Here is a 57,671-nt window from a genome sequence, read left to right on the forward strand (position 1 = left end):
GATGCGGTTGTTCGAACTCGTCGACCTGGATATCTCGGAATTTTATTTCACCAATATCGTGGCGTTTGGTGCCGCAGCGCTCTCTGTTGTGGCTGCTTACCTAGTATCGAAGAACTTGAAGCTTGCCAAAAACATTGCGCCGTATATCGCCCGAATCTTCAGTCCGCTCGTATTAGTGACTTTGGCAGCTTATCTCGTAACCGTAGCTTGGGTTGGCAAAAGTCCATTCTCGGACCGTGATTTCCTGCTGTCCTTCAACGGTATTCTGCTCGGGGTATTGGCCGTCACGATCTTCTCCATTACAGAGAGAGGGACAGATGAGCGCAAGAACATTACGGACTACGTCAATGCGGCCCTCATTGCGCTTGCGCTCATTATTGATAGCGTCGCACTGTCGGCCATCGTCTTCCGGCTGTCCTCCTACGGAGTTACGGCCAACCGGCTTGCGGTTCTGGGCATTAACGTACTGATCTGGGCGAATCTGATTTGGATCATGAGCGCCTATGTACGTATGCTGCGCAACCAAACAGGACCTTCAACGGTCCAAGATGCCGTTACAAAGTACTTGCCAATTTACGGACTGTGGGCCGCATTCGTCGCCGTCGCATTTCCGTTGATGTTTTAATCCTCTATATTGCCTCCAGTAAAAAAGCGTTGCTCAGCATGCTCAGCAGCGCTTTTTTCAATGCGTCCAGCATGGACGCACTGTACGCTCGAACGAAAGCTATGCCCCATAGGGGCACGCGACCCCCATCACGAAGTAACGTATCCGCACCTCTGTCTCTACATCGACCCCTTCCGGGGTCCAGGGGACGGGAGTCCCATGGGGTCCTCCCTAGCAGGGAGGATTTAGGTGGGTAGAACTCCCCGATTTAGGCGGGTAGAACTCCTGAAGATTCAGGTGGGTACAATTTAAACTTGAAACCTCGACCAAGAACCCATAAAATTGTAGAACGAAGTCTTTTATTTCGATGGTGGATCTGAATGAGAGCACAATTGGACCTATAACGACGCAGGATCGCAGATATAAGAGGCATCTTTTTTTGTTTTATTGTAAGCGCTGTCTTAATGTGAGAGTTAATTCATAGGCTGGAGCAGCAGGCAGCTTATGAAGGAAGGAGAGGCTTGAATGAAACGATTTCCAATCATGCTGCAGCTAACGCTCATCATGTTTTGCGTAATGGCCATTCCGATTTCAATCCTGACGTGGTATAGCGGCACACAGATTCTGAAGCACTCGGAAAGTGCTATTGCGGAGTCAACGCTCGCGGGGCTTAATGCGAACCGCAAGCTGAATGAGATGGCGCTGAACAGCCTTGCACAGGATGTGGTGCACCTCGCTGCGACGAAGGTGTTCGATCGTGTACGCAACTTTGAGACGCTGGACGAGTTGAACAGTCAATATGTGAATATAGCGAGTACGCAGGTCGTCCTAAGTGAGTTGACCAATTTGAGAAATCGGCAGGATGGCGTGTACTCCGCTTATTTCTATTTGGACGGTGCGGATTACGTGGTTTCGTCCGATAAGGGAATAACGTCGCTTAGCCGGTACGAACCAATGGAATGGCTGGAGACTGCGCTGGAAGGAAGAAGAGGTATAAGCGGCGTCTGGTTCCCGCGCAAACTGGCCGATGGCAAGAACGTCGTCACATACGTACTGCCGTTGAACCGTTTGTCGACAACGACGAAGGGCACGATTGTCGTTAATTTGGAGGAAGATCGAATTAGCCAGTATTTGCGAACGTCCGAACCAGGCAAGCATAGCTATATGCTCATGGAATCAGACGGCACGATTATTTCGATTGCTGACAAGAGTCTGATGTTCACTTCTGGGACAGACCAGCCTTATATCAAGGACATTTTGGATAGCAGCAACAAGGAAGGGTATGCCTACCACGAGATGAACGGGGAGCATCTGATTTATACGTGGTCACGTTCATCGACCCAATTTCAATGGTTGAATGTGAACGTGTATTCAATGGACGAGCTATTGTCCAAGACGCACACCATCCAGCGCAGCATTATTTTCATTACGGTCATCATCATCTTCGCAGGCGCGCTGTTGACGGTTCTTCTAGCCACTTGGCTGTCCAAGCCGCTGCGCGAGCTGGTAAGAGAGATCCGTGCTCGGAGCAATATGAGCATCACGAAGAAGAATGAACTCGTCTTCCTCGATGCGGCATTCCGCCGGATGCAGGAGGAAGAGGAAGGGCTGACTCGTCTGCTGAAGGAACGGGAGCAGGATACGCGCAGCCTGGCGATCCATCAATTGCTAAAGGGCGAGGTCACCAAGCAGGTGGATGATCTGTTCCCGCATCCTTATTACATGGTGGCCATTGTGTCTATAGACCGTTACAGGCGATATGTAGCCCATGCGAACTCGGAAACACGCCAGTACCATCGCTATGTGCTCGTGTCGCAGTGCGATAGCTTGTTCCCGGAAGGCATTCATGTACGTACCGTTTATCAGGGCGAGGGCTACTTCGTCATGATTATTAACTATGGAGCCGAAGAAGCGGAGAACAGCCATGCTTCGATCCATGCAGCGCTTCCTGCTATCCGCGAAGCAGCGGCAGAGCTGCTGGGCCACTCGGTAACGGTAGGCGTCAGCAGTCAGACGGACTCGAGTGCACTCATCTCCGACCGTGTCGAGGAAGCAATGGAAGTCACCAAGCATCGGATGATTGAAGGAAGCGGCGGCATCACGTATTGGAAACAGGACGCTGACCAGAGCGGCAAATATATTTATCCAGCGAACAGCGAGCGGCGTATTCTCAATTTCCTCGATAATGGCGATTTGGATAGCATTATTAAAGAGCTTGGGATCATTCGTGAGGAAATTCAGTCTGTCGAATACATCTCGTACGATAACATCATGTTCATTTACAACCAGATTCTCGGGGTTACGATCAAGCATCTTCGAGAAAATAACGTCAGTACGGCGCGTATTTTTGCGGGCCGCCGCAATATTTATTCGGCCATTGCGACAAGAGATACGCTCGATGAGCTCGACGAATATTTACATGAGTTCTTCGGAGATATTATTCAGTATCTGGGGCGCAGCTCGGGAGACGCAGGTTACGGGGAACGTATCACCCAATACCTTGAAGAGCATTATTGCGAGGAAATTGTGTTCGAGGATATGGCCAAGGAGATCGGTATCAGCTACTCTTATATGCGTAAAATCGTAATGGAGCTGACCGGCAAGAGCTTGATCGATTATACGAACTCGCTGCGGATCGAGAAGGCGAAGCAATTATTGCTGGAATCGAATTTGAACATGACGCAGATTGCTGCTGAGATCGGCTATGCGAATGTGCAAAGCTTCAATCGATTCTTCCGTAAATACGAAGGAATGCCTCCGAGCAGCTACAAAACATTGAAAACAAGTGGTGCAGAAACAAACGCAAGCAATGATCAATAAATAAGCGCGTATTTCGAAGCTGTCTTTTCTGGCCCAAGCGGCCAAGGAGGGACAGCTTCACTCATTTTATATGCTATTCAGAATTGATCATGAGCATCGTTTCAAGGGCTGATCAATCATGTGCAAGGTGCCGAAAACCGCGTAGTGGCGCGGAAAAATCAAAAATGATAGCTCGAATCAATACTCATGATTTACGATTGCGAGGCTAGGGCGGTATGATGCAGACATAGCCCACCATCGTCTGAACACATGCATTCAGTCATCGGGAGGTCTACTGTAAGAGGAGGGTGAGACTGTGAAAGTTGAAAGCGCTTCACTCAATAATGAAACCGCTTTATTACCGAAGAAACAAAAGAGCACAGGATGGCTTCATGCTCTTCGACAAGATTGGCAGCTGTACTTACTATTGGTTGTTCCATTAGCCTTCGTATTACTATTCAAGTACACGCCAATGTTTGGTCTTGTCCTGGCATTCAAGAAATATAAGATTGCCAAGGGATTCTGGGGAAGTGACTGGGTAGGATTTCAGATTTTTAAGGAGATCTTCGATAAACCTGACTTCGCCCGTGCTGTACGCAATACATTGATGCTCAATAGTCTCGATCTATTATTCAGCTTTACGATGCCGATCATACTCGCACTACTATTAAGTGAGATCAAGAGCGCTCGGTTCAAGAAGATCAATCAAACGTTCTTGTACCTGCCGCATTTCTTCTCCTGGGTTATCATCGGAGCGCTTGCTTACCAGCTCCTAAGCCAAGGTAACGGCGCAGTCAATAATGTTCTTGAATCAATGGGCTTCAATCGGGTTCCGTTCCTGCAAGAAGATACGCACTGGCTGTTCAGCTACCTGGCGATCGGCGTATGGCAGAGCATGGGGTGGGGAACGATCATTTATCTTGCTTCAATAAGCAGCATTAACCCCGATCTCTATGAGGCTGCGACCGTTGACGGTGCAGGCCGCTGGAGAAAGATGTGGAACGTCACGCTGCCTTCGATTCGGATGACGATTGTAACCTTGCTTATCCTGAACCTGGGCAAAGTCATGGACGGTTCGTTCGAGCGGATCTACGCCCTTACGAACAAGGCGACCACCGAATACACAACGACGATTCCGGTACTGGTTTATCGTTGGGGTATTGAGTCCGGCAACATCAGCCGTGCGACAGCAGTAGGATTGTTCCAAGCTGTCATCGGTCTTGTACTTGTACTGATTGCTAACCGAGTGGCCAAGAAGCTTGGCGACGAAGGAATTTTCTAGAGAGGGGGCGCACCATGAAAGCATCCACTGGCACTATTGCCATGCACAATAAACAGCGTTTTGACATCTGGGATGTCGTAATTCGCCTCGTTATCATCCTCGTTTCGCTGGCTTGCTTGCTGCCGTTCGTACACGTTATTGCGAAGTCGTTCAGCGCGGACGCATTCGTTATTGCGAATAAAGTAACGCTTTGGCCGAGAGGATTCACCTTCGGGGCTTATGAGAAAATTTTTCAAGATAAAAGTATTCTTCGTTCCTTGTATATCTCCATTATCGTTACGGCATTATTCACGATTCTAGGTATGATCATTACGATCTTCGCGGCTTATCCACTGTCTCGTGGTCAATTGAAGGGCCGCTCGTTATTCACGCTTATCTTCTTGTTCCCAATGCTCTTCAGCGGGGGCATTATCCCGGAATATATGCTGATTAACAATCTTGGCATGATGGATACACTGTGGGCGCTCATTCTGCCGCTCGCATTCAGTTCCTTCAACTTGCTAATTATGAAGACCTCGCTCCAGAGCGGTATTCCGATCAGTCTTGAAGAGGCTGCGCGGATCGATGGGGCAAACCATTTCCGTATTCTATGGAGTGTCGTTCTCCCACTGTCCAAGCCCATTATGGCAACATTGTCGCTGTTCTATGCGGCTGGACGCTGGAATGCTTATCAGGACTCCTTGTTCTACATCAAACAAAATGTAGACCTGCGTCCGCTCCAATTGAAGCTTTACTATCTTGTCATTCAATCGACGGAAAGCTTCCAACTCGAAGCATCATCGGTGGCGCTCAGCAACCCTGAGGTACTGAAAGCGTCGTGCGTTGTATTCGCAACGCTCCCGATTTTGTGTATATATCCTTTCATCCAGAAGTACTTTGTTCAAGGCACTATGCTAGGTGCAGTAAAAGAGTAACGAAGTAACACAAAAATGACTGATGGGGGTAATAAGCAATGGCAAAAAAGAGATTGGGCACCATGTTGTTGTCTTCTCTGGTTGTAATGGGTCTTATTGCAGGCTGCTCGAATAGCGGCTCGGACACCAAAACGGAAGAAACGACGCCAACGACAGACAACTCGTCGACAACGACGGAAACGACGACAAATGAAAGTGCTTATCCAGACTATTCGAAGGGCTTCACTGAAAAAGTAGAACTCAACATCCCCGTCTATGAGCGTGCGTTCGAAGGCTGGAATGTTACGGACAACTATTATACGAAATGGATTCAGAAGGAATTCGGCGACAAGTACAACATCGACGTGAAATTCACGGCAATTGCACGCGGTAATGAGGTACAAGACTTCGAGCAGCTGCTTGCCGCGCACAAAGCGCCGGATCTCATTTTCCACTACGATATGCCGCAAGCGCTTGCATATTACAGTGAAGAAGTTATGCAAGATCTGGATTACAAAGAAATCGAGAACTATGCACCAACTTATTGGAAAAACATGGGTTCAACGATCGAGCAATACGGCAAAGTAGACGGCAAGAATGCATTCGTGTTCGCTGCTCGTCCAGCTATTGATAATAATACTACACTGATTCGTAAGGACTGGGTTGAGAAGGTAGGCATGAAGGTCGAAGACCTGACTTCCCTTGAGAAGTACAACGATATGCTTCAGAAGTGGAAAGATGCTGGCCTCGGCGTAGGCGCTGAGTCGCTGAAACTGAACAACTACACGTTCAACTATGCGTTCCGTGATTTCCCAATGGATGACAAGGAACATGCGCTCTACTCCGACCTGGGCGTAGCGGACCTGACGACGCCAGCTACTGAGAAATATTTGCGCAACCTGAATGACCTGTACAACAAAGGTCTGATCGACAAAGAGTTCTACCTCCGTACGGACGATGCGAAGATTAAAGCTGAATTCGTTGCAGGCAAAACGGGTACGTATGGTCTTTATCTTGCAAGCAACACGGATGTTATCTCTGCGACGCTGGCGAACAACCCAGGTGCTGAATTCGCAATCCTGCCTCCGGGAGCAGGTGTGCCAGAAGGTTCTAAACCGCAAGGCCGTGCTTACTGGCCATTCGGCTTCATCATGGGCGTCAACTATGAGTCGACAGCAGAAGAGCGCGCAGCATTGTGGATGTACCTGGAGTGGATGAGCCAGCCAGACAACCTGTTCTTCCTGCAAAACGGTGTAGAAGGTCAGAACTATACGCTTGATGCTGATGGCGTTGCAGTGAAAAACGCTGACTTCAAAGGCGAGTCCGCACTGTCGCAAAACAACAACAAAGACTACTGGGCACTTGTAACGGAAAGCGCACAATACGCAGATCAAGCTACAACTCGTAAAGCTCTTGCTCGTCAATGGGCACCTGTTGGTTATGAAAGCCTGGTAGATCAGCTGTTCAAGTACTATGACGAAACTGCAGAATATCGTACGCCGGACCCAATGTTCAGCGTTGTACTTGAGAAAGTAAACGAGTACAAAGCAGACCTGAACGCACTCTTCCAAGAGCTGTACGTGAAGGTTGCACTGTCTAAGCCAGAAGACTTCGACAAAACGTATGAAGCAGCGAAGCAAACGTACCTCGATGCAGGCTACCAAGAAATTCTCGACGAGAAACAAAAAGCAATCGACGCTGGTCAATACAGCTAATCTAAATTAATTTAACAGACACTCAAGCCCCGGCATTAAGCTGGGGCTTGAGGATTTGGAGGAGAATGGAAGACATGAAGATAAAGGCCTCTCAGACGGAATTGAAGCAGCTGATCGATCAAGTGGTAGACTACACGTTCGGTATGGACCTCACATGGGACTGGCCGGGCGGCGTTGCATTCTATGGTGTCAGCCGCGCGTTCGAAGTAACGGGTGAGCAGGCTTATCTCAATCGGATGAAGGAATGGGTCGACGAGTATATCGAGGTTGGTCTGCCTGTATGGACGGTGAATACATGTGCAATGGGCCACATGCTCATCACGCTGTACGAACAGACAGGCGATCAGAAGTACTTGGATCTAATCATGAGCAAGGTGGATTATCTTCGCAATGACGCACTTCGTTTCGGTGACCGCGTACTCCAGCATACGGTATCGGCGAACAACGACTTCCCTGAGCAAGCATGGGCGGACACGCTGTTTATGGCTGCATACTTCCTGCTGCGCGTAGGCATTATGCTGAAGGAGAAGCCGCTTGTCGATGATGCATTGCATCAGTTCTTCTGGCATATCAACTACCTGCAGGACGAGCATACGGGCCTGTGGTATCACGGCTACAATAATATTAAAAAGGATCATATGTCGGGCATGTATTGGGCGCGTGCGAATGCATGGGCTGCTTATACGATGTCTCGTGCGGCAAGAATACTGCCGGAAGCCTATCTCTATCCGCCAATGATGCACATCTGGAGCTCATTGCGTGATCAGCTTGCAGCGATTAAGAAGCTGCAGAAGGAAGACGGTCTGTGGGGTACAGTGCTTGATTATCCGGACGCGTACGGTGAGGTATCGGCGACAGCCGGTATCTGCGCAGCGATGGTCACGCAGCATAACCCGATGCATTCGAAGTATGTACAGAAGGCATTGGACGGCGTAATCGCAAATATTGCAAGCAATGGACGGGTTCAGAACGTATCTGGTGGAACTGCCGTCATGAACGATATAGAGGGCTACCTGAACATCGATAGGAAATGGGCGCAAGGCTGGGGCCAAGGCTTGGCACTAGCGCAGCTCACGGCTGTGTTGGAAGTTATTTAACAACAAGTTACTGATTTGAAGAGACGGCAATGACGCTTACTTCCTTGGGGAGTAAGCGTCATTTTGTAATGAGTTAGGAACAGAGAGGAGAATGGAGATGTACAGTAGACGATATAGCTTCGCAGCGCAATATGAGCAAGCGGGCAGCGTTCCGGTTGGTGCGGCGAGCATCTATGGCGAGGAGACGGGATTTGGATTCTTAGCATGGACGGACCCTGCGAACAATAGCGCGGATCGGTTCAAAGGGTATGGTGGATGGCTTCCGCGTTCAGGAGAAGGACAGGCTGCGCCGGCTTTTATCGATGCAAAGTATGGTGTTGAGCTGCGCCAGAACGGCTGGCCGCTGCGCTTCAGAGCATCCGTGCCCGAGGAAGGCATTTATGCCGTAACGGTTCGCATTCACGGCGGCGATGAAGGCATCGCCTCCCTTAACCTTTACACGGGACGACGCAACATGGTAAGACGCGAGATTACGATTGCGGCGGGCGGGGTTTTCGAATATCGGTATTACGTCCATGTGTGCGACTATATTCCGGTCGTGGGGAAGCCGGCAAGGGGCGATCTTTCGATCTACATTTCGGCTGTAGGTGAGATCGCCCGTCTTAGCGAGGTAACGATTGAGCAATCGGAAGCACCTACACTGTTCTTGGGCGGCGATTCGATCGTAGGTGACTACGATACGCGTTATCCTTACAACCCGATCATTAGCGGCGGCTCTTGGGGACAAAATATGCTGCAATACTTCAATGGTGCTGCCGTTGATAATCAAGCGCACGGCGGCATGACGACCAACTGTTTCCGAGACGACGGGCATTGGGCGATCATTACGGGCCGCATTCGCCCTGGCGATATGTTCATGTTCCAATTCGGGCATAACGATCAGAAGCGAAGATACCTTGCGCCGTATACAGGCTACTCAGCTAACCTCAGATGGTATATCCAGCAGGTACGAAGCAAGGGCGCGACTCCGGTTATTGTGACATCGCTTAGCCGGATTCCAAGCCAGGATGAGGATGGCAGCTACTATGATCTGCTGGAGGAGCATGCGGAAGCGTGCCGCAAGGTAGGTCGAGAGTATAAGGTGCCCGTCATCGATCTGCATGAGCACAGCTTCCAGCGTTTCTGTCAGATGGGAACCGAGAAACTCAAAGGGTATTTCAACGATGCGGCGCATACGAATGATTACGGTGCGATCATGATGGCCCAATTTATTGCCTCGGAAATTAAACGCCAGCAGATCGAGCCGTTATGCCACTTGATGAACGACTACGATCCAGCGCCATGGCTTCCGGATGAGTCGCTGCGTCCGCCAACGCAGGTGTCGCCAACGGACAAGCCAGAGCGTCCGATCCTTCCGACGGATCTGCCGGAGCTGCCGTATGTGGATTGTGTGGGGATTAAGCAGCTGGCTGGTTTGAAGGAAGCAATGGCGAGGGGACTGCTTGACCCGTGTCTGAAATATTTTCACCCGGAAGCAAATCTGCCTCGTGGACAGTTCCTGTTCCTATTCTTCAAGGCGGCGCAGTCGCCGCCGAAGCGGGTGTATCAGGGCCGATACTGCGATATCTATAAATACGAGTTCGATGCGTCGAATGTACAGGGTGCAATCGATGCGGAGCTTATCGATGAGGCAACAACGCCAAATGGCCGTTTCCGGCCAGACGACGGCTTAACGGGTGGAGAGCTTCTGAGCTTCATCGTGCGTTCGCTTCATGAAGCGGGCAATCGTCAGCATCTCAATGTGGAGGCATGCGAGCGGCAGGCACGAGCCTGGGGCCTGATCTGGGAAGGGTACGAGCGGGATCTTGAAGTGAATCGAGCAGATTGTACGGTGGCGCTCGTTGAGATGATGAAGCTCGCAGCAGCAGCTCATCCTACGAAATCATAATACCATCGTCAATTTACGAATGGTTTCGTGAATGGCGCGCTCGGCAAGGCTGCCGACGGGAAGGACGTTACAGGCTGGTATGTGCTTGATCGATAGGCACTTCCGTTTCTAGGCACGCCTTGGAGTCGACAATAAGAATAATTCGAATGATCCGTCCGTGTCGGGCTGATGCTGAACAGGGCTGCCGCAAAGCGGTGGCCCTATTTGTCATACAATCCGACTACTCCAAAGGCGCAGAAAGATGCAGCTCACGATACTTCGCGGGCGTCATCCCTTCCTTCTTCCGGAACGTCGCGACGAAGTGACTCACATCGTTGAAGCCGGCCAGAATAGACACTTCTTTCAGCGCCATGCCGGGATTGGTGACCATAATTTTTTTCGCTTTCCGGATACGCAGCTGGATGAGATAAGAGTACGGACTCATCCCGAAGGCGTCTCGGAACAGCTCGTTCAAGTAGGAGACGCTCATATGAGCCTGATCCACGATTTCGGGCAGCCCGACATTCGCAGAGCAATTATTCTCCATCCACTGTACAACGGGGCGAAGCTTCTCGTAATATTGCGACAGCGAAGGTTGATCGCCCCGCATGCTGTACTTGCGAAGAAGCATGAGAAAGTGATATAGCTCAGTAGAAGACTCCAAGCCGGAAAACTCGACATCTTGGTCCGCCTTGAGGAGCATCTCTCCGATCACATTCGAGAAAGAAAGCTGCTCCGATACCTCGGTATACTTCGCAGAAGTGTTCATGTCTAGCGCATCCAATATCGCACCAGCAGCCGTGCCTCCGAACGTAATGTAGACCGTCGACCAACGGTCCGATACCGGATAATACGAATGGGGCGTGAACGGGGTCAGCAATACGCCCTTGCCCGCGGTCAGCGAGAAGCGCTCCTGCGCCATTTCGAAGCTTCCTTCACCCTCAAGCGTATGGAGCCAATGATAGCACGGGTATCCATCCGGCCGGACGAATATTCGCTCCCAAGCGCTGTACCCAATCGTTTCAATATATAAAGGCAGCGTCCGCTCCACGGAGTTGAACACACATCTAATGTTTTCGTCATCCCATTTCAACATGATCTCACCTCAACAGTGTGCGAAAGCCTATGTTTGTTCTTGTTCGACATCTATCCTCCCGTTTCTTGCTGGATAAACTGAAGAAATGCTGAAAAATGTAAAAAAGAGCACCCTGTCGAAACGCAAGGAGCGACAGCGTACTCTTAAAAGGTGGAGCTACAGCGTCAAAACTGTTGAAAAACACGGAGAGAAGCGAGCGCCTTGCCCGTGAAGTCGAACAACGCTTGATTGGACCAATGATTGCCCGTCGATGCGACGTCGTTGCCGTATTTCATTCCCTCCGGGCTTGCCCAGGTCGTGCCGTTCACCGGCAGCCACGCCGGTTCCCAGTACACGATTCCGCGGCCACGGCCGTTCGGGACCTCACGAACCGTCGTCATCAAGTCGTGCAGAAACTGTGCTTGACCCTCGACAGTAGGCGAATAACCGCCAGCCTTAGCCAGATCTTCTGTGAAAATATCCGCGCCGGAAGGGCTATCCGCAGTGTAGCCGTATGCCGTCTCAACAACGAGCACCTCTTTGCCGTAACGTGCGCTAATATCATTGAGATTGAACCGCAGCTCCTCCAGCGTGCCGTGCCAAATCGGATAATAGGACAAGCCGATGATGTCGTAATCGACGCCGCGCGCCTGCATTTCATCGAACCAAGTCCGGTACAGCACATTGGAGCCGCCAGCATCCAGATGTAGAATGATTTGCATCGGTCCTACTTCTCTCACCGCACGAGTTCCCGCACGCAGCAGCGCCGCCAATCGGTCGAATGAAGCCTTCCATTCGTCTTCTTCCGAAGGTTCGAACCTTTTCTCTTCAAAATGATACTTCGGCGTTCGTCCTTCCGGCCACAGCATGCCGTTCGTCGTTTCATTCCCGACCTGTACGAGATCCGGCAGCACGTCGCAAGCCCGGCATACGTTCAGCACTTCCTTCGTATAACGGTACACTTGCTCCTCCAGCTGCTCGAAGGACAACGATTGCCAAGCCTTCGGCTTGCTCTGCTTCTTCGGGTCGGCCCAGAAATCGCTGTAGTGAATATTCAGCATAAACTGCAGCCCTTGCAGCTTCGCTCTTTTCGCCAACTCGATCGTTGTCTCGAGGTCGTTCGTACCACCCATGTACGGCTGCCCTTCCTCATCATAAGGGTTCACCCATAGCCGAAGGCGGACCACATTAAAGCCATTGATACGCAGGATCTCAAACAGATCCTTCTGTTCATCGTCGAGCATAAACTTCCCGCCGAGCGTTTCTACTTCCTTCAGCATGGAAACATCTGCGCCTTTATAATAAATCCGGTTCATCTCTTTCTCCTTATCACTTAAGTCATGCCTATCCTTTATCTCCGCCAGCGGTCAGACCATTGATCAAATACTTCTGCAGCACGATATACAGCACGGCAATCGGGATTGCAATAAGTACGGACCCCGCAGCGAACAGTGTAAATTCGTTCTTCGTCTGGTCGCTGATCATCGAATAGAGGCCGATCGCAACGGTTTTCTTCTCTTCACTGGATATAAGCAGCCTTGGCAAAATAAAGTCCATCCACGGTGCAGCAAATTGCAGCACAGCCACAAAAGTGAGCATCGGCGTCGCAAGCGGCACGATGATGCGGACGAAAATTTGCGTTCGCGACGCTCCGTCAATTAATGCGGCTTCATCGAAGCTCGTCGAGATGTTGTCGAGATACCCTTTCAACAGCCATATGTTATAAGGCAGCTGTGCAGCAACGCCTACGAAGACTAGACCGGTCAGGCTGTCGAGCAGACCGAAGTTCAGGAACAGCATGTAGACGGCGATTGCCGTCAGGAATGCCGGGAACATTTGCAGAATGAGAATAGACAGCAGACTCGCTTTCTTCCCCTTGAACTTGAAACGCGAGAACGCGTACGCGCCAAGCGTGGATAGAAGCACGCCGAAGAACATGTTGGCCGCGGCTACCTTCAACGTGTTCATATACCAGACCGGGAAGTCCGTATTGCGGAATAGGTCGATATAATTGCGCAGCGTAGCATGGTCCGGTATAGCCGATGCATTGGCCAGCCCCTTGGAGCTGCCGAAGGAGGAGCCAACGATCCAGATCAGCGGATAAATGACGATAACGGCCACAACGATGAGCTCCAGGTAGATGAGCGACGCAGTCAATATTCTCGTAAGGTTGGTTCGCTTTCGCTTCATACTCAAAGCTCCTCAAACGATTTGGATTTACGAAGATTAATGAGCGAGAAGCTCGCCACGATCAAGAAGACGATAATCGACATCACCGCTCCCATGTTGTATAGCCGGTTGTCGAGCGTCAGCTTATACAGCCAAGTAATGAGCAGATCGGTGTTCCCCGCGAAGTTGTAATCTGGGTTCGCCGGCCCGCCTTCGGTCAGGAAGTAGATGACACCGAAGTTGTTGAAATTGCTTACGAAAGAAAGCATTAACAGCGGCGCGGTTGCTTTGTATACGATCGGGAACGTAATCTTCCAGAACATCTGGCCTGCGTTGGCGCCGTCCATCCGTGCAGCTTCATAATAGCTCTCCGATACTGTCGTGAGCGTGCCCCCGATTAGCGCCATAAAGTACGGGAAGCCTAACCACAGATTAATGAGCAGCGCTAGAATTCTAGCGAGATTCGTGTTGCTCGGGTCGGTGAACCAGTAAATCCGCTCTGAGGTGAGTCCCATATCGAGCAGGAACTGACTGATCGGCCCGAACTGGCCATTGAACATCGACTTGAATACCAGTGCCGAGATCATCGCCGGAACGGCCCAAGGCAAAATATAAATGCTGCGCCACAGCTTCTTGAATCTCACAATGGAGCTGTTCAACAGCACGGCCTGGAAGAAACCGAAGAAGTAAGTCGTAATTGTCGCAAGGATCGCCCAGACGAAGGTCCACAGCAGCACGCCCAGAAAGGTGTGCATCCACGAGAACACTTCGGTTACGGTGACGAAATTGTTAAGCCCTACCCAATGGACAAGCTTGGTAGGGGGGAGGTTGCTGCGGCTGTAATCGGTGAAAGCAATTAGAACCCCGAATACGATGGGCAGCACACAAATAAACAAGGTTAGCAAGGCCGCTGGGGAGAGAATAATGTAGGCATACATCGACTCCCACAGCTTCTTGATCTCTTGCAGCGAGCTATGCAGCATGCCTGTTTCGTTGAGCTGGCTTCTTGCCTTGGCCGCGTCTCTAATGTTCCAGATGTAAAAGAATAGGAACAAGAGAAGGATGAACAATGCAATGATTCCGTTGGCCATCAATACGATGGAATGGTCGCCGGCCGTTAGGCCGGTCAACCCCATTGTTCTAGGCTGGGTGCCCAGCGTGAACAGTCCCCATAATCCTTTCAGGAAAAAGCCGCCGTTCTCTCGGAAACGAAACCCGCCGGCCATGTCGGTATAGCGGCCGGTTGCGATTTCGATCGCGAACGCTCCGGCACCGATAAGAAAGAAGAGGAGGCCCTTCAAGTACTGCCGATTCAGCGTCTGACCGGCCCCCCAGACGATTGCGGATAGCAAGCCGGCTGCCCAGGCCGGCGTTTGTTTAGTATGCAAGGCTGTCATATTCGTTTACTTGCCCAATGACTTCAGGTCGGCGTATTCTTTGTCAGCCTTCTGCTGCGCGTCTCCGACCGCCATCAGATTGTCCCATACGTTAACGATGAGCGAATTGCCGGCCGTGTAGAGGTAGTCCGGGATTTGCGGCGTCAGATCAGCATTTTCCGATTGGGCGATGATGCCTTTAATATGCTCGTTGCCGTTAATGCCTTCAACATTTTGAATATGATCCGATTTGAGTGCGGGGATCGCTCCTATTGATTTGTACAGTGCAGCGGCGCCCTCATCGGATGCCATGAAGTTCGCGAACACACGAGCAGCAGCGGGATATTTGGAATAACCGGATACGACCGCAACGGAAATGCCCGTCAGAGAGCCAGCCACATCGCCAGAAGCAGCCTTAGGCAGCGTCGTTACACCGTATTCGAACTTGTTGTCGGCAGCGGCTGCATCGAAGTCCTTGAATACCCAAGGTCCCGTAATGACATAGGGCGTTTTGCCTTTGACGAATTCGCTCTCGATCGAGTCCCATGTTGCGTCGGCGGAGTTTACATTCCAGACGCTGCGGAGCGACTTGTAGTATTCAAGCCCTTTCGTCAGCGATTCCGAGCTAAAGTTCGGTTTATCCAAGTCTTTGTCTTCATACAGATGCCAGCCCATCGAGGACAATACCGGATAAGCATAGTAGAGCTGGCCGGCAAGGAAACGAATCGTCCACTGGTTCTTACTGCTGTCGTTATACTTATTAGCAAGCTCGATTATTTCCTCCCAAGTGGTTGCCGGCTGGTCGCTGCCCGTCAGCTCTTTGAGCAGCGTTTTGTTATAGAATAGGGCGATCGATTCCGTCGAAATCGGTACTCCGTACAGTTGGCCATCTTTGCTCGCCACCTCGACGAACGTGTCCGGCACCCGTTCCTTCAACGTGTCCCCATAGTTGCCGAGTGGTGCAGCGGTCGCGTTGTCGATCGCTTGGGCCAGCTTGTCGTAGTTCGCCGTGAACACATCCGCGCCTTTGCCTGCTTCGCCGTCAAGCGCCATGCGCTCCACGCTCTCTACCTTTGCGACGATTTCATACTCGACTTTCACTTGCGGGTATTTGACTTTGAACGCTTCTACAAGTGCTTTGCCATAATCCTCGTATTCCACCCAGATTTTCAGGGCTTGCTCGCCTGAAGCAATTTCGGGCTCCATCTCGTATTCGTTAGTGGACGCATCCCACTTCAGCCCGCCGTTGTCCTCGCTCGTATTCGCATTCGTATCGGCCGTATCCGTCGTTCCTGTTGTGGATGAAGCCGAATTGCTTGTGTCCGAACCGCAGCCGGACACGATAAGCATGGTCGCGAGTGCAATATTTACGCCAACAAATCCGATTTTTCTCATGTATAATCCCCCCGGTATTTCATTTAGTCGTCCAATATTTTCTATTGCAAACTGAATTATAAAACGTTTCCAAACGGTTTGATATATAATAAACAGAGGGTCATGCGTATAAGAATCTTATGGCGAAATGACAAAAAAAGAGCCTTGCATGTCGTGACATGCAAGGCTCTTGGTCCTATTAAACACCATACTAACTGTCCTTATTTCGGGCTAACCGTTAACCACTCGCCCACGAAGCGGTGCTTGTTCGCTCTGATGATTTCATCCAACGGCACGGCCTCATCGAAGTCCCCATCGAAGGCGATGAATCGAATGTAAGGCCCTGTCGACTTCTCCGTGAAGCTTGTGCCGTCAGGATAAGTGATCGTTCCCCCGCTGTCCGTATACATGCCCTCCAGGGAGAACCCGATATCTTTGGCTTTGACCGTCTTCGGCTTGTCCGTGTGGTTGGCGATGAGGATCTTGCCACCGAAGTTGTAGTTATAATACTGATCCTCAAACTTCTGGACGTTGCTTCCTGCCGTCACATAGATTGCGCTATACGCTGGCAGGGTGAACGAGCTGACGTTGTGAATGGAATACAGGTTATAGACCGAGCCGTCTGGCTGCGGGAATGATTGGCTCACATACGTCTCGAACCAGTTCGCCTGCAAACTATCTGCCATTCCTGCCGATTCGGTCTGGCTGTAGGACGTTCCTTGGCTGCCGACCTTCAGCAGCGTCAGCTTAAGCGTCTCATTCAGATTCGTCATCGTGCCTCTAAGGACGGAGCCGCGAATGCCATTCCCGTTGAAGAGGAATGGATCTTTCATCTGGCCGAAGCCTATATGACCGCTGTCGCCTATCGAGTACAGCTCGTATTTGAATACGTAGTCGACGTTGCCCGATGCGAGAGGGACGTCGGCGGGAACGATTAGTTCACCTTCTACGGTTTTCGTATTCCCTCGGAAAATAAGCTTCGTCTTTACGTCACTGTAAGCGGTATACTCCCCTTCTTTCCATTGAAGGCTGAGGATTGCCCATACGATCGTATCCCGTGTAACCGGAATTTCGGAGTTGAAGGATACTTTGATAGGATAGTCGTTCGATGACGGAGCGACTGCATCACTGAACGCTTCGGGATAACGGTCCGTATCCCAATAAATTTCATTCAGTCGTTGATTTTGCGAGAGATTGAAGTGTGCGCGTTTATATACGTTGTTCTGATCCTGCTGCCACGGATTGCCGTCATCCCAGGTTACATCCACATGCGCATAGGAGCCGTTGATCTTGACTAGGTTCCAAGCATGTCCAACTCCCCCGAGTGAGGTGCCGGAAATGTACATAATGTCGAGTCCAGCCAATTGACCCAGCAAGTTCATCGCTCTGGCGTAGCCCTCGCATACCGAGATGCCCTCAATAAGCGCACCATAAATACCGTAGGGGTCCGTTCCTGTCTTGATTCTTTTGCTGTAATACTGCCAATCGTATGTGATTTTGTTCAATAGGTAGTCATGAATCGCGGTTTCTTTCACAAGGTCGGACATGCCCGGTTTAATGAGGCGTGCAATAACATCCCTTGCCTCTTTGCCGGCAAGTGCCGCATTCTTCAGTACTTGATCTTCCTCATGAGATTCCTTACGAAGTGCAGGAGCCGCGTCGAGCAGCGGGTTATCCTCGAAACGGACAGCTCTCAGCTTAGGCATCTGCCCGATGACCGAAATATCTGATATTAGGTTGTTAGAAGCCTGCAATCCCTCAAGCTGGGTTAAACTTTTGAGCGCGCTAATATCTTTGACGTTGTTGTAGGAGATCCAGAGAGACTTGAGTGTCGTAACACCAGCTAATGGCTTTACATCGGAGATGAAATTCTCGATGGCATGCAGCTCTTCCAGCTTCAGATTCTTCAGTGGTGTGAGGTCCCGAACGGTGTTGTAGCCGATATCAAGCTTCTTCAGCTGCTTCAGATTCGCGAGTGGACTGAGGTCGGTTACCAAGTTGTTGAACAAGTCGAGCGAAGTCAGGTTGCGGAGTGCTTCAAGTCCGGTCAGATCGCGAATGCGGCCTGTGGAATTCTGATAGATTTGAGCGTTGGTGATCGATTTAATGCCGAGTACGTCCTTCACCAGAATATCACCGGTTGGCTTGGCGATAATAGCGCGAATGACAGCCTCCAGATTGGCGTCCTTGAAGACGACCTTCTTCAGATCGGCAGGGTCAGTCGTATTCGTGGACGTATTAGGGACAGATGTATTCTTGGCTGCCGTTACTTCTACGGTTACTGTTGCGTACCCCGAATAGCCGTTTTGTGTGACCTTCGCTGTGATTTTGGCTTTGCCTACGCTCTTGCCTGTCACAACACCCGCCTGGGTGACGATCGCGATCTTCGAGCTGTCGCTCGAATAGGTGAATGTGAGCTTAGGCTGCGTAGTGGCGCGCAGCGTAAGCGTACTGCCAACAGCTACTTTATAAGTTGAGGCAGTGAGCTGAACTTTGACGGCGCTCGTCTTCGCGGCGGCTGCTGTTGTAAGAGCATTCATGGGTACGAGCATGACGACGAGAAGAAGGAGTGCGATAAACTTCATGCCAAGACGTTTGGATACCACACACATCACCTTTCTACTAAAATATTCCGCATAATCGTACCATTTTTCGACAATTATTTCTATGATTTTCATGGGATTGGCGATTGTTGAACATGTAAATCAACCATATATTCCTATTGTTGCATTGAAAAAAGCTAGCATTCTCGGATGGAGAATGCTAGCTTTTACCCTTTAATGAGAGATTGTATTACTAGCTTAACGTTAAGTCGAACTTAGCTCCAGCCGCGCCTGTGAACACGATCGTACCGTTCTTCGGCAGCACGATCGAATCGTCGGCATGAATGACGCTGAATGTCACGAGGCTGCCATTCTCGTCATAGACAGCATACGATCCGGCGGATGGGAGCTTCACGCTCATGGTCTTACCCGCGGCTTTGTCGGGAATGGTGTACCATTTGGAATTGCCGTTTGTCGGAATCGTGACGCGGGCGTGTTTGCCCGAATAGATCGGCTTCAAGGCATCCTGGCTGATATACAGATTGCTTCCGGTCAGCAGATACTCGACGCCATCCTGTTTGAAGAACTGGACGGGACCATTGTCTCTGCCGCCTGAAGCAGGAATTTGCAGATCGGACACGGACGTGTTCGGACCCGTCATTCGCTGACTTAAGACGTAGCCAGGTACATCATCGAATAGCAGCACCTGCGCGGAAGGGGAAGCTAGGAAGGCAATCGATGTATATTTCTCGTTGACGATGTAGTAGCGTTTGCCATCCCGTTCGTTCCACGCGGCCAGTGTTTCTTCTGAAACCTCGTTGGTCGGGAGCTTCTCGGCTGCATATTCGGATATTGCCAATTGGCCGAGTCCTGGCACCTGCGCATATTGGCGAACCCATAAGTACGTACGGCCGTTGCTCTCCTTCACGAGGTTGATTTTCGCGCTTCCATTCGCATTAATGAATGAACCATCGGATGAATACGTGTACTTCTCGGCTGGATAGCTAGGGTCCATCGGTGTCGTCAGCGACAATTGACCGTCCGCCGTGACGCCTACTGTAAGCAGCTGAGTCGAAGAACCATAATGGCCGGCTGCGTCGAGAAGCTCTTTAGGCATATCCGCTGTAACAGGTGCTCCGTATGATTTGTCCGGCTTAATAGCGTCGATTGTCCCTTGCTCCTTCAGCGCTTGGAGCAGAATCTGGGCAGCCAGCAGCTGATTAAACGAGCTTGAACCACCAGACGATAGAACGGCTGCCGCCATGTTCTGCTCAGGGAGCACGATGAGCGAAGCGTGGTACAGCACGGTATCGCCGCCCTTGGCCAACGCTTGAATGCCATAATCATTGAACGGGAACAGATCGACACTATCCCAGCCAAGGCCATAGCCAATGGAGTTATCGGCCTCGGCTGGCCAGAGGCCGTTCCTATACTCGGCATTCGCCATTGCTTTCACGGCGTCGGCGGATAGGATGTCCGCAGCTTGGCCGGTGAAAATTTGCGAGAATCGTGCGAGATCATCTGCGGTGGAGTAGATACCGCCCGTACCAATGGCGTTAACTGTCTCGTTCGGCAGCTGCTGCCTGTAAGAAGGAACATAAAGTGCAGCCATCTGAGATTCGTCTAGATTGTCTTGCGGCGTCCCTGTGTTCGTCATTCCTAGCGGCTCTGTAAAATGCTGATGGATATAGTCCGTAAAGCCGCTGCCGCTGACTCTCTCAACCAGAATTTCTGCTAAAGAGAAGCAGTCATTGCAATAGACCGAGAAAGCGCCTGGATCGGCTTTCAGTACTTGTGTCGACAACTGCTTGAGAAACGTGTCATGTGCGTATGTATCGTTGTCAGACAATAAGAATGCGTTCTGGAGCGATGAACCAGCGAAGCCGGCGGAATGGTTGAGCAGCATGCGAGGCGTGATTTGCTTGTAGCGCTCGTCTTTCATTGTGAAGTCGGAAATGTACTGAACGACGGGTTGGTCTAGATCAATCCTGCCTGCATCGACCAGCTGCATAACGGCGGCTGTCGTGAACATTTTGCTCGTAGAGCCGATGCCGTACATGGTATCCGCCGTTAATGGCTTCTTCCCAGCAGCATCGTTCTTGCCAGCCTGACCTGAGACGACGATCTTCCCTTGATCAATGAGTGCGTACTGGACGCTAGTTGTGCCATATTGCTTGGTAAGGAGCGTTGCTTTCTCGGCTGCGGTCTTCACGGTGTCCGTATAAGCCAGAGGCTCCTTACCCGAATCGGCGGCTGCCGCTGCACCAACTGGTGTCAGCATGGACAGCATCAAGGATACGATCAGCAACAGTAGAAACAATCTTCTCTTTCTCATAATACCTCCTTAAAATCATCGTCAAAGGTATTACGGAAGAAGCCTCCGAAAGTTTCTGTTATTTGGTAAAAATGTAGGCGTGTTAAATGGATGGGTACGGGATACGACGTGGGGTAATTCCGTTGAGAGCTTGTATTACAAGTCGGGTTTTATTCGAGGGCCTCGATTTGCGAATATGATATTGCATAACAAAATGTAAATTTGATCAAATTATGGGTGTTAACTCGCTCGCTCCATCGTTACAGGGCAGCCCGCCCGTACTGCCTGAAGACGCCGCAATAGACATGAACATACGGGAGAAGATGATACATGCCTCACCAGAGATTCCAGTCAGCCAGCATAGCCCCCCGCTATTCCAAAGGGAAAATATCTGTATTCGGCATCAACTCGTTGTATCCTCGTACACCTTGGGTCGCAGCTTGGTGGGCAGCTTCCTTCCCGGGATTCGGTCATATGTATATCGGCAAGTACTTATATGGCTTTGTACTCATAATATGGGAGCTTGTTGTAAACAACAATGCTCATATCAATATGGCGATTGCCTTATCCTTCCTGGGGCGTTTCGATGAGGCGAAGGCCGTTCTCAATGAGGGTTGGGCGCTATTGTACTTATGCGTTTATGTGTATAGCATATGGGATAGTTATCGTTGTACGGTTGAAATCAATAAAAGTCATATGCTTGCCGAAATTGAAGATGCGCCAGTCGCTCCTTCCGAAGTTAGTTTCTTTGATGTCGTTACGCTTGATAAGAAGCATCCTTGGGTAGGAGCGGTCTGGTCCACCTTAACGCCTGGCTTAGGGCAGCTCTACAGCAGCAGTACGATCGTCGGCACATTTATTTTGGCTTGGTGGATATTTGTATGTCATAAGGCTGTTGCCGTTCGGTCAGGGCTGTACTCTTTCCTCGGCGATTTCGACCGCGCGGCTGCTGTTGTGGACTGGCAGTGGTTTCTATTCCTTCCCTCGATCTATTCATTTGCGATTTATCAGGCTTATGTATCGGTCACGGAGAATAACACCTTGTTTGATATTGAGCAAATACGATTCCTTAGAGTGAGGGCTGACAAGTTGGCACAACAATATCCCGTCGACAATGGAACGGATACCGTGCAAATTATTGCGACGTTCGAACATTCGCCCTTCGTAGAGATGGCTATTCATGATCTGGAGAAGCTGGGCGTACCGCCTCAGCAGATCGTTGCACTTCCTGTGGAGAACCTCGAGGCAAATACGCATGTCATTGATTCCATCCATCGGGTCGATGGCAGGAGCATGCTGGACGGAGCGATGATGTGTGCAGCGATCTTCTCCGTGCTCGGAACGATCTATGGATTCGTGTGGCATTGGGGGCCCATCATTTGGGGGCTAATCGGGATGGTAGGGGGATTCTTCCTAGGCCTGGCTATCGAGTTACTGCTCAGAAAAGGGAATATTAAATTCACTGCAAGCTACAAAACCGAAGTCATCATTGAGGTCACATGCCAAGCATCGCTCCAGCAGCATCTCATCCACATTCTGAAGGTTCGGAAGGCGAATGGGATCGTCATTATGCCGCGGACGGCTGAACGAGTGTAGGGGTAAGAAGAAGGCCATCCTTTGTCGGATGGCCTTTCGTGTTGGCGTTACTCGGCGGCTTTCAAATCCATCGCATGCGTCACCCGATTGCGGCCGCTGGCTTTCGACTCGTACAGCGCTTGATCGGCTTTGTTAATCAGCCTATCGTCCGTATCCTCAAGTGTAATCGTTGCGACACCGATGCTTGCCGTGATGTTCAGATTGCCTAGGGTTGCCGCTTCAATCGCCGCGCGCAGCCGTTCAGCAACGTGGACAGCTTGGCTCTCGTCAGCGCCAGCAAGCAGAATAACGAATTCCTCACCGCCGAAGCGGGCGGTGACGTCCGTCTCGCGGGAAGAAGTGTTGAGCAGCCTTGCCAGATCCGTCAGAACGAGGTCGCCGACAGGATGGCCGTATGTATCGTTAATCGACTTGAACCGATCGATATCGATAAGTGCGATCGAGAACAGTTCACCTGAGCGGTGGAATTTCGAGAGATGGGAGAGCAGGCTTTCGTTGAAGAACCGCCGATTTTTCAAACCAGTCAGCGGGTCCGTCAATGCCAATGTTTCCAACTGCAGATTGACGCTCATCAGCTCTCGCTGCTTCGTTTCGTACTCTTGGTGCAGCAGCTCCAGTTTGTGATTCGTCTCGTTCGTCTCTTGGACGAGATGCTCCAGCCGCTGCTTGGTCGCTAGAACATCTTTCTCATGCTCCAGCCGTCTGCGCATCTCGACGATGACACAGTCCATAAACGTCTCGCCGTCACGCGTCTGACGGACGCCGTTCAGCAGCACCGGCACATCTAGTCGGCCGCTGGATTGCAGCGATAGATAGATTTCATTCACATGTCCGTACAGCTGCATATACGGGTAGAAATACGTATGAAAGAAAAGCTTATTCGTCATCGACATGAACGACTCAATATGTTTACCGATCAATTCATCCCGTTCATAGGCAAGCATGGTGGCAAACGTCTGGTTCGCAGAATGAATAATTCCGGTATCCGAGATGGAGAAATAGCCGCAGGGCGCAAAATCTAGTTGCTGATCCATGAATCTGGTCCTCTTTCCGTTAATGATGAGCGGTCAAATACTGCTGAATGAATGATGCCGTTTCCTCAGGATGGCTTAGCTGCGGATAATGACCCTTGGCATTCATTAAGCGAAGGGTGCTTCCTTGCAGATGGGCGTGTAAATAGTTACCGACTTCGATCGGAGCAATACTATCGTCCGAGCACTGTAGAATAAGCGTTGGAATCGAGCAATGCTTCAACTCTCCACGGCAGTCGGACAGGAAGGTCGTCTCTGCAAACTGTCGCGCGATAAGCGGATCGCGGGAGCAAAAGGTTTTCTCCAGCTCGTCCGACAGCTCCTTGCGCTCAGTATTGTTCATGACGATCGGAGCCAGATAGCTGGCCCAGCCGTAAAAATTCATCTGCATCATGTTCAGCAGCTCATCGATATCCGTTCGGTCGAACCCGCCATAATAGTCCGGCAAGTCGTTAATGTAACGCGGAGACGGCCCAATCATGACGAAATCGCCGAAGCGCTGAGACTCTTGGTTGGCAGCTAGCAATCCGATCATACTGCTGACCGAATGTCCGACGAACACAGCATCCTTTAAGTCCAGCTCATCCATAATCTCAAGCACGTCTTGAGCGTAGCCGCTTAGATGGTTGTATTTAATCGGGTTATAGTGGTGGAGCTGAGAAGCTCCCGAACCGACATAGTCAAACAGAACAATCCGATAATCACGTTCAAAATGAGGAACGATATGGCGCCACATACCCTGATCGCAGCCGAAGCCGTGCGCCAATATCATGGGGCGGGAGCCTTGTCCGAAAATCTTTACGTTATTGCGTTCCAGGATGTTGAGGTCAGTCGTCATATCGAGTCCTCCCATTGCCAATTTTGTCGAAAAAGCTCATAAACCCATTATATTCGATAGAAGCCTCGATTGAATAATAGAAAATGGAATAATTGAGCAAATAGCCGGGAATTTCGTCACCTTTTTGGTGTAATTCCGGCTCTTAAGACGAGAAGAGCATCAGCTTCATTTTTCCCATAGCCGATCACTCTCCCTATCTATACCCTGCAGTCTACTGGTATAGTTAAAATATTACAGGAGGAATGGAGGGGTTTGGATGACGGCAACGAGGTTTCATCTCCAAGTGATTGAAATACCGGTGCGGGATGTGCAGGAATCCGTGGATTGGTATACGGGTATGTTCGGGCTTGGTTTTTGCTTCCCTTATAACGAGGGTGACGAGGAGGCTTGTCTCAATCTGAACGGAATGGGGTTTTCCTTGATCAAGGCGGATGTCGTTCCGGCTTTGGATTTCGTATCTTCAAGAGGAGAGCGGAAAGCATTCTTCTCTTTCCAAGTAGATAACATTCATGAGCTGTATGAAGAGATGAAGGGCAAAGGCGCCGACGTCAAGGAGATGGTGTTCAAAGAGGGGGGCGGATACAGCTTCCAATTCGTCGATCCGAATGGCAACTGCATGGGCATTTGGGGCGGGTGGCCGGAGGAGTCGTAAAGGATTACATAGCGTGAGAGCCGGGCTGCTGCCAATATTGGACAGGTTGGGATAGAGGAGGAACATGGAATGAGAGTCAAACTAGAGGGCGTTACGCTGCTGGCGAGCGAGGTATCCGTGCTGGCTGCATTTTATCGCGATGTGATCGGGTTTCAGATTGCGGTAGAGGAGGAGCACTACGTAGAACTGAAGAACGAAGGGGTTCGGCTCGCGATCTGCTCTAGGTCCTTGATGGCCGACAATACACAAGGTCATGAATCTTATATTCAGCCACACCGTGGACAGGCTGTCGAGCTTAACTTCGAATGCGACTCGCCGGAGTCCGTATATGAGCTGTATGAACAATTCGTTGCGCAAGGTGCGGCGGCTGTTACAGGGCCGACGGTTAAGGAATGGGGGCATACGACCGCTTTCTTCGCCGACCCGGAGGGCAATATCCACTCGCTCTTTGCGGTGAACCCGGTCCAGGTGTGAGCTAGTAGTCGATAAAGAACGCGGGGCATAATGCCTACGCGTTTTTTATTTTTCCCTCGACAGTTCTATCCAGCAGCGAAGTAACATTCAAGCAGTTGGCTTCGTCATAGATAGCAGATCTATTTTTGGTAAAATTATGTGTATAAAAGAGAGGGGAGAAAGCCATTCACAATGAAGAGGATTCATATTCTCATCGTTCTCGTATTCCTCGTGGCGATCCTACAGGCATGCAGCAAGCAGGAGGCCGCTGATGTCGTTACCGAGGTACCGATCGGGATTCCACTGCCGGTCGACGTACAGTCGATCCTGATACTTAATCCCGATGGCACGTCGTACAACGAACATCGCGATGCTGCCGTTATTGGTGAGCTGCTTCAAGGGATGAAGGAAGCGAAGTCCTCTTATGTGGGGGATCCCGAACAGTCGGGTGCGCTGTATAAGATTATACTAACGGGGAGCGGGGAGAAGCGGATATTCTCCATCAATGATCTCAGTAACACGAGCGCTGCGGATGTGAGCGTCAAGCTGTATGAGGAGGCCCCTGACGGAGGCACTGCCAAGGCTTGGTCGCTGCCCACGGCTTGGATTCAGCTGCTGTTGAGGGGATCAGTGGACGATGCTGGGCCGGGTATGCTGGCTACCGTCGATGAGGACAACGATAGTGTTACAGTCGTTGCTAATCGCGAAATGGATGAGCAGTCGATAAAGGATGCGATCGAAGCTACCTTGATGGTCGCTGCTGATCAGGCCAATACGACGGTGGACTATGCGATAAGTGTAACGGATCCACGTCGGATCGTGATTCGTTTCCCCGATCTGCCTCAGAGGGCCGTCGTTCAGTTTAACTTGGCGGGGGCAAAGACGAAGGATGGACGGCAATTCTTGACGCATTCGTCAGATGGCAATAATGCCGTTACGATCCGGCAGGGTGTTGCATGGAGCGGGCTCCGATGGTTGGATACGACGGGCGCGGTCAGACATGAGCATGGTTTGGACTCGGCGAGACTCATTGAGCCGTCGCGCGATGAAGCAGGACGCGAGAGGGAGCTGCTGATCTATAACGAGGACAGAACCGTGTATCGGGTTCGGCCTGAGCAAGGGGAAATTGAGGACGTCACCGTTCGAGCGTGGCTGAACGAGCAAGAGAAGTACGGAAGTGAGTACGGCGTTAATACGCTCTACTCGTACCCGGACGAGCATGATCGTTTTTACGCGGCGAAAGGGCTTCAGACGATTTATAAAGTAAGTTCGAAGGACGGAACGAGCCAGCCGATCTATGAATCGGATCGCCCGATTTACGGCGTCGCATCTTCGCCGGACGGTAAGCACGTCGCCCTTCTTGTGGACACCGAGCATCTCGGACCGGACGCCGATCTCATCATTATCGATGCCAAAGGCAAGGTCGTATCGACGTATGCCAAAGCAGCTTACATGGGCCATAGCGAAGGGTTCTATTTTATTTACCCCCTCAGATGGGTGGATAACGAAACGATTGAAGTGCCTCTTGTTAACGGAGCGAGGGGAACGGCGCTGTATGACTATAAGAAGGGGCTCCAGTCCAAGGAGGAGAACACCAAGCTGCCGGAGAAAGCGCGCCAGCTGCTCCAATCCAAGATTGGCGAGCAGGACGATATTTACATCGCCCGCGTACTGCCGAAGCCGGATGATGGGGACGAACGTTACTATGCTGTGTACGTGGCTGGCGTGGGGAGCCTCCTAATCGATCTGCAGGAGAAGAAAGTCACCCTACTTGGTTCTGGCGCCCTGCTCATGTGGACATCAACCGGTCAAATCGTAGTCTGGCATTCAACGGCAGGGAAGGACGTGGAGTATATCGGGGTGGACTAATTGGAGTCCTATTCGTATGGTCTGGACTCGACGGAAGCGATGGGGTTGGCGTATATTGGAAGTAACTAGACGGCAGAGGAGCGAATTTCGTTGGAGCTGACTATGGACAACCTTTATTTAATCAAGGAAAGGCCTGAATACGCCCCTCAAATCGGGCATTTGATCGCTATGATGGATTATGCGAGACATACAACGGTGGAAACGGTCCGAGGCTTGTCAACCGAGGAGCTGGACTGCGTTTACGACGAGCAGAGCAATTCGATCGGTTCGCTGCTGATGCATTTCGCCGCTGTCGAATATGCTTACCAGGTTAGTACATTCGAAGAACGGGAGTTGAACGAAGAAGAATTGGCACGCTGGGGTGCTGCCTTGGAATTAGGTGATGCAGGAAGAGCGCGCATTAAGGGGCATGAGCTGGAATACTACATAGCTGCTCTGGATGAGGTGCGCGAGACAACGCATGAGCTGTTCCGAGGCAAAACCGACGAGTGGCTGTACGAGGAACGGGATTTCTGGTACAACCGGCAAGCGAACTTTTACTTCATGTGGTTCCATGTGTTCGAAGACGAGATCAACCATAGAGGTCAAATTCGGTGGTTGAAGAAACGGGTGCAGGAGAAGTTGGGCAAGTGTTAGGACACAAACACCGCCTCCGGCCATAAGCCTGGGGCGGTGTTTGTGTTATTTGATATACACGCTTCCGAACGGAAGCACTTCGCGCAGGATGCGCTTGATCAAGCTGCCATCCTGCAGCTGCGCCTCTAGCTCCGCATCGCGGGAGCCGGTTTGGATAAGCACAGGGCCGGTGCCGCGCAGCTCCCACTGTACGTTCATATGCTGACTGGCGAGCTGATTGCCGTATACCGACAGCCGGATGGTCGCCGTGCCGGGGTAGGAGATCAATGCACCTGCCTCTACGAATAGCGGCTTATCCGGATCAAGCTGGAGCGTCATCATATCGCCGGATGTGATGATGCCAAGCCGCCCCGGTCCAGTGAACCGCATGCGGGTCAACTCTTTCGTAATCCAGGCGTTCTTCAGCTTCTGTACGATCGACTTCATCGTCATGCCCTCGGTGAAGAACATGACATGTCGCAGATCGAACAGCAGATTGCTTTTCTCATCGATCTCGACGACTTCAAGCGAGCATCCGGCTGGCAGTCCAAGGACAAGCTCGGACGGTCCTTGGAACTGCGATTGAATCATTTTGCGTTTGTGGTAAATACGCGCTAGGTTCATCAGTCGATCTTCTCGATGCTGCGGCGAACCTTGAAATGCGATGACCGACTTCGGATGCAGCAGATGAAGCTTGTCCGCTTCTTCGAGCGAGACATGCACATGGCCAAGCCGTGCGGGTGTTACGATGTTCATCCGCTAATCCCGCCTTCACGGAACGGACGATGTCTGCGCCATGAGAGATACCGCCAGATGCGGATCGCTAGGAAGTAGGCGATGAACAGCCCGACAACGATGCCGATACCGGTGTACATTTTATGCTGCCAAGCTTGCTTCTTCTGCTGCGCTTGCTCCGCTTCCGCCTGCAATGCAGCATTTTGTTCCATCAGCTGCTGGTTCTGTTCCATCAATTGGCCGTTCTGTGCCTGGAGCTCCTCCTGCTTGCGAGCCAACTCCTCGGTAGCCTGCTGGGCTTGATTCAGCTGCTCAGTCAGCGCATCATTCGCTTCTTTATATTGCTGCTCGATCTCGCTGATCTTGTCCGGTGCGTTATAAATATCTTGGACTCGGCTGATGAAGCTGGCTTCTGCAGGAGCTGCCGGCAACGCGTATGTCAGGATACTAAGTATAAATAGGATACCAATCGTTTGAATAATGGCGCGCATAGGGCAACCTCCAATCCCGATTGCTGTTGAATCATGTATTACTACTATAATACCTCGAATGTATTAGAAAAGTTGCAGTATGAACAAAGCCCCTTCGTTTTCCTAATGGAATGCGAAGGGGCTTCTCGTTTGTTTAGTGCGATCGCACAGCTTATCTGCTCTTCACGTAGTCGAGGAACATCCCTTTAAGGATGAGCAGCTGCGGTCTCGATTCGAGATCCGATTCGAACAGCAGAATGTTGTTCTGCAGCGAGAGCTGCCGCGAGAACTGGCCGAAGGCGTTCATGATCGTCGTCAGCGTCTCCTTGACTTGCAGATCCGAACGGATCGAGCCATCCTCAATCCCCGATTGAACAATGGTGGCCCAATGGTGTGAAATACGCCGATGCAGCGCAACGAACGACTCCATATCTTCAACGGGCTCAAGCGAATGTGCAGCGTAGCTGTCGAAGTCGATCATATATTTTGCGCTTGCGCGGTCATGCTCCTGGATGAGGAAGTCGAACAGCCGCTCCAGCTTGTCCAGGCACGATCCCGGCAGCCCCGCGGTCGTCATGAAAGCATCATGAATCGGCTGCAGCAGCTTGGTCGCCACCGCAACGATCAGCTTGTCCTTCTTCGGAAAATACCGAAACAGCGTAGCGATGCCGATATTGGCTGCGTCCGCGATATGCTGCATCGATGTTTTCTCGATTCCTCGACTTATAAACTCGCGCTCCGCGGCCTCTACAATCGTAAGCTGTCGCTGTTGTTTGCCGTCGAGCCGTTCCTTCTCGTACCGTTCTTTAGCGTCCATACCTGATTACCTTTCATGGGCCGATTAGCCATAAAATATAACCGTATTATAACGATGCCAACTCATTCTAGGCAAGGAGCGTTGCGTTCCCTTTATGATGGTGATATAGTCTATATCATAGTGATATAAACACTATCATTTTACTTCAAGGGAGAGATGATCGATGAGCCGTCTAGCGAATAAAGTAGCCATCATTACAGGTGCAGGAAGCGGTATGGGCCGGGAGGAAGCACTGTTGTTTGCGCGCGAAGGCGCGAAGGTGGTTGCAACTGACATCAATGAAGCAGCGGTGCAGGCCGTCGTGAAGGAGATTGAGGCGGAGGGTGGCGTGGCCACGGCAATCGCGCACAACGTCGCATCGGAAGAGCAGTGGATCGGCGTCGTTGCAGCGACAGTCGAGGCTTATGGCAAAGTCGACATTCTCGTTAATAACGCAGGTATTTCGTTCGCGGTCGGCATGTTGGATACAACGGTCGAGCAGTGGGACAAAGTAATGAATATTAACCTATCCAGCGTGTTTCTCGGGATGAAGCACGTGGTTCCTCATATGCAGCACAACAAAGGCGGTTCGATCGTGAATATCTCGTCGATCGCTGGCATTACCGGCAGCCAAGGCGCTGGTGCCTATACCGCATCGAAGGGCGCCGTTCGCATGCTGAGCAAAGCGGCTGCTGTCGACTACGGGAAGGACAACATCCGAGTCAACTCGGTTCATCCGGGCTTTATCGAGACGCCGATGAGCAAGGAGTTCGTGAACAACGAGCAAATGCTTGGGTGGTTCCTGTCCCAGACGGCGCTGCCTCGCGTCGGACAAGCCGTCGAGGTTGCAAAGGCCGTCCTGTTCCTCGCATCGGATGATGCGTCTTACCTGACAGGCATCGAGCTGCCGGTCGATGGCGGCGTGACGGCGAAGTAAGGTTGTCAGCCTAGTTCGGCGTTGGCGGCAGAGGCAGAGGCAGCGGTGGACCTCAGCCGGGCGGCGGGTACCAAGCGTGGTTCTACTACACTTAATTGAAATGAATGAAAGTATGTTGCCGTTTAAGTGTGGCTCTACCACACTTAAACGGATGAGCGCTGCCTCAGAAGCGTATTATTGTGGTGTTTAGTGTGGTTTTACTGCACTTAATTAGCACAGGATGTGGCTAGCAGCTGATTAAGTGTGTTTTCACCACGCTTAATCGAATCTGGGGATGACCGGAATCACCACACGCTAGTGGAAGTTAGTAGCTGCCGTATTAGACGCATATATACGACACAAGAGTTGTCTCAGACGCCTATCAGGCGGGTGAGGCAGCTCTTTCTTTATGTGCATGCACGTTATATCCAATTTGGCTCTATTGCGACCGTGATCTAGCCGTTGCTCTCCGTGCTTAGCCAGCAGTCAAACGATGGTGAATAGCTGACGGCCGCAAAGTTTTTCGATCATCTGGGCGTTAGCCCGCATATCATATCTGACCGAACGATTGGGAGGTCAACGGGTATGCATTGGCTAACAATTGCGATGATCGGCATTGCCGCTAATTTGGATAATTTGGGCATCGGGATGACGTTCGGGGCACGCAAGGTTCACATTCCACTGATATCGAGCCTGGTGATTGCGATATTGTCGATGATCGCGACCTGCTTATCCATGCTGCTGGGTCATTACCTGTCCAGTCTGCTGCCTGCCTACTGGGGGAACTTGATCGGCGGTCTCATGATTATCACGCTTGGCGTTTGGGGCTTAATCAGCAGCCTGCGCAAGCGCAGCGATAGTGACATCATTGCCCAGATTGCTGATGACAAGGATAAGAACAAGGATCAGGTCATATCATGGGTTGAATCGTTCTCGCTAGGCTTCGCCTTGTCGCTCAATTGCATTGCAAGCAGCCTCGGAGCTGGCGCGAGCGGCGTGTCGCCATGGTTCACCGCATTGTCGGTTGGCTTCTTCTCGCTTGTATCGATCGACATCGGAGGTCGGATGGGCAAACGTATCGCGCACTCATGGCTTGGGAAGTATTCCGAGCTGTTAGGCTGCCTGCTGCTGATCGCAATAGGCTGTTACGAGGTTATCGTATAGGGAATACCGTTTGCTCCATATTGTCAGAAGGCCCATTTCCTTATGTCCGGAAATGGGCCTTTCTTAGTTGATGTTATACCGGTGATTCGATCTGAAACTTTTTATCATTTAAAAGCGTCATTTGTATGATCTTGTAAGAAAAGGAGGAGAGGAATTGAAGAAAACACTGATTCTGTGTGCTGTCGTGGCGACGCTGGCGGTAGGAGGCACAGCCGTATACGCGCAAGTGAACGGCAGTGGACAAGCCGTTCAACATAATGGCGAACGTGCTGTGAAATATTCGAGGGAAGAGGTCAAATATTACTCGGACATTATTATTGGTGTAGAAGCCGGGAAATTGCCTCGCTCGGATATTCATAAAGCGAGAGAATTTCTTCTGAATAGAGCCGACATATACCCAGAACTTATTGAGCGATACGGTATTCAATAACGTGATTAGATGCCCGTTGCTTGGTTAACCCAGGCAGCGGGCTTATTTCATTATCCTTGTTGATCAAAAGAAACAAGCGGTGTTCCACGTCGTTACATCATGACGTGGAACACCGCTTACCCTGTTACGAATTAATGAGAAGCCGGCTTGATTTCCGCATGCTCCATCTCACTCAGCTTCTTGCGGCCCATGAAGAACGTGAAGAGCAGCGCCAGGGCGGAAGGAATGACAGCCCATGCGAACGTATGCGTGATGGAATAAGAGAGACCATTCGTGATTTTGTCCAATACGGCCTCCGGAATGTACTTCCGCATCTCAGGCGCCAGAATGGCGCGCGGATCGCTGAGGTTGACTTCAGCCGGAAGCTGGCTCTTCTCGTCAGCCGTGAACAGCTTGCCGAATTGATTCAGCATCGTGTGGCTCTGAATAATGCCGAACACCGTAATGCCGATCGTCATACCGAGCGAACGGAGGAAGTTCAGCGTTGCAGAAGCCGTTCCCCGTTCCTGCGGCGAGAAGGAGAAGATCGCAGCGTTACTGAGCACCGAGAACGAAGCGCCGATGCCGAGTCCGACCAGAACCATGAAGATGACAACCGTATAACGATGCGAATCGACGCCAAGCGTTGTCAGCAAAATGTTGCCGACCGTCAGCAGCGCGAGCGTCGGAAGCATGAGCGTGCGGAACGACAGCTTCATCATAAGCGCGCCGCCCAAGGACGCCGTTACGACGGAACCGAGCATCATCGGCAGCAGCACAAGACCGGAATCGGTCGACTTGCCGCCGAATACACCTTGAATATAGATCGGGATGTAGACCGAAGCCGTAATGAATGCAGCGCCGCTGAACATCGCGATCGCATTGCTCGACCAGTACAATTTGTTTTTGAACATGCTGAACTTGATAATAGGCTCTGCTGCAACCCGCTCGATGAAGATGAACGAAATGATGAGTACGGCGAAACCGGCGAACAGACCGAGGATGACGCCCGAATCCCACGCGTATTCTTTGCCGCCCAATTCCAGTGCGAACATGAGGCAGACAACGGCGCCAACGAGCGCTGCTGCACCAAGCCAGTCAATTTTCTGCTTGCTGTGCTCAACGGATTCTTTATAGAAGAATGCAACTAGTACGAACGCGATCAGGCCAAGCGGAAGGTTGATGTAGAAGATCCATTCCCACTGAATATAGTCAGTGATGTAAGCGCCAAGCAGCGGGCCAAAAATACTCGACATGCCGAATACGGCGCCAAACAATCCGCCCAGCTTGCCGCGGCTCTCAGGCGCTACAGCGTCGAACATGATCGTGAAGGCAATCGGCACGAGTGCGCCGCCCCCGATCCCCTGGATCGCGCGATAAATACTCAACTGAACGATCGATGTTGCGGTGCCGCAAAGAATCGACCCCAGCATAAAGACGATAATACCGAATACGAAAAATTTCTTGCGGCCATACATATCGGACAGCTTGCCGAATATCGGCATACCCGCCATCTCGGCAACCATATAAGCCGATGTTACCCATACAAATTTGTCTAAGCCCCCGAGTTCGCCGACAATGGTGCCCATGGCAGTTGCTACGATCGTATTGTCCATGGATGCCATGAGAATACCAAGCAGCAAGCCGGCGATAACAAGGCCAGCGTTTTTACGTTGTGCGCTCATGTTACGTTGTTCCCTTCGATTGTGATTTGATGTCTTGCGGATGCGCTCCATCAGGAGGTGTGGTCATATGCCAATTAATTTCACCGTCCGATTGTTCCGTAAGACTACCATTCCTAATGTCTTCCTTGAATGCCATCAGCCATTGCAGCTCTGATTCCAATTGATGGATGATATATTCCGCCTCAATGACGAATATTCTTGAAAGACCAAGCCCTCTAGCGAATTCAATGCCTGCCCGCCGTTCAGCGATCGCCTTGCGGATGAATCCGATGCGACGATCCAGCAGATCATTCATTTCCAGCGGAGGAACATGCCCGATGAAAGCCAGCGCAGCAGGAAAATGAGGATATTCCTTCATTGGCTCATAGATCAGCTCCCGAAGCCAATCGTGAAACCCTAACCTTCCCACCTCTGTAGGTGCGTAGATCGTCCGTTCGGGGTGCCTCCCTTCCCGCTGGGTTTCCAGCGGAACGATCCATCCTTGCTTCAGCAGCGCCTCCACGACGGAATACAACGAGCCGTTGTTCAGCTTGATGACGTCGGGTATGCCGCGCTCCTTCATCGTTGCCGACATCTCGTACGGATGCATCGGCTTCTCATGAAGCAGCGACAAGACGGCGAGTGCCAGCATGTTGGATATTTTACGGGCGGCCATTGCCTTCACTCCCTTCTAACTACCAGTTACCGTATAGTCGAAATCGAGTATACGAGATCAAATAGTCGCTGTCATCGTTCTAGAGACGTAGACAACAGCAAAGTATTCGTAAGAAGTTGCTGGCTTAACAATTTACTTACTATATTTGGATTGTCCGGCCTTATACAATAGGAGTAGCTCAATCTCATGGGGAGGTTCACGATGAAAGCAGAGGCACAAGCAGCAGGCCAGTTGATGCGTGCGCTCGTTTACGACCAATATGGAAAGCCAGATGTACTTCGTATCGAAAAGGTGGAGATGCCTGTCCCGAAGGAGCATGAGGTGCTGATTGCGGTCCATGCTGCGTCGCTCAACTCATGGGACTGGGATCGGCTGCTCGGCAAGCCGTTCGCCAACCGGATTGACGGACTGCGCAGGCCGCGTTATCGGATTCTTGGCGCCGACGTAGCAGGCCGGGTAATCGCTGTCGGTACGGCAGTGCGGCGCTATCGGCCAGGCGACGAGGTGTTCGGAGATATTTCTGGCTGTGGCTGGGGCGGGTTCGCTGAATATGTGTGCGCGAGTGAAGGGGCGCTAACGTCGAAACCGCAAGGAGTTAGCTTCGAGCAGGCGGCAGCAATCCCGCAAGCAGCGGTTCTAGCTCTGCAAGGGCTGCGTAAGCGAGGCGGGCTGGAGAAGGGGCATCACGTGCTCATTAACGGAGCGGGAGGCGGCGTGGGTACGTTCGCCATTCAATACATAAAGCTGCAAGGGGCGCGGGTGACGGCCGTCGATGCTGCCGAGAAGCTGGAGATGCTCCGATCCGTTGGAGCGGATCAAGTGCTGGATTATCGAACGGAGGATTTTGCAGCAGGCGGGCCGCAATATGACCTGATCCTCGATGTCGTCGGCTATCGGTCGGTGCTCGAGGTGCAGCGTGCGCTGAAGCCAGGCGGTTCCTATGTGATGATCGGTGGGACTTCGAATCGTATCATTCAGGCTGCGCTAACGGCACCGCTAATTGCATGGTTCACTCGCAAAAAAGTAAAGGTGCTGCTCCATAAGCCGAGCCATGATGATCAGCTCATCTGGAAGTCACTCGTCGAGACGGGGCAGGTCGTGCCTGTCATCGATCGGCAATTTGCCTTCGATAACGTTATAGAGGCATTCAAATATTACGAGGCAGGGCATGTGAAAGGGAAGATCGTCGTCAGCATGGTGACGGGATGAATAGGGGCCGAAGCAGCGCCGGGGAGGCAGGCTGTTTCGGCCTTCTTTGAATGATCTAAGGGGAAGAGGAATCATGTAACGAATGGTATGAATCCTCTACCGGTCGGGAATGGTAAACCTGTCCAATAAAATTACGATGCGAGTAGGAAGGGAGCACCCCAAAGGATGTACTACTTCAAAGAAGGGCTCATTAACATCATCGAGCCCGATCAACCGGATCCGGCGGCAGCCAAAGTATTGCAGGAGGCGCTTGGCGGACAGTTCGGTGAAATGCGGACGATGATGCAGTATTTCTTCCAAAGCTCGAACTTTAGAGGGAAGGAACGGCAGTATCGCGACTTGCTCAAAGGCGTGTTCTTAGAAGAAATTGCACATGTCGAGCTGGTGCAGACGACGATCAACCAGCTGTTGAACGGTGCAGGCGTGTCCACCCCAGGCAACGCCGGCGCGGATGGCGCCCCGCTCGATGAAGCGGTGAAGCATGCGAATCCGCACCATTTTATCGTTGGCGCGCAAAGCTCGCTCCCAGTCGACGCAGGCGGCAACCCATGGAACGGCTCGTGGGTGTACAACCATGGCAACTTGATTGCAGACATGCTCAATAACGTTGTGCTTGAATCGACGGGCGTTCTGCAGAAGACGAGAATATACGAGATGAGCTCGAACAAAACGCTCCGCGAGACGCTCGGGTTCCTCATCGTTCGCGACAATGCCCATCAGAACGCATTCGCTAAAGCGCTTGAGACATTGGGCGTGGACTGGGCGAAGCTGTTCCCTGTCCCTAATTATGACCTGAACAAATATCCCGAATGCCGGAAGTTTGTTGATATGGGCTATCACAATGCGCAATTTAACTTCAGACTCGATCCGACTCGGATCGGGGAGATTTTCCAGGGTGAGAGTCCTAGCCGCAATAAAGGGGAACTCAGGGTTATCGATCCTCCGGCAGGCTTCCCGGCGCCTGAGTTTCCGGAGATGCCGAACGAGCATAGCCCTGGCCTTACGGATATGGGTAGATAAGCGCAGCACGAAGAAGCATGGAGATCCATTCTCCATGCTTCTTCTAGTTCTTCTAGTTAATGTACATGCTTGCCTTGTTCCGGCACCGCAATGCGATCGAAATCAGTGACAAGCTTCTGGAGACTCGCAGCAAGCTCCCCGCCTGACAAAGGAACCCCATGCCCGGTGACTGCCACGGTTGGCTGCAGAGCGGCAAGCCTGCGAACCGAATGAAAGGCTGCCTGCCAATCGGTAGTAAAATATTTTGGTGGCCCGCTGATCTCAGCCTTCTGCGTGAACACTTTGTAAATCGACTCCTGCTTCACTGTGACGAACGCGTCGCCAGCGATTAAGGCTTTGTCCGCATCTCGGAACAGCGACACATGTCCCGGCGTATGACCTGGCGTATGAATCCATTTCCATCCCGGCATCTCAGGAATCGATCCGTCCGCAGGGAGGCTGGTAACTCGAGCCCCTAAGTCGATCGGTTCGTTCGGAAACCAAGGAGACAGCTTAGCGACCAGTCCGCTTGAGGCCGAAGGATCTGCTGGGGGATAGGCCAGCTTGCCTGTCAAATATGGAAGTTCTTCCTCGTGCGCGTAGATTGGAACGTTCCAGCGCTCGATCAGTTCGATAATGGCGCCGACATGATCGAAGTGACCATGCGTCAATACGATGGCAACAGGGCGGGTGCCTGTGCCGAACCGTTCCTCGGCGGCAGCCACAATGTCGTCAGATGATCTCGGCATACCGGCATCGACGAGAACCCAATTGTCCCTGTCTGGGAAGCTGACGAAGCATACGTTGACGATCTGAATGGTCACAACGTATACATCCACAGCAGCATCCAGCCCTACTCCGCTGTTTAGCGAGGTTACCGGCAAGTAGTGATAATCCTCGCCATACTTCATCTCCATCTCCATTATGATCCTCCTTGACATGGAATGCCGCTCCAATTAATTTTCCTCAACATGTTTTTATCATTCATCGCAAGAAGGAATAAATTTCAATCCGGTATGACATCTTAATAGTCGTTGTTCACACACAAGGAGGGAATTCCATGCAATTCAATAATCAGTCGTTCAATCAGTCGCTTCAACAAGCTGAGCATCTCGTTCAACAGCTTGTGCAGCAAACGCAGCAAGCGAGCCAAAACTATCAGCAGTTGCTCCAGCAAGAGCAGCAAAACGCGCAGCGTCTTGAAGAGCTGGCTCAACGGGAGCAAAGGGCTGCACAAGTCATCCAAACGGCTCTGCAAGGCCACCAAACGGCGATTCAGCAGCTTAACCAGATCGCTTCGTTGTGCAGACAAGTCGAGCAATCGATTCAGTCGCAAGCGCAGCATGTTTACAATCCTACGTTTACGCAGCCAAGTCACTATCAACCAGCATTCGCTGCGAATACGACCGGCTATACGACGGCTTCGCACGGGTTTGACTCGAATTTCAGATAGTCAAACCCGCAATCGACTTGTTTACTACTAATTCATGCAAACAGGCTGCCGATTTCAATCGGCAGCCTGTTGTTTCGATACTATGAAGTTGATAGCAATCGCTGGCGGCCGCGATACGCCTAATGGATGCTACAGCGGTTATTCGGGTGATAATGCGGCTGATGATCGTGTAACGGATGTTATGGAGGCTATGTTGCGGAACTACGCCGTTTCAGCATGGTATCGAGCGAATAAGCCCTCCTGCAACCCTTACAATTTAAGAGGCTGCGTTTCGATCCAAATAAGCGCTGCTGCAACCGTCAGCCCTGCTGCTCTTACTGCTCCTGCTGCTCTTACTGCTCCTGCTGCTCTTACTGTCCTGCTGCTCTTACTGCTCCTACTGCTCCTGCTGCTCCTACTGTTCCAATGTCACCGGCAATACGCCTTTCGGCTCCAATTGGCCAAGCAGAACCTTAATGCCCGCCAACGTATTCGGCTCCTGCTTGCCATACACGGCAAGGCCGGAACGGACGTCATCGACGTATAGCATCTCGTACGGATTGCCGAGTGAGAGCAGCGCATAGCGCTTACTCTTACCGTTCAAGTAGTCGATGATTCCCTGCGTGCCGGACCAGTCGAATTGGCTGGCGACGTTACGGAACTGGTAGGAGGCCGCAATGACATAGTCGGCATTATTCAGCAGTGCATTCGTGTTCGCCTGCCCAATGATCGCGATGTCCGTCTTAAGCGACATGGATGACCCCGCTTGAGTCAGCTGCTTCTGCAGCTGCTTCGCCTGCTCCTCGTCTGCAGCGGCGATGACGACGCGGTCTCCGGCTTGAATTAGATCAGGCCCAGCGCTATTGCGGCTCGCCAACACCGTTACCGCCTTCTCTGCGATCTCGGTTTCCACAGCGCGATGCGCATTAGACCCGACGACCTTGCTTAGCGCACCCAGTTGGGTCGACAAGCTCTCCTGCGGATCGAATAGGCCATACTTCGCCTTCAGCTCTAGAATCCGTTTCACTGAATCGTGAACCGATGCCTCTAAGAGGGAACCGTTCTTCACGGCCTGCACAAGCGCTTGGTGTGCGGAGGCGGAGTCTTGCGGCATGAGAATGATATCGACGCCTGCTTGGGCGGCGCGTACGACGGCTTGATTTTCGCCGAAATGGTCCGCAATCGCCTCCATCGTAAACGCATCCGAAATGATGACGCCCTCATAGCCCAGCTCTCCGCGAAGCAGCCCCGTAAGCACCTTCTTCGACAGCGTCGCCGGAATGGGCACACTGCTGCCGTCCTTGAGTGACGTTACATGGTCGTTATCTACCGCCGGGAACGCAATATGCGCCGTCATGATCATCTCGACCCCGCTGCCGATAGCGGCTTTGAACGGCTTCAGCTCCACGCTATCTAGACGTTCGCGGGTATGATTAAGCACCGGCAGGCCAAGATGGGAATCGACTGTCGTGTCGCCATGTCCCGGGAAATGTTTGACCGCTGCAACGACGCCCGACTGCTGCAATCCTCGAATCGTGGATAGGCCGAGCTTCGTTACGAGATCCGGGTTCGAGCTGAACGACCGCATCCCGATAATCGGGTTGTCGGGATTGCTGTTAATATCGAGCACCGGGGCAAAATTGACCTGCAGCCCGAGCGCCTTCAGCTCCTCGCCTGTCAGACGCGCAGCAGCCTCTGCGAGTGAAGCGTCGCCTGCTGCGCCAAGCGCCATCTGCCCAGGCAAATTCGTGCCGCCTGGAATCCGTTTGACGACACCGCCCTCCTGGTCGATGCCGAGAAACAGCGGGATATCGCCAGCTTCGGCTTGCAGGTCGTGAGTAAACGTCGTTAGCTGCTTGGCGTCGATAATATTTTTGTCGAAAATAATGAGTCCGCCCAAATTCTGATCATGCAGATTGCTCTTGATCCCATCATTAACCGTTGTCGTTGCCTTGCCGTTATACTGCCGAATATCGGGCATGAGCATTTGGCCAACCTGCTCGCTCACGGTCATATACGAGATCAGCTTATCCCAATCATGCGCCTCAATTGCGGCCGCCCGTTCGAAGCGGATGACTCTCGTCATGAAGACAGTGAACTCCGCCCGCGATACGGATTGGTTCGGACGGAAGGTGCCGTCGGAGTAGCCGCCAATTAGGCCATTCGAGCTCATCGTGCGAATCGGCTCCGCCGCCCAGTGCGTGGCTGTATCGGATAAACCGGCGGTCGACTGATTGCCATTCGTCAGTTCGTACGCACGCGTCAAGAGCGCCGCAGTCTCGGCACGGGTAATGGGCGCATCCGGATGGAAGGTCCCGTCAGGGAATCCGCCGGTCAACCCGTTTCGCGCAGCGATTGAGATCTCTCGGTAGAAAGGGTAGGAGGTGCTGACGTCTGAATACGTTTGTTTCGTATCGGGCTGCTGCTCAGGATACAACTCCCTCACCAGGAATGCCGCTGCTTGCGCACGGGTTACTCGTCCTTCGGGTTTGAACTGTCCGTTCCCGTATCCAGCGACGGTGCCGCGATTGGCCATATAGTTAATACTGTCCTCGGCCCACTTCGAATACTGCAAGTCCGTAAATCGAGCCTCCGCTGAAGCAGGTCCGGCCCATAGAAGGACGGCGCCGGCAATCGTACTGGCGAACGCGATGGTTTTATAATGAATCAAGCTTTGTCTTCGTTTCAATGTCCGTTTCACCCCGTTGATTATGTGTGTGTCGGTTACGTGTAAGTATAAGGGTATAGACGTCGATCCGTAGTGACATGTTTCATGGATAAGTTGGATGGTGGTTACTACAACTATAATCCGTTGGCGAACGCAAATAAATAACCAGTCTTCGATCGATATTCGACGACTGGCTGTTTGAATAATGACGGTTATTGCGCAGCGGTTCGGAAATAACGGTAGATTCGGTCGAGATTCTTCGCTTGTTTACCCTGCTTCTTCTCCATGCCCCCGAATTCAAAGAACTTTACTTTCTTGATGCCGACATAGCGGAGGAGTGCTCTTTTCATAAGGATTTTGTGCGCATTGCCCAGCCATAGCAGCGGATAGAGGGTCGGACCTTTCATGGAGGAGACACAGACGACCGATTTGCCTTTCAGCAGCCCTTCGGGCAGTAACCCGCCCTTCTCGCGATAGGCGAAGTTCGATGCGAACATGCGGTCAATGAACCCTAGCAGCATCGCTGGAGGACGCCCCCACCAGATCGGGTAGATAAAAATAATTCGGTCCGCCCACAGCAGCTGATTCCTGTACTTCTCGAGAGCCGGGTCCTTATGCATATCTCTTCTCCGCTTGTTCTCGTTGAACACGAGCAGCGGATCGAAGCCTTCGGCGTATAGGTCGAGCACTTGAATGTCCAGCTCCGCGATATGCGGATTGTCATGCAGGCCTTGGAGTGTGCGCTGCAGAAAAGCATGGCTCAGGCTGTTGTGATTCGGATGCGTATAAATGATGAGGGTTTTCATAGGGCACCTTCTTTGTTATCATTTGATAATAAGTTAGCATTCGGATTATTAGTTGTCAATTGATAATTGTATTTTGATAATAAAATTAAACGATGATCCTGTACGAGGAGATGTTTCATGATGGTGTCGAAGGAAGCCTTGTTCGAGCAGATGGTGTCCCTTATTGCGTCCGCTCATCAACTGCATTACGACATGACGAAGGGTTTGCCGATGGATGATATTACACCGCTTCAATACGAAATTCTTGAGTTTCTGTCGGTGAAGCAGCCAATTACGTTAAGTCAGCTGAGCGAGTGCATGGGGATTTCGATGCCGAACACAAGCCGAGAGATCAAGAAGCTGACGGATAAAGGTCTATGCGAGAAAATCGACGACACGGAGGACCGGAGGAAGCAGTACATTCGGTTGTCTGCGGGTGGAGAAGCGCGAATGGCGGAATCTTTTGCCCATATGAGGGGATTGTTCATGCAGCAGGTGAACGATGTGTCGGATACAGAGCTTGCCCATATCTCGGAGGCGATCAAGGTGCTGAAGTCTACGCTGCTTCGGGACTAGGCGGATATAGAAGGCTGAAAGGCTGAAGTCCCGAATATGGGATTCAGCCTTTTGGGCTAAGAAACAGGTCAAATGGTGCTTGTTCTAGAGTGAACGCCAAGGTGTATGATGGGCGTAGGCCGATTGCATAGGCAGCGAAGGGCGGCCGAAAATCTGTGTGATGAGTGGAAAGGTGTGACTGTTCTTGAAGCAGCAATCGTTAGGGACAAGCGGGTTGAAAGTCTCGGCACTTGGTCTTGGCTGCATGGGGATGTCCGACTTCTATAGCGGACGTGATGAGGCAGAGTCTATTCGCACCATCCACCGAGCGATCGAGCTTGGTGTGAACTTCTTAGATACAGCAGATATGTACGGCGTTGGACTGAACGAAGAGCTTGTTGGCAGGGCTACGAAAGAGCGCCGCAACGAGGTTATACTAGCGACGAAATTCGGCAACATGCGAAGTGCAGACGGCAAATTTCTCGGTGTGAATGGACGTCCTGCGTACGTGAGAGAAGCTTGCGATGCAAGTCTTCGCCGACTTGGCGTTGATCATATTGATCTGTATTATCAGCACCGGGTGGATCCGAATACGCCGATTGAGGAGACGATTGGTGCCATGGCTGAGTTAGTCACGGCGGGAAAAGTTCGTTATCTTGGCATGTCGGAGGCTGCCGCCTCAACGATTCGCCGGGCACACGCTGTCCATCCGATCTCGGCTTTGCAGACCGAATATTCGCTGTGGAGCCGCGATGTAGAGGATGAGATTTTACCCGTATGCCGTGAGCTTGGGATCGGCTTCGTTCCTTATAGTCCGCTCGGACGTGGGTTTCTAACGGGTCAGATACAGAAATTCGAGGATTTGGACGAAGATGACTACCGGCGATTCTCGCCGCGGTTCCAAGGGGACAATTTCAACAAGAACCTAGAGCTCGTTCGGCGAGTAGAAGAGATCGCTGCAGAGAAAGGCGTTATGCCGTCTCAATTAGCACTGGCATGGCTGCTGGCGCAGGGCGATGACATCATACCGATTCCGGGAACGAAACGTAGGGAGTACTTGGAGGAGAATGTCGGAGCTGCTGCCATTGAGCTGACGAATGATGATCTGGCACGGATAGATGAGGCGGCGCCTAAAGGCGCGGCCGCCGGACTACGATATGCCGATATGCGAAGTGTGAACCTGTAAATGCCGATTTAAGATTACAACAGGCATGCTGATGGGTGACGCGTAGTTTGCAAGTAAGAGACGAAGGAGGCAGTGACCCGTGGGGGTTACTGCCTTTTTTGGCATATGCGGAGGGCAGTCATGCGTATTCGCTCATAAACTAGTAGCAGCGTTCAGGCGGTAGGTTGAAAGGCTGAATAGATTGATGGCTGGCAGGTGATCGGATTGACATTTCCACTCTTTATTGTTGCAGGCACTAGTGGCTCGGGTAAAACAACGGTGTCGTACGAGGTTCAAAAAGTACTAGGCGTTGGATTTAATGTGTACGACATGGATACGATCGTAGTGAAACAAGATTTCCAAACAGCGTGCAATAACTGGATTAGAATTGCTTATCATAACGCATTGGGCGGGAATACGACGATCTTGTTCGGTGCGGTTCCGTATCCGTATAACGTTTTTGTATGCGATCATTTCCACCATTTCGATCAGCTTCATTACCTGCTTCTTCACTGCAATCAAGATACGCGGAATCAGCGGCTAACCGAGCGTGGAGGCTGGACACCCAATGGTATTCAACAGACCATCGCCTACGGCGAGAAGCAGTATGCTGAATTCAAACGTGCCAATTTCCCTATTATCAATACAACGGATACCCCTGTGACACAGGTGGCTGAGCAAATAAAAGAATGGGTGTTAAAGCCAGAGGGTTGAGGGCGATCATAAGGGGTTGCGGACAGTTCCGCTTTTTCTAGGACAGGCATGCACCAATACGGAGAAGGGGACATATGATGTGTGAGGTCCATAATGACGAGTTCATTCGAAGATGCATGAAAGTCAGCAAGGGTACTGGGATAGGCGGTTCCTCTTTCGCGTCAAAGGTTATGTTCGATTGCTAAACGGTCATAGTTTTAACGATATAGATGGTTTTCGATTCAATACGAATAACGAATTCAGGAGGTAAGAGGCTGCCGCCCGATCTGCTACTAAGAGAGGTGGGGGAGGAGCATGCATTGGGTTTCCGTTGTAATTATTGGGATCGCAGCAAACATTGATAACCTGGGGGTCGGGATAACCTTCGGTGCTCGTTCGACACGAGTACCCTGGCTGTCCAACCTGGTCATTGCGTTAATATCCGCCAGCGCTGCATTCGTGGCAATGACCGCAGGGTCGTTGCTAGCACATCTGTTTCCCGTTCTGTGGGGCAATGTGATAGGTGGTCTGATTCTCATCGCAATGGGATTGTGGGGGATACGATCACAGCTGATTAAAGGTAAAATGGGACGAGCACCAGACGTGCAGGAACGGGAGGCTGCTTCTGATCCTAACACGGGACAGTCGAATCGAGAGAAGCGTATGGTGTCGCGAGCCGAATCGGTATCGATCGGTCTCGCCTTGTCGGTCAACGCGATGGCGAGCAGCTTCGGAGCGGGCATTAGCGGTGTGTCTCCGTTGTTATGCTCCTTATCCGTAGGATTGTTCTCCTATTTGACGGTTGAGCTTGGTGTGCGTATTGGTATTCGGTTCGCTCGTTCACCGCTGGGCCGGTATGCAGAGTTCATCGGCTGTGCACTACTAATTCTCATTGGCATTTACGAGATTATGTTCTAGTTCTTTTGCGAGTCGCATATTGGATTATTTTATATTTTTATACATCCCCCGTATCTCTTGCTTCACTATTTTCGTTATGATAGTGAATAAGAAAATATGGGGGATTATTCCATGAGAAGAGTTATTAGCAAGGTAAGCGGCATCTTCATTCCAGTCACCGATATGCGCCGATCGGCGGATTGGTACATAAGTGTATTTGATCTGGAAGTCATTGATGATGGTGAATGCTGTACCGGACTGGCATTTCCGAATGAGGCAACCATACTGAACCTGTGGAAGGTTGATCGTGCGCAGCCCACGCATTTTGAAGCGAGTGATGGCATGCGCATCCCTTATTACAACTTCGAATCGTTCGACATTGGGGCATCCCATGCTGCGCTGCAGGCGAAGGGGATTGAAGTGACGGCCATTCAAGAGGACGCGGAAGGGGTTCGCTACTTCGACTGTATCGATCCGGATGGCAACGCGCTTGGTTTCATCGAGGAGCTGCCTCACTCGCCTTACTATCCGCACAAACAAAAGTATCGTCGGGACTAGTTCAGCATGACAATGGCCGCGGAAGGTGAATTTGAGAAGCTGACGACGCCATTCCGTGTCGAGCTGCTGCGCTACTGCCGCAAGCTGACAGGGACGGAATGGGACGGTGAGGATTTGTACCAGGAGGTCATGCTGAAGGCTTTTCGCCGCTATCAGCGCTGGCCGGAGCGGGAGTTGACGAAGCCGTATCTGTACCGCATGGCAGCGAATGCTTGGTTCGATATCTGTCGTCGTCGGCGAATCGCATTCTATCCGGAGCTGCTGGAGGAGCAGTTGAGCATTCCGTACGAGGAATGGAGCCGCTTCGATGTTCGCGAGTCGTTAGAGCTGTTGATGGACCGGCTGGAGCCAAGGCAGGTCGTGCTCGTGCTGCTGACGGATGTGTTCGGCTTCTCGCCCACAGAGGCGGGGCAGGCGCTGGGGCAACCGATCACTGCAATTAAGGCTGCTCTGCATCGGGCCCGTTCCCGTCTGAAGAAGGCGGCGGATCGGCAGCTTCACCGATTTGAGGAAGAGGACTTTGCGGCGGCACCGTCTGCTGCCGACACGGATTCGAAGGCGCATGCTGCGTTATTCGAATCATTCGTGACAGCGTTTCGAGAAGCTGACGCGGATTCGTTGTTCCAGACCTATCGGGCGCTGACGGTTAACCGATCGGCTGTTGAACGTGTCGTGCTGCTGCGCGGACAGGCTTGGTTTTATTTTAAAGATCCGGACGGTAACCTGCTCATGCTCACAACACCGTATACGAGACAATCCATGTGAAGGAAAGGGAGAAAGGGAGATCCTAATGAAAGCACTAGTTCAAAAGCGTATTGTCGGCAATTTTGTTTATGCGAACGATTTGGAGAAGACAAGTCAATGGTATTGCGAGAACCTGGGATTTACGCTTGGGGTGCATGATTTCAGCAACTTCGTAGAACTGACGATTGACGGCGATTATGTGCTTCATTTGTTGAAAACGGATAACGAAGTGCCAGCGGTACGGGCATCGTTCAGCTTCGGCACGGACGATATTAAGGAGACGCACCGATTGCTGTTGGCGCGCGGCGTCGAGGTGCAGCCATTGGAGCGCTACAGCGACCATAAGTCATTCACCCTTAAGGATTGCGTCGGCAATCCGCTAATGATCAGCCAATTCGACTAGCTGGCGGGCAGCACGCAGAGGAGCGAGAGATCTTCTATTCTTAATAAAAAAAAGTAGACTCGTGTCATAATATGGATGGACAAGTCGATTGGTTTACAATATGATAGGAACAAAGCAAGCTTCTCGTTGATCGCGGTAGAGCGGACGACACGTTAAGAAGCTTCACGATAATGGCAAACCTGTCGATAAGGCAGGGACGCAAAACTACAGGGCCTAAGGGTGATCACTCACCTATGGCAGCCAGTTACCGAACGAAGCGTGTCTCAAGTGACGTTGCAATCACTGCACCCTTTTATTGTGCGTATCCAGCACAGTTCGGTAACCATCCGGACTGTGCTTTTTATTTTCACGATAGAAGAGGGGAAGCAGCAATGAGAAAATTCATCACGATCTTAACCTTAGCATTCATCTGCTGCACAATCTTCCCGGTCGCTGCTCAAGCGAAGCAGAAGACCACCTATATGGACCAAACGAATATTACGACTTGGCTCTGGGATGCTGCGAAGATTAAGACACAGCCCGAGCAGATTATTCGTAATTTGACGGATCGCAAAGTAGACACGTTGCTGCTGCAAGTGGATGCAGCTGTTAATACGCAAGCTTATCGCACATTCATCGGGCTGGCACATGCCAGCGGCATTCAAGTGCATGCACTCGATGGCGCTCCTCAGTGGGCGGCGGCAGGGGGCGAGGCGCTTCAGGACACTTTCCTGAACTGGCTGACGGCCTACCAGTCGGCTGCATCGGCAACCGAGAAATTCGATGGCATTCACTTGGACGTTGAGCCATACGACCTAGATAACTACGAGAGCGAACAGAATCAGATTCTGACCGCGTATCAAACGATGATGGTGCGGTTCGAGAAGCAGAGCGCACAAGCAGGCTTAACATTCGGCATCGATATTCCATTCTGGTTTTACGGCGTGTTGTATGACAACCAATATGGCAAGGGCAATATAGCGGAGTGGTTGTGTCAGCATGTGAAGAACATAGCAATCATGGCTTACCGCGATACTGCGGAAGGTGCAGACGGCATCATTAGCATCGCGGCGAAAGAGATGAAGCTGTTTCAAACCTATGGTGTCAAAGGCACCATTGCGGTTGAGACGGGCCGTCTCTCTGCGGCGAATGATTTTGTAACCTTCTATGAGGAAAGTAAAGCTTATATGGACGGCCAGCTGCAGACGGTGTATCAGCAATATCAGAGCCATCCGGCCTTTGCCGGTATTGCGATTCACTATTACGATAGTTGGATTCAAATGAAATAGATAGGTCGATAGTCACGCAAATAAACTTTGCCCAATGGGCAAAGTTTATTTGCATTATTTGGTATATTATTTGCACTTTTCACCAACTGCCTGAAATGCAATCGGTTTACAGCGGCAACTTAGATTGACAGTAGTTCGATGTGCCTATAATATGAGGACTTATTAGGAGGTTATCCTTGAAAATGTCGAAGAATAAAACGATTCTGCTTGTCATATTGTCAATTGTGGTCGTAGGTGGAGCATGTTTTGTCGGTTATAATCGTTTGTTTTCGAACAAAGAAACGAATGAACAAGCAGACGCTCCGAAGTTGAACGGAGTCCAGTATATTAGCAAAACGGATGCTCAGTCGTTCTATGTTATGGAAGGGAATGACTGGAAGGAGATGTTCGTGAAAGGCGTGAACATCGGAGCCGGCAAACCAGGTGCTTTTCCAGGAGAAGTTGCCATTACATACGATGAATATTACAGGTGGTTCGGTTATATCTCCGAGATGAACGCCAACACAATCAGGGTGTACACGACACAACGTCCGCAGTTCTACAACGCGCTGAGTGACTTCAATCAAGCGGCGGAGAAAGCAGGCAAGCCGCCTATTTACGTCATTCATGGCGTATGGGTGAATGAGGAAGACGTGCTTACCATCGATGATGCTTTCGGAAGCGACGACAAGATTCTGGATGACGTCGTTAAGAGTGGCGAAGAAATTGTCGATATTATACACGGTAACGCTTATCTGCCTGTACATAAAGGCTATGCAGACGGCGCATATACAACGGATATTTCCAAGTACGTTGTCGGTTGGATACTTGGGATTGAATGGGACCCTTCCTTCGTCGTGGGGACGAATGATAACAACCCGCAGCGCAATCATTATGAGGGTCAATATTTGTACACCGAGGGCGCATCGCCATTCGAAGCTTTCCTAGCCGAGCTTGGAGACCAGATCATCGGATACGAGACGAAGAACTACAACATGCAGCGGCCTGTCGCCTTTTCCAACTGGGTCACCACCGACCCGCTCACGCATCCGAACGAGCCTTATAAGAACGAAGACCTTGTGGAAGTGAACGTCGAGCATGTGAAGCCGCATGATACGTTTAAACCAGGTATGTTCGTTTCCTATCACGTATATCCTTACTACCCAGATTCCTTCAGCTATCAGACCGATTATATTGCTTATAAAGACGAAGATGGCAAGCCTAACCCGTACCGGGCCTATCTAGAAGACATAAAGAAAGTACACACGATGCCGATCGTAATCTCAGAGTTCGGTATTCCTGCATCCCGCGGCAAGGCGCATGAGAACAAGATTACAGGCTATAACCAAGGCTATATTGATGAGAAAACGCAGGGCGACATGATCGTGCACATGATGAATGATATTCATGATGCCAATCTGGCCGGTGGTTTAGTGTTCGCTTGGCAGGACGAGTGGTTTAAGCGGACATGGAACAACAGCGATTTGGATTTACCGGATTCAAGACCGTACTGGTCCAATCCTCAGACGAACGAGCAGCATTTTGGCTTGTTGGCGTTTGATCCAGGAGCGGATACAACGATACGAAGCGTAGATGGCAACGTGGACGACTGGAATGGCGATCAGCCGATTTATTCGCAGGACGGACTCGATTTGTACGTCGCAAGTGATGAAGCTTACCTTTATCTCCGTGTCGATGCCGATAATTACGACTTCAATCAAGATACCTTGCTAATCCCATTCGATACGATCGATGGCCAAGGTAATGATGCTTTGAAGCAATATGGTACAACGTTTAGCAGACAAGCTGATTTTGTTCTGAAAGTCCACGGACAGACGGATTCTCATCTGTTGGTTGATGCTTATTACGATAACTATTATTTCCGATACGGCATTCTGACGAAGCTGATCGAGAAGAACGCGGCGTTCCAACAGAAGAACTCAGGCATCTTCAATCCGATACGGCTTGCTCTGAACAAAAGTGAAATTCAGGTCCCAGGTACAGACGAGCAGATGCCGTTCAATGACTATGAGACGGGCTTGCTTACGTACGGCAATGCGAATCCGGACAGCAAGGACTATTATTCATTGAGCGACTTCTACTATGATCAGGGCCACCTGGAGATTCGTATTCCATGGCAGCTGCTTAATGTGATGGACCCCGCGAAGCGGATGGTCATCGATGATATGTATGCGCGCGGCAAAATTTCAGCGACGAAGGTAGATGCCTTCCATATCGGTGCCGAGCTAGTGAAGAACGGGGCAGTACAAGGGCAGCAAAATGTACCGATGGAACCCTACAGCTGGGACGAGTGGGAGATGCCAACCTTCCATGAACGTTTGAAACCGTCCTATTACGTCGTGCAACAGGGATTTCTCAACGTAGAAGCTAGAAAATGAGGACGATATTATGAGTATTCGTAAAATAAAAATTCGTTATATCGCAGCCGCACTGGTGCTCGCAGCTATAGCCGCCCCCTTCGTCATATGGAAGCTGGGGGTGGGCCGGGAGATGGATATCGTTGTACTGAACAAGACGTTCCCTGCCGAGACGGATGCATCCGGCACTATTAAGAAGTTGGATTATGGCAAGCAAAGCGGACTGTTCTGGGTGATGAAAAGCCTTGGAATCACGAATCCTACTACGAATAAAACGTACAATGGGCACGCCGATTATTATGGTAATTTCTTATCGGACGGAAAGCTGGTCAACAAGCCGCTTGGCAAGCTGACGACGGTGCCGGACGTTATTTTCTTATCGGATATGTACGGAACCGGCGACTCGAGAGCAAATGGCGTAGAAGATCCGGGTATCTCGGGTATGACGAAGGAAGAGGTTGGCGTTGTTGCGACGAGTTATGAGCGTGGGACAACGGTCATCGGTGAGTACAACATCGCTGGAGATCCGACCAAGGCGAGCGTAGCGAAGGAGCTGGAAGGCATATTCGGCGTAACCTTCACGGGGATGGCCGGCAAGTTCTTCTCCGACCTGACTTCGACCGCCGACGTTCCGAACTGGATTCGAGCCACCTATGAGAAGCAGTACGGCAAGAAGTGGGATCTATCGGGAGCGGGCATCGTCATCGCTGGCAACGACCGCATCGTCGTATTGCAGCGCAACGTCGGCTATACCGGATCGACGCTGCGTATTGAGATGGATGATACGAATGAGAAGGACTATAATACGAAGCCGGTTGATTACTACAACTGGTTCGAGCTTGTAACGCCAACAGACGAGAAGTCTGTTATCGCGTGGTACGATCTGGACTTAACGGATGAAGGTGCAAACCAGCTGAAGCCATTTGGTCTTGAGCATCGTTTCCCTGCTATTATCGCTAATCATCAAGACGGCAAGCATGCCTATTATTTGGCGGGAGATTTCACAGACTACCGGGGGCCGAGCAAAATCAGTCAGTTTATCGGGGCTTCCACGCTCTATCGCTACTTCAGTGTGAATAGTGAAGGAGACCTTACGTACTTCTACTGGCATTTCTATGTACCTTTTATGTCGAAAGTATTGAAAGATGTGGAAGTACCAGAACAGCGAGTGGCCTTTGAGGCGGAGACCGCAATTGCAAGCGACGGTACGAAGCTGGTGTCGAAGATTTCGGATCAGCAGGTTGAGATTTATTATAATGATGCGTGGAACAAAACATATCTAAAAGGCGTCAATATAGGTGCAACGATTCCTGGCAGCTCGGCGGGTAATCTGCCAGACGATCCGAGCTTCTACCGTGACTGGCTGGAGAAGATTGCAGCTATGAACGCGAACACGATTCGTGTGTATACGCTAATGCCACCGGCGTTCTATCGTGCGCTCGACGGTTATAACAACAGCAACCCGGATAAGAAGCTCTATCTGCTTCAAAATATCGGGCTGCAGCAGACGCCGCCAAATGGTGATTTCACGAATGCGGAGTACACAGCTTCCTTGCAGCAGTCGCTCGAAACGACCATCAACGCGATTCACGGCAATGCCGTTGTCGCGAAGGAAGGAGCATCCGATTCTGATTCCTACATGAATGATGTCTCGGGCTTCGTCATCGGCTATCTGTTTGATCCCGATCTTACACCAGCATCCGTTATAGCAACGAATGCGAGCAAGGGATCGATCAGCGAGGAAGGCAAGTACGTTCAGGCCAGCAGCGGTGCATCGCGCACGGAGGCATGGCTGGCGGCAGGTGCGGATCAGATTATTCGGTATGAGCAGACGAGCTATAACATGATTCACCCCGTTGGTGTTGTGAGCAGCCCGCAGGTGGACAGCCGTTACTATGCGATGTTTGGTCCTGCAGACTCGAAGGATGCACAGGGTGTTATCCAGTACGAGCACATTGTAGGGGAATCGGAAGCGGGCGGCGTGTTCGGCGCATTGAATCTATTCCCGAACGAAGAAGGCTTTACCGATCATAAGCAGGCCAATAACGCCTATGCAGATTTCCAGACTTACTTGAATGCTTTTGTGCAGGAGCATGACCATTATCCGGTATTGGTTACGGAGTTTGGTCTGCCAACAGGTGTAAGCAGCACAGAAGCCGCGCAAGGGGAAGGCATCGTATCCATGCTGAATACGATCAAGGAGAGCGGCGCAATGGGCAGCTTGATCTACGAATGGGCTGACGAGTGGGGAAGCAGCAGCACGAGTACATCACGGATGATTCCTTACAGCAGAGGCACCATGTGGCACAATATAACGGAACCAGCTCAGAACTATGGCATTATGGCGCTTGAGTCGAAGCAGTCATCGGAATACGCAATGACGCTGCGTGGTGCAAAGCCATTGAATACGTTAGCGCTTAATGCCGATGAAACTTACTTGTATATCAAGGCGGATTTCAGCAGCCTGCCGGATTTGACCAAGAAGGGTCTTCATATCTATTTGGATACAATTGACCGGAGGAGCGGCGCATACAAGCTGTCGTCCGATGGAAGCGAGAACTGGTCCGGAGCTGAGTTCGATCTGAACGTTCAAAGTTCAGACAAGGCGGAGCTGCTCGTTATTCCAAGCTACAATGCAAGCAAAGGTTCCTATTATACCTCGCTCTATCTGACAGGCACATATGAGCGCATGTTGACAGAGCTTTCTCCGGCCTTTAAGAGCCAGATGGGCAAAACGATCGATGCGCAATATGAGGATGCTTCATCCTTGCAGCCAGGGCCGTTCACAAGCAGCACGAACAACTTTAACATTACGGGCAATACGGTCAATATCCGTATCCCATGGATAAGATTGAACTTCACCGATCCTTCCAGCATGCTCGTGCTTGATGACGATAAGCACACAGCGATTTCAACGGATCAGAAGGATGCCCTTACCGTGCGGATGACGGACGGGATCATCGCATCGCTCGTTATTATCGATAAGCAAACGGACACGGTTGACTATCACTTCCCAGAGAGCGCAACGTCCATTGGATACAAAACTTTTGCATGGAATACGTGGGATGTTCCTCAATATGAGCAGCGTGCTAAGTCGAGCTATGACTTGATCCAGGCAGCTTTTGCGGAGTAACCAGTATAGGAGGGAGGACTCACATATGACGAATACAGCAATGCTATTGCTCTGGATTTCGTTAGGACTGTCGATTGTTTTCTTTCTCGCGATTGTTGGTACATGGATCTACTCGTACTACATGAAGCGAACAACGGAGAAAACAAATGAAGCGCTGGAACAGATGCTTGGCACTGTCTTTGCCCTTGAAGGGTATGAACAAAATATTGTTATTTCACGCAAGCTGCTTGGTTATGTACGGAACAGCTGGTTAAGAAGAGAACTGCTCATGAAGAAGCTGGTCGAATTTGCGGACAGACTGCCTGAAGAGAAGCAGAGGCGTGTAGGTCGGATCGTTGAAGAAACAGAGATTCACGCTTACTTGGCTCGCCTGCTGTCATCGAGCAGCCCGTTCAATCACGCGCTCGCTTGCCGGTATATTGGAGATTTCCGGGTCTCCTCACTGCGAGAGGAAATGCTGAAGCTTAAGGACAGCCGCAGCAACGACGTTCTGTACAACATGCTGCTGGCGCTCGCGAAGCTCGGTGACGTAGAAGGGTTGTCCGCGATTCTGAGTGCCAACTCCAGTCACATTAACTTATCTTTCCGGGCAGTTGTCGAGGTGGTAACCGCGTTCAAGGGCTCTAAGGTAAAGCTGATTGAGCAGACAATCGACCACTGCGATGACTATATGAGAGGCATTCTGATCAAAGCGGCAGCCGATGAAGGCCACCCGAGCCTAACGCCAGTTTATGTGAAGTACTCGAGCAGCGATAACAAGAACCTGCGTATTGCCTGCATCCGCGCGATTGCAGAGACGAAGGACAGCGAGAACGAATCGCATTTGATCGGCATGCTTGAGGACTCAGAATGGGAAGTCCGTGCGGCCGCAGCGAAGGGCTTGGAGCAAATCGGTACAGATAAAAGCATTCCTTCCCTAGGGGAAGCCGTTAAGGATAAAGAATGGTGGGTTAGACAAAATGCAGCCAGCTCGCTGGTAGCATTGCCAGGTGGCAGAAAGTACGCGGAGTCGATTATTAAAGGTGAAGATCGATTCGCAAGCGAGGCAATCGTTGGTGTCCTGGAGATGTCGTCTTAGTCGGCTTCACCATAACCGGGAGAGTAGGTAACGGAGATGTATATATTTTGGAAATTCATATTGTACTTTAGCAGCTTTTGCATGATCTACACCATTGCGATTAATCTGTTCTACAACGGTCAAATGCTCGTATCGGTCTTCGATTTGTTCTCATACTTAAGAAAAATGAAATCTTCGGACTATAAACGGTACATCGGCTCGAAAAACATGATTCCGATCTCGATCATCGTTCCTGCGTACAACGAAGAGAAAACGATTGTCGATAATATTAAGTCGCTGCTTGCGCTGGACTATTACGAATACGAGATTATTGTCGTCAATGACGGCTCCAAGGACAGCACGCGGGATAAGATTATTGAAGAGTTCGGGCTGACGCTGGTGAATCAACCGGTGAAGAGGAGCGTACAGACGAAGGACATTAGAGGCATTTATCGCAGTCCGCAGTACGAACGTATCATTCTTGTCGATAAGGAGAACGGCGGCAAGGCCGATGCATTGAATGCAGGGATCAACGTTTCTTCGTATCCGATCTTTGCGAGCATTGATGCGGACTCCATTCTTGAGAATGAAGCACTCATTAAGCTGACGATGATATTCGTAGAGCATCCGGAGACGGTTGCGGTTGGCGGTATCGTAAGGCTTGCGAACGGCTCGATCATTAAAGACGGCAAGCTGATCGATATGCGTATTCCGAAGAGCCGAATTGCCTCGTTCCAGATCGTCGAATATTTGCGAGCATTCCTGACAGGCCGGACTAGCCTTAGCCGCTTGAACTCGATCCTTATTATCTCGGGCGCATTCGGCGCGTTCAACAAGAGTGCGGTTATCGAGGTAGGCGGGTACAAGGCGAATACGATCGGCGAAGACATGGACATTATTATTAAGCTGCATGAGAAAATGAAGCGTGAGAAGCGCAAGTATAAAATCAAGTTCCTTGCCGACCCGATCTGCTGGACGCAGGCGCCAGAATCGCTTAATGACCTGCGCGTGCAGCGCAGACGGTGGCAGATTGGCCTCTTCGACAACCTGATCGCTTACCGCGGCATGTTGTTCCGCAAGAAATATGGCGCTGTCGGCCTGCTGACGCTGCCTTATTACTGGCTGTTCGAATTGTTTGGCCCCGTGGTCGAGTTTCTAGGCTACATCTTCATCCCGATGGCGTACCTGTTCGGCTTGCTGGAATTCAACACCTTCCTCATCTACTTCATCGTAGCGTTCCTGCTCGGTACAGCCCTGTCGATGGGCAGTATTCTGCTGGAGCAGATTTCATTCCGCAAGTACACGTCGTTCAAGGATATTATGCGACTCGTGTTGTTCGCGCTGCTGGAGAACCTCGGTTACCGTCAGCTGACGATTTTGTTCCGTATCGAGGGCATTCTGAAATTTAGAAAAGGCCGCCACGCTTGGGGCAGCATTAAGCGTAAGCAGTTCGTGTCTACAGAATCCAAATAAGACTGAATACACCGCCTTCTGGGTCACAGCCCTGGGCGGTGTATTTTTCTTATAGGGCGCTTATTTGGAGAAGAAGGAGAAGTGGGGCAGTTGCAGCGAATACGCTCATAGAAACTGTTCAAGGAGGTAAGGCCGATGGGCGTAAACCAGCCTGCTCTCCGTTTCTGGCGTGACGTCGTTGGTACGTACACCGGCGGTGAGTTTACGGAAGTTTATCGAGAAGATCGAGATAAATACATACAGTCGTTTAGTACGAAGGGGTGATTATCTTACGTTTGCATGTTACACTCGTCATAATATTTTTCATGAAAGTGGTGAGCATCTATGGTGACGATTGTACTGTGGGACCTCGATGGGACCATTCAAGATAGCGAAACACTTGGGCTGGCAGGTACACGGCATGGATTTGAGCAGGTGCTTGGCAGGATTCCTACAGAGGAGGAGTACGCACAGCTGATGGGACGGCCGGTACCGGTCGTCTATCGGGAATGGTTCGAGGAGGAGCTGGTGCAGCAGATCCTGGCGGCTGGAAATGAGTATTACCTTGAGCGGGAGGACGAGATTATTTGTTACTCCGGCGTACCGGAGATGCTTGCGGTATTGAAGCAGCGCGGGTATCGTATGGGCATTGTAACGTCCAAGCCGCTGGTATATGCGTTAGGTGAGCTGAAGGCGAAAGGGCTCGATGGCTTGTTCGAGGTCATGGTTGCCCAAGAGGATACGGACCGCCATAAGCCGCATCCTGACCCGCTATTGGAAGCGGTACGCCGATTGAATGCCGCCCCGGAGGAATGCGTTTATATCGGCGATCAGCCATCCGACATTCGAGCTGCGCATGCTGCACAGATGCGCAGCATTGCGGCACTATGGGGTGAGGGTACCTTGGAGCGAGTGGCACCGACTGACCCGACGCGGGTTGCGTATGAGCCAATGGACATTGTGAAGCTTATGGATGAACTTTCAAATTGTCTAGAAACCAGCGATACGTTGGTTGTTAAGAAACTGTAATTGAACTTATAGATTTTTATGAAGCAATCCATCGCTGCACAAGCGATGGATTTTTTTATTTTCTCCAATAAAAATGAATGGTTTTGTATTTATTTTCCGTCTATGTTTATAGAAGGGGGGGATGAAGTGACTGATCAACAACATATAGAGCTTGTTCGCAAATCCTCATATGGTGACCGTGAAGCATTCGCGGAAGTCGTGCGGACTTATTCGAACTTTATTTACGGTGTTGCCTTCAATATGCTGGGCGACTTTCATCTGGCACAAGACATCGC

The 57,671-nt window shown here is 51.1% G+C and carries 50 protein-coding genes and 1 riboswitch (2 of these 51 cut by a window edge); of the genes, 33 read left to right on the forward strand and 17 right to left on the reverse strand.

Annotated features, from left to right (window positions below):
• The 7 genes from DFQ01_RS09325 to DFQ01_RS09355 form a co-directional block, all read left to right on the forward strand.
• Nucleotides 1–625 carry the 3' portion of a DUF4153 domain-containing protein gene (locus DFQ01_RS09325; RefSeq protein WP_245946595.1) on the forward strand. 620 nt of this gene lie to the left of the window's left edge, so the window shows 625 of its 1,245 coding nt (coding positions 621–1,245); its start codon lies beyond the left edge, outside the window; it ends in the stop codon at nt 623–625.
• Nucleotides 626–1,129: 504 nt separating this feature from the next.
• Nucleotides 1,130–3,424, forward strand: coding sequence for an AraC family transcriptional regulator (locus DFQ01_RS09330; protein WP_110043625.1), 2,295 nt, complete (start codon nt 1,130–1,132; stop codon nt 3,422–3,424).
• A 295-nt stretch (nt 3,425–3,719) separates the two neighbouring features.
• A complete protein-coding gene (locus tag DFQ01_RS09335) occupies nt 3,720–4,685 on the forward strand; it encodes an ABC transporter permease (RefSeq protein WP_110043626.1) in 966 nt (321 codons plus the stop codon).
• 14 nt (nt 4,686–4,699) lie between these two features.
• Complete coding sequence (locus DFQ01_RS09340; RefSeq protein ID WP_110043627.1) at nt 4,700–5,599, forward strand: carbohydrate ABC transporter permease; 900 nt, start codon at nt 4,700–4,702, stop codon at nt 5,597–5,599.
• Nucleotides 5,600–5,637: 38 nt separating this feature from the next.
• Nucleotides 5,638–7,293, forward strand: a complete 1,656-nt coding sequence (locus DFQ01_RS09345) for a type 2 periplasmic-binding domain-containing protein (RefSeq protein ID WP_110043628.1) — start codon at nt 5,638–5,640, stop codon at nt 7,291–7,293.
• 74 nt (nt 7,294–7,367) lie between these two features.
• Nucleotides 7,368–8,390: a glycoside hydrolase family 88/105 protein gene (locus tag DFQ01_RS09350; protein ID WP_110043629.1), complete on the forward strand. Its 1,023-nt coding sequence runs from the start codon at nt 7,368–7,370 to the stop codon at nt 8,388–8,390.
• Between the two features lie 97 nt (nt 8,391–8,487).
• Nucleotides 8,488–10,278, forward strand: coding sequence for a rhamnogalacturonan acetylesterase (locus DFQ01_RS09355; RefSeq protein ID WP_174812918.1), 1,791 nt, complete (start codon nt 8,488–8,490; stop codon nt 10,276–10,278).
• 220 nt (nt 10,279–10,498) lie between these two features.
• Here the strand turns inward: DFQ01_RS09355 and DFQ01_RS09360 are convergent, their stop codons facing one another.
• From DFQ01_RS09360 to DFQ01_RS09390, 7 genes are all read right to left on the reverse strand, one after another.
• Entirely contained in the window at nt 10,499–11,353 is an 855-nt protein-coding gene (locus DFQ01_RS09360) for a helix-turn-helix domain-containing protein (protein ID WP_110043631.1), read from the reverse strand.
• Between the two features lie 164 nt (nt 11,354–11,517).
• Nucleotides 11,518–12,648 carry a glycoside hydrolase family 53 protein gene (locus DFQ01_RS09365; RefSeq protein WP_110043632.1) on the reverse strand — a complete coding sequence of 377 codons (1,131 nt, stop codon included), beginning with the start codon at nt 12,646–12,648 and terminating at the stop codon, nt 11,518–11,520.
• 28 nt (nt 12,649–12,676) lie between these two features.
• Complete coding sequence (locus tag DFQ01_RS09370) at nt 12,677–13,522, reverse strand: sugar ABC transporter permease (protein ID WP_110043633.1); 846 nt, start codon at nt 13,520–13,522, stop codon at nt 12,677–12,679.
• 2 nt (nt 13,523–13,524) lie between these two features.
• Nucleotides 13,525–14,898 carry a carbohydrate ABC transporter permease gene (locus DFQ01_RS09375; protein ID WP_110043634.1) on the reverse strand — a complete coding sequence of 458 codons (1,374 nt, stop codon included), beginning with the start codon at nt 14,896–14,898 and terminating at the stop codon, nt 13,525–13,527.
• 6 nt (nt 14,899–14,904) lie between these two features.
• Nucleotides 14,905–16,272 (reverse strand): extracellular solute-binding protein, encoded by a 1,368-nt coding sequence (locus DFQ01_RS09380; protein ID WP_174812919.1) that lies wholly within the window; start codon nt 16,270–16,272, stop codon nt 14,905–14,907.
• A 200-nt stretch (nt 16,273–16,472) separates the two neighbouring features.
• On the reverse strand, nt 16,473–18,857 hold the full coding sequence (locus DFQ01_RS09385; RefSeq protein WP_174812920.1) for a leucine-rich repeat domain-containing protein: 2,385 nt from the start codon (nt 18,855–18,857) through the stop codon (nt 16,473–16,475).
• Between the two features lie 190 nt (nt 18,858–19,047).
• Nucleotides 19,048–21,129 (reverse strand): serine hydrolase domain-containing protein, encoded by a 2,082-nt coding sequence (locus tag DFQ01_RS09390; protein ID WP_110043636.1) that lies wholly within the window; start codon nt 21,127–21,129, stop codon nt 19,048–19,050.
• Nucleotides 21,130–21,438: 309 nt separating this feature from the next.
• Here DFQ01_RS09390 and DFQ01_RS09395 point away from each other — a divergent pair, with 309 nt between their 5' ends.
• Nucleotides 21,439–22,704 (forward strand): hypothetical protein, encoded by a 1,266-nt coding sequence (locus DFQ01_RS09395; RefSeq protein WP_110043637.1) that lies wholly within the window; start codon nt 21,439–21,441, stop codon nt 22,702–22,704.
• Between the two features lie 47 nt (nt 22,705–22,751).
• Here the strand turns inward: DFQ01_RS09395 and DFQ01_RS09400 are convergent, their stop codons facing one another.
• Both DFQ01_RS09400 and DFQ01_RS09405 read right to left on the reverse strand, forming a co-directional pair.
• On the reverse strand, nt 22,752–23,738 hold the full coding sequence (locus DFQ01_RS09400; RefSeq protein ID WP_110043638.1) for a sensor domain-containing diguanylate cyclase: 987 nt from the start codon (nt 23,736–23,738) through the stop codon (nt 22,752–22,754).
• Nucleotides 23,739–23,757: 19 nt separating this feature from the next.
• Nucleotides 23,758–24,573, reverse strand: coding sequence for an alpha/beta fold hydrolase (locus tag DFQ01_RS09405; RefSeq protein ID WP_110043639.1), 816 nt, complete (start codon nt 24,571–24,573; stop codon nt 23,758–23,760).
• A 256-nt stretch (nt 24,574–24,829) separates the two neighbouring features.
• On the opposite strand from DFQ01_RS09405, the gene DFQ01_RS09410 reads away from it, so the two are divergent.
• The 4 genes from DFQ01_RS09410 to DFQ01_RS09425 all read left to right on the forward strand — a co-directional run bounded on the left by DFQ01_RS09410 (nt 24,830) and on the right by DFQ01_RS09425 (nt 28,183).
• Complete coding sequence (locus tag DFQ01_RS09410; RefSeq protein ID WP_110043640.1) at nt 24,830–25,225, forward strand: VOC family protein; 396 nt, start codon at nt 24,830–24,832, stop codon at nt 25,223–25,225.
• A 69-nt stretch (nt 25,226–25,294) separates the two neighbouring features.
• Nucleotides 25,295–25,699, forward strand: a complete 405-nt coding sequence (locus DFQ01_RS09415) for a VOC family protein (RefSeq protein ID WP_110043641.1) — start codon at nt 25,295–25,297, stop codon at nt 25,697–25,699.
• A gap of 171 nt (nt 25,700–25,870) precedes the next feature.
• Nucleotides 25,871–27,547, forward strand: coding sequence for a hypothetical protein (locus DFQ01_RS09420; RefSeq protein WP_110043642.1), 1,677 nt, complete (start codon nt 25,871–25,873; stop codon nt 27,545–27,547).
• A gap of 102 nt (nt 27,548–27,649) precedes the next feature.
• On the forward strand, nt 27,650–28,183 hold the full coding sequence (locus tag DFQ01_RS09425; RefSeq protein ID WP_110043828.1) for a DinB family protein: 534 nt from the start codon (nt 27,650–27,652) through the stop codon (nt 28,181–28,183).
• A 45-nt stretch (nt 28,184–28,228) separates the two neighbouring features.
• On the opposite strand, the gene DFQ01_RS09430 is transcribed toward DFQ01_RS09425, so the two are convergent.
• The 3 genes from DFQ01_RS09430 to DFQ01_RS09440 form a co-directional block, all read right to left on the reverse strand.
• Nucleotides 28,229–28,918 carry an AIM24 family protein gene (locus tag DFQ01_RS09430; protein ID WP_110043643.1) on the reverse strand — a complete coding sequence of 230 codons (690 nt, stop codon included), beginning with the start codon at nt 28,916–28,918 and terminating at the stop codon, nt 28,229–28,231.
• Nucleotides 28,915–29,388 (reverse strand): hypothetical protein, encoded by a 474-nt coding sequence (locus DFQ01_RS09435; RefSeq protein WP_110043644.1) that lies wholly within the window; start codon nt 29,386–29,388, stop codon nt 28,915–28,917. Before DFQ01_RS09435 ends, DFQ01_RS09430 begins: the two co-directional genes overlap by 4 nt.
• Before the next feature lie 151 nt (nt 29,389–29,539).
• The gene (locus DFQ01_RS09440) at nt 29,540–30,184 is read right to left on the reverse strand and encodes a TetR/AcrR family transcriptional regulator (RefSeq protein WP_110043645.1); all 645 of its coding nucleotides are present in this window, start codon (nt 30,182–30,184) and stop codon (nt 29,540–29,542) included.
• A gap of 163 nt (nt 30,185–30,347) precedes the next feature.
• Here DFQ01_RS09440 and DFQ01_RS09445 point away from each other — a divergent pair, with 163 nt between their 5' ends.
• From DFQ01_RS09445 to DFQ01_RS09455, 3 genes are all read left to right on the forward strand, one after another.
• Entirely contained in the window at nt 30,348–31,100 is a 753-nt protein-coding gene (locus tag DFQ01_RS09445) for an SDR family NAD(P)-dependent oxidoreductase (RefSeq protein ID WP_110043646.1), read from the forward strand.
• Nucleotides 31,101–31,664: 564 nt separating this feature from the next.
• Complete coding sequence (locus DFQ01_RS09450) at nt 31,665–32,243, forward strand: manganese efflux pump MntP (protein WP_110043647.1); 579 nt, start codon at nt 31,665–31,667, stop codon at nt 32,241–32,243.
• 154 nt (nt 32,244–32,397) lie between these two features.
• Entirely contained in the window at nt 32,398–32,673 is a 276-nt protein-coding gene (locus tag DFQ01_RS09455; protein ID WP_110043648.1) for a hypothetical protein, read from the forward strand.
• Between the two features lie 131 nt (nt 32,674–32,804).
• Here the strand turns inward: DFQ01_RS09455 and DFQ01_RS09460 are convergent, their stop codons facing one another.
• Nucleotides 32,805–34,337 carry an MDR family MFS transporter gene (locus tag DFQ01_RS09460; protein ID WP_110043649.1) on the reverse strand — a complete coding sequence of 511 codons (1,533 nt, stop codon included), beginning with the start codon at nt 34,335–34,337 and terminating at the stop codon, nt 32,805–32,807.
• Nucleotide 34,338: 1 nt separating this feature from the next.
• Nucleotides 34,339–34,992: a PadR family transcriptional regulator gene (locus DFQ01_RS09465; protein WP_110043650.1), complete on the reverse strand. Its 654-nt coding sequence runs from the start codon at nt 34,990–34,992 to the stop codon at nt 34,339–34,341.
• Between the two features lie 201 nt (nt 34,993–35,193).
• On the opposite strand from DFQ01_RS09465, the gene DFQ01_RS09470 reads away from it, so the two are divergent.
• Together DFQ01_RS09470 and DFQ01_RS09475 are read left to right on the forward strand one after the other, a co-directional pair.
• The gene (locus tag DFQ01_RS09470; RefSeq protein ID WP_219993694.1) at nt 35,194–36,201 is read left to right on the forward strand and encodes an NAD(P)-dependent alcohol dehydrogenase; all 1,008 of its coding nucleotides are present in this window, start codon (nt 35,194–35,196) and stop codon (nt 36,199–36,201) included.
• Nucleotides 36,202–36,366: 165 nt separating this feature from the next.
• The gene (locus tag DFQ01_RS09475) at nt 36,367–37,221 is read left to right on the forward strand and encodes a manganese catalase family protein (protein ID WP_110043651.1); all 855 of its coding nucleotides are present in this window, start codon (nt 36,367–36,369) and stop codon (nt 37,219–37,221) included.
• Nucleotides 37,222–37,277: 56 nt separating this feature from the next.
• Here the strand turns inward: DFQ01_RS09475 and DFQ01_RS09480 are convergent, their stop codons facing one another.
• Entirely contained in the window at nt 37,278–38,123 is an 846-nt protein-coding gene (locus DFQ01_RS09480; RefSeq protein WP_174812921.1) for an MBL fold metallo-hydrolase, read from the reverse strand.
• Nucleotides 38,124–38,260: 137 nt separating this feature from the next.
• Here DFQ01_RS09480 and DFQ01_RS09485 point away from each other — a divergent pair, with 137 nt between their 5' ends.
• On the forward strand, nt 38,261–38,653 hold the full coding sequence (locus tag DFQ01_RS09485) for a hypothetical protein (RefSeq protein ID WP_110043652.1): 393 nt from the start codon (nt 38,261–38,263) through the stop codon (nt 38,651–38,653).
• Between the two features lie 394 nt (nt 38,654–39,047).
• On the opposite strand, the gene DFQ01_RS09490 is transcribed toward DFQ01_RS09485, so the two are convergent.
• A complete protein-coding gene (locus DFQ01_RS09490; RefSeq protein WP_146216851.1) occupies nt 39,048–41,321 on the reverse strand; it encodes a glycoside hydrolase family 3 N-terminal domain-containing protein in 2,274 nt (757 codons plus the stop codon).
• A 191-nt stretch (nt 41,322–41,512) separates the two neighbouring features.
• Nucleotides 41,513–42,106: an NAD(P)H-dependent oxidoreductase gene (locus tag DFQ01_RS09495; RefSeq protein WP_110043654.1), complete on the reverse strand. Its 594-nt coding sequence runs from the start codon at nt 42,104–42,106 to the stop codon at nt 41,513–41,515.
• A gap of 117 nt (nt 42,107–42,223) precedes the next feature.
• Here DFQ01_RS09495 and DFQ01_RS09500 point away from each other — a divergent pair, with 117 nt between their 5' ends.
• The 15 genes from DFQ01_RS09500 to DFQ01_RS09565 all read left to right on the forward strand — a co-directional run.
• Nucleotides 42,224–42,661, forward strand: coding sequence for a MarR family winged helix-turn-helix transcriptional regulator (locus tag DFQ01_RS09500; protein WP_342769983.1), 438 nt, complete (start codon nt 42,224–42,226; stop codon nt 42,659–42,661).
• A gap of 184 nt (nt 42,662–42,845) precedes the next feature.
• Nucleotides 42,846–43,826: an aldo/keto reductase gene (locus DFQ01_RS09505; protein ID WP_110043656.1), complete on the forward strand. Its 981-nt coding sequence runs from the start codon at nt 42,846–42,848 to the stop codon at nt 43,824–43,826.
• A gap of 204 nt (nt 43,827–44,030) precedes the next feature.
• Entirely contained in the window at nt 44,031–44,519 is a 489-nt protein-coding gene (locus DFQ01_RS09510; RefSeq protein WP_110043657.1) for an AAA family ATPase, read from the forward strand.
• A 294-nt stretch (nt 44,520–44,813) separates the two neighbouring features.
• The gene (locus DFQ01_RS09515) at nt 44,814–45,416 is read left to right on the forward strand and encodes a manganese efflux pump MntP (protein WP_110043658.1); all 603 of its coding nucleotides are present in this window, start codon (nt 44,814–44,816) and stop codon (nt 45,414–45,416) included.
• A 111-nt stretch (nt 45,417–45,527) separates the two neighbouring features.
• Nucleotides 45,528–45,953, forward strand: a complete 426-nt coding sequence (locus DFQ01_RS09520; RefSeq protein ID WP_174812922.1) for a VOC family protein — start codon at nt 45,528–45,530, stop codon at nt 45,951–45,953.
• A gap of 6 nt (nt 45,954–45,959) precedes the next feature.
• Complete coding sequence (locus DFQ01_RS09525) at nt 45,960–46,718, forward strand: sigma-70 family RNA polymerase sigma factor (RefSeq protein WP_110043660.1); 759 nt, start codon at nt 45,960–45,962, stop codon at nt 46,716–46,718.
• Between the two features lie 25 nt (nt 46,719–46,743).
• Nucleotides 46,744–47,100: a VOC family protein gene (locus tag DFQ01_RS09530; RefSeq protein WP_110043661.1), complete on the forward strand. Its 357-nt coding sequence runs from the start codon at nt 46,744–46,746 to the stop codon at nt 47,098–47,100.
• A 162-nt stretch (nt 47,101–47,262) separates the two neighbouring features.
• Nucleotides 47,263–47,352, forward strand: a riboswitch (cyclic di-GMP riboswitch).
• Nucleotides 47,353–47,471: 119 nt separating this feature from the next.
• Nucleotides 47,472–48,368, forward strand: coding sequence for a hypothetical protein (locus tag DFQ01_RS09535; RefSeq protein ID WP_110043662.1), 897 nt, complete (start codon nt 47,472–47,474; stop codon nt 48,366–48,368).
• A gap of 182 nt (nt 48,369–48,550) precedes the next feature.
• On the forward strand, nt 48,551–50,746 hold the full coding sequence (locus DFQ01_RS09540) for a family 2 glycosyl transferase (protein ID WP_110043663.1): 2,196 nt from the start codon (nt 48,551–48,553) through the stop codon (nt 50,744–50,746).
• A 10-nt stretch (nt 50,747–50,756) separates the two neighbouring features.
• Nucleotides 50,757–53,858, forward strand: a complete 3,102-nt coding sequence (locus DFQ01_RS09545; RefSeq protein WP_110043664.1) for a hypothetical protein — start codon at nt 50,757–50,759, stop codon at nt 53,856–53,858.
• A 25-nt stretch (nt 53,859–53,883) separates the two neighbouring features.
• On the forward strand, nt 53,884–54,936 hold the full coding sequence (locus DFQ01_RS09550) for a HEAT repeat domain-containing protein (RefSeq protein ID WP_110043665.1): 1,053 nt from the start codon (nt 53,884–53,886) through the stop codon (nt 54,934–54,936).
• Between the two features lie 81 nt (nt 54,937–55,017).
• A complete protein-coding gene (locus DFQ01_RS09555; RefSeq protein WP_245946596.1) occupies nt 55,018–56,388 on the forward strand; it encodes a glycosyltransferase family 2 protein in 1,371 nt (456 codons plus the stop codon).
• Between the two features lie 135 nt (nt 56,389–56,523).
• A complete protein-coding gene (locus tag DFQ01_RS31870) occupies nt 56,524–56,652 on the forward strand; it encodes a hypothetical protein (protein ID WP_281271997.1) in 129 nt (42 codons plus the stop codon).
• Between the two features lie 60 nt (nt 56,653–56,712).
• Nucleotides 56,713–57,396 (forward strand): HAD family hydrolase, encoded by a 684-nt coding sequence (locus DFQ01_RS09560; protein WP_110043667.1) that lies wholly within the window; start codon nt 56,713–56,715, stop codon nt 57,394–57,396.
• A 126-nt stretch (nt 57,397–57,522) separates the two neighbouring features.
• Nucleotides 57,523–57,671, forward strand: partial view of a sigma-70 family RNA polymerase sigma factor gene (locus tag DFQ01_RS09565; protein ID WP_174812923.1) — the beginning only. The gene runs 847 nt beyond the window's last position; only the first 149 of its 996 coding nucleotides appear in the window; its start codon is at nt 57,523–57,525; the stop codon falls past the right edge of the window.

The organism is Paenibacillus cellulosilyticus (assembly GCF_003182255.1).
Classification (GTDB): Bacteria; Bacillota; Bacilli; order Paenibacillales; family Paenibacillaceae; genus Paenibacillus_T; species Paenibacillus_T cellulosilyticus.

Bases quoted from the DNA above. Each gene is read 5' to 3' on its own strand.
- DFQ01_RS09410 (WP_110043640.1), top strand. From the start codon at position 24,830: ATGACGGCAACGAGGTTTCATCTCCAAGTGATTGAAATACCGGTGCGG.
- DFQ01_RS09340 (WP_110043627.1), top strand. From the start codon at position 4,700: ATGAAAGCATCCACTGGCACTATTGCCATGCACAATAAACAGCGTTTT.
- DFQ01_RS09535 (WP_110043662.1), top strand. From the start codon at position 47,472: ATGAGAAAATTCATCACGATCTTAACCTTAGCATTCATCTGCTGCACA.
- DFQ01_RS09405 (WP_110043639.1), bottom strand. From the start codon at position 24,573: ATGACGACTGACCTCAACATCCTGGAACGCAATAACGTAAAGATTTTC.
- DFQ01_RS09560 (WP_110043667.1), top strand. From the start codon at position 56,713: ATGGTGACGATTGTACTGTGGGACCTCGATGGGACCATTCAAGATAGC.
- DFQ01_RS09450 (WP_110043647.1), top strand. From the start codon at position 31,665: ATGCATTGGCTAACAATTGCGATGATCGGCATTGCCGCTAATTTGGAT.
- DFQ01_RS09355 (WP_174812918.1), top strand. From the start codon at position 8,488: ATGTACAGTAGACGATATAGCTTCGCAGCGCAATATGAGCAAGCGGGC.
- DFQ01_RS09370 (WP_110043633.1), bottom strand. From the start codon at position 13,522: ATGAAGCGAAAGCGAACCAACCTTACGAGAATATTGACTGCGTCGCTC.
- DFQ01_RS09350 (WP_110043629.1), top strand. From the start codon at position 7,368: ATGAAGATAAAGGCCTCTCAGACGGAATTGAAGCAGCTGATCGATCAA.
- DFQ01_RS09380 (WP_174812919.1), bottom strand. From the start codon at position 16,272: ATGAGAAAAATCGGATTTGTTGGCGTAAATATTGCACTCGCGACCATG.
- DFQ01_RS09525 (WP_110043660.1), top strand. From the start codon at position 45,960: ATGACAATGGCCGCGGAAGGTGAATTTGAGAAGCTGACGACGCCATTC.
- DFQ01_RS09470 (WP_219993694.1), top strand. From the start codon at position 35,194: ATGAAAGCAGAGGCACAAGCAGCAGGCCAGTTGATGCGTGCGCTCGTT.
- DFQ01_RS09475 (WP_110043651.1), top strand. From the start codon at position 36,367: ATGTACTACTTCAAAGAAGGGCTCATTAACATCATCGAGCCCGATCAA.
- DFQ01_RS09375 (WP_110043634.1), bottom strand. From the start codon at position 14,898: ATGACAGCCTTGCATACTAAACAAACGCCGGCCTGGGCAGCCGGCTTG.
- DFQ01_RS09480 (WP_174812921.1), bottom strand. From the start codon at position 38,123: ATGGAGATGGAGATGAAGTATGGCGAGGATTATCACTACTTGCCGGTA.
- DFQ01_RS09345 (WP_110043628.1), top strand. From the start codon at position 5,638: ATGGCAAAAAAGAGATTGGGCACCATGTTGTTGTCTTCTCTGGTTGTA.
- DFQ01_RS09545 (WP_110043664.1), top strand. From the start codon at position 50,757: ATGAGTATTCGTAAAATAAAAATTCGTTATATCGCAGCCGCACTGGTG.
- DFQ01_RS09465 (WP_110043650.1), bottom strand. From the start codon at position 34,992: ATGGCCGCCCGTAAAATATCCAACATGCTGGCACTCGCCGTCTTGTCG.
- DFQ01_RS09530 (WP_110043661.1), top strand. From the start codon at position 46,744: ATGAAAGCACTAGTTCAAAAGCGTATTGTCGGCAATTTTGTTTATGCG.
- DFQ01_RS09440 (WP_110043645.1), bottom strand. From the start codon at position 30,184: ATGGACGCTAAAGAACGGTACGAGAAGGAACGGCTCGACGGCAAACAA.
- DFQ01_RS09390 (WP_110043636.1), bottom strand. From the start codon at position 21,129: ATGAGAAAGAGAAGATTGTTTCTACTGTTGCTGATCGTATCCTTGATG.
- DFQ01_RS09365 (WP_110043632.1), bottom strand. From the start codon at position 12,648: ATGAACCGGATTTATTATAAAGGCGCAGATGTTTCCATGCTGAAGGAA.
- DFQ01_RS09360 (WP_110043631.1), bottom strand. From the start codon at position 11,353: ATGTTGAAATGGGATGACGAAAACATTAGATGTGTGTTCAACTCCGTG.
- DFQ01_RS09460 (WP_110043649.1), bottom strand. From the start codon at position 34,337: ATGAGCGCACAACGTAAAAACGCTGGCCTTGTTATCGCCGGCTTGCTG.
- DFQ01_RS09400 (WP_110043638.1), bottom strand. From the start codon at position 23,738: ATGGATCAGCAACTAGATTTTGCGCCCTGCGGCTATTTCTCCATCTCG.
- DFQ01_RS09415 (WP_110043641.1), top strand. From the start codon at position 25,295: ATGAGAGTCAAACTAGAGGGCGTTACGCTGCTGGCGAGCGAGGTATCC.
- DFQ01_RS09435 (WP_110043644.1), bottom strand. From the start codon at position 29,388: ATGCGCGCCATTATTCAAACGATTGGTATCCTATTTATACTTAGTATC.
- DFQ01_RS09515 (WP_110043658.1), top strand. From the start codon at position 44,814: ATGCATTGGGTTTCCGTTGTAATTATTGGGATCGCAGCAAACATTGAT.
- DFQ01_RS09555 (WP_245946596.1), top strand. From the start codon at position 55,018: ATGATCTACACCATTGCGATTAATCTGTTCTACAACGGTCAAATGCTC.
- DFQ01_RS09500 (WP_342769983.1), top strand. From the start codon at position 42,224: ATGATGGTGTCGAAGGAAGCCTTGTTCGAGCAGATGGTGTCCCTTATT.
- DFQ01_RS09330 (WP_110043625.1), top strand. From the start codon at position 1,130: ATGAAACGATTTCCAATCATGCTGCAGCTAACGCTCATCATGTTTTGC.
- DFQ01_RS09485 (WP_110043652.1), top strand. From the start codon at position 38,261: ATGCAATTCAATAATCAGTCGTTCAATCAGTCGCTTCAACAAGCTGAG.
- DFQ01_RS09495 (WP_110043654.1), bottom strand. From the start codon at position 42,106: ATGAAAACCCTCATCATTTATACGCATCCGAATCACAACAGCCTGAGC.
- DFQ01_RS09425 (WP_110043828.1), top strand. From the start codon at position 27,650: ATGGACAACCTTTATTTAATCAAGGAAAGGCCTGAATACGCCCCTCAA.
- DFQ01_RS09550 (WP_110043665.1), top strand. From the start codon at position 53,884: ATGACGAATACAGCAATGCTATTGCTCTGGATTTCGTTAGGACTGTCG.
- DFQ01_RS09445 (WP_110043646.1), top strand. From the start codon at position 30,348: ATGAGCCGTCTAGCGAATAAAGTAGCCATCATTACAGGTGCAGGAAGC.
- DFQ01_RS09420 (WP_110043642.1), top strand. From the start codon at position 25,871: ATGAAGAGGATTCATATTCTCATCGTTCTCGTATTCCTCGTGGCGATC.
- DFQ01_RS09395 (WP_110043637.1), top strand. From the start codon at position 21,439: ATGCCTCACCAGAGATTCCAGTCAGCCAGCATAGCCCCCCGCTATTCC.
- DFQ01_RS31870 (WP_281271997.1), top strand. From the start codon at position 56,524: ATGGGCGTAAACCAGCCTGCTCTCCGTTTCTGGCGTGACGTCGTTGGT.
- DFQ01_RS09430 (WP_110043643.1), bottom strand. From the start codon at position 28,918: ATGAACATCGTAACACCCGCACGGCTTGGCCATGTGCATGTCTCGCTC.
- DFQ01_RS09540 (WP_110043663.1), top strand. From the start codon at position 48,551: ATGTCGAAGAATAAAACGATTCTGCTTGTCATATTGTCAATTGTGGTC.
- DFQ01_RS09520 (WP_174812922.1), top strand. From the start codon at position 45,528: ATGAGAAGAGTTATTAGCAAGGTAAGCGGCATCTTCATTCCAGTCACC.